The organism is Streptomyces sp. NPDC000404, from assembly GCF_040300365.1.
In the GTDB taxonomy this organism is placed as follows: Bacteria; Actinomycetota; Actinomycetes; order Streptomycetales; family Streptomycetaceae; genus Streptomyces; species Streptomyces ramulosus.
Genome location: NZ_JBEPDN010000012.1, coordinates 57,486 through 112,640 on the forward strand (window position 1 = coordinate 57,486; position 55,155 = coordinate 112,640).

Annotated in this window: 54 protein-coding genes (2 of these 54 running past the window's edge); 24 read left to right on the forward strand and 30 right to left on the reverse strand. The window is 73.7% G+C overall.

The features are described 5' to 3' along the window. Positions 1 to 623: the final stretch of an acyl-CoA synthetase gene (locus ABT345_RS23105; protein WP_345090924.1), read on the forward strand. The gene continues 1,006 nt to the left of window position 1, outside the view; 623 of the gene's 1,629 nt are visible here — the last part of the coding sequence; its start codon lies off the left edge, out of view; the stop codon is at positions 621 to 623. A 22-nt stretch (positions 624 to 645) separates the two neighbouring features. Here the strand turns inward: ABT345_RS23105 and ABT345_RS23110 are convergent, their stop codons facing one another. Beyond that, positions 646 to 1,320, reverse strand: a complete 675-nt coding sequence (locus tag ABT345_RS23110) for a chorismate mutase (protein WP_345090926.1) — start codon at positions 1,318 to 1,320, stop codon at positions 646 to 648. A gap of 203 nt (positions 1,321 to 1,523) precedes the next feature. Between ABT345_RS23110 and ABT345_RS23115 the strand changes: the two genes are divergently transcribed. Beyond that, complete coding sequence (locus tag ABT345_RS23115; RefSeq protein ID WP_345090928.1) at positions 1,524 to 2,360, forward strand: class I SAM-dependent methyltransferase; 837 nt, start codon at positions 1,524 to 1,526, stop codon at positions 2,358 to 2,360. Between the two features lie 381 nt (positions 2,361 to 2,741). Here ABT345_RS23115 and ABT345_RS23120 read toward each other — a convergent pair whose 3' ends face one another. Continuing rightward, positions 2,742 to 3,545 (reverse strand): VOC family protein, encoded by an 804-nt coding sequence (locus ABT345_RS23120; protein ID WP_345090930.1) that lies wholly within the window; start codon positions 3,543 to 3,545, stop codon positions 2,742 to 2,744. A gap of 275 nt (positions 3,546 to 3,820) precedes the next feature. Continuing rightward, positions 3,821 to 5,362, reverse strand: coding sequence for an acyl-CoA synthetase (locus tag ABT345_RS23125; RefSeq protein ID WP_345090932.1), 1,542 nt, complete (start codon positions 5,360 to 5,362; stop codon positions 3,821 to 3,823). 407 nt (positions 5,363 to 5,769) lie between these two features. Between ABT345_RS23125 and ABT345_RS23130 the strand changes: the two genes are divergently transcribed. Next, a complete protein-coding gene (locus tag ABT345_RS23130) occupies positions 5,770 to 6,183 on the forward strand; it encodes a hypothetical protein (protein ID WP_345090934.1) in 414 nt (137 codons plus the stop codon). 43 nt (positions 6,184 to 6,226) lie between these two features. On the opposite strand, the gene ABT345_RS23135 is transcribed toward ABT345_RS23130, so the two are convergent. The 4 genes from ABT345_RS23135 to ABT345_RS23150 form a co-directional block, all read right to left on the reverse strand. Beyond that, complete coding sequence (locus tag ABT345_RS23135; RefSeq protein WP_345090936.1) at positions 6,227 to 6,958, reverse strand: alpha/beta fold hydrolase; 732 nt, start codon at positions 6,956 to 6,958, stop codon at positions 6,227 to 6,229. 229 nt (positions 6,959 to 7,187) lie between these two features. Next, on the reverse strand, positions 7,188 to 8,762 hold the full coding sequence (locus tag ABT345_RS23140) for an acyl-CoA synthetase (protein ID WP_345090938.1): 1,575 nt from the start codon (positions 8,760 to 8,762) through the stop codon (positions 7,188 to 7,190). A gap of 46 nt (positions 8,763 to 8,808) precedes the next feature. Beyond that, positions 8,809 to 9,912, reverse strand: coding sequence for an NAD(P)H-dependent flavin oxidoreductase (locus ABT345_RS23145; protein WP_345090940.1), 1,104 nt, complete (start codon positions 9,910 to 9,912; stop codon positions 8,809 to 8,811). Positions 9,913 to 10,011: 99 nt separating this feature from the next. Then, positions 10,012 to 11,508: an eCIS core domain-containing protein gene (locus ABT345_RS23150; RefSeq protein ID WP_386461513.1), complete on the reverse strand. Its 1,497-nt coding sequence runs from the start codon at positions 11,506 to 11,508 to the stop codon at positions 10,012 to 10,014. Between the two features lie 274 nt (positions 11,509 to 11,782). Between ABT345_RS23150 and ABT345_RS23155 the strand changes: the two genes are divergently transcribed. After that, entirely contained in the window at positions 11,783 to 13,078 is a 1,296-nt protein-coding gene (locus tag ABT345_RS23155) for a glycoside hydrolase family 27 protein (protein ID WP_345090942.1), read from the forward strand. Positions 13,079 to 13,150: 72 nt separating this feature from the next. Here ABT345_RS23155 and ABT345_RS23160 read toward each other — a convergent pair whose 3' ends face one another. Next, a complete protein-coding gene (locus tag ABT345_RS23160) occupies positions 13,151 to 14,008 on the reverse strand; it encodes a class I SAM-dependent methyltransferase (RefSeq protein WP_345090944.1) in 858 nt (285 codons plus the stop codon). Positions 14,009 to 14,200: 192 nt separating this feature from the next. Next, complete coding sequence (locus tag ABT345_RS23165; protein ID WP_345090946.1) at positions 14,201 to 15,034, reverse strand: class I SAM-dependent methyltransferase; 834 nt, start codon at positions 15,032 to 15,034, stop codon at positions 14,201 to 14,203. A 170-nt stretch (positions 15,035 to 15,204) separates the two neighbouring features. Here ABT345_RS23165 and ABT345_RS23170 point away from each other — a divergent pair, with 170 nt between their 5' ends. Beyond that, positions 15,205 to 15,792 (forward strand): GNAT family N-acetyltransferase, encoded by a 588-nt coding sequence (locus ABT345_RS23170; RefSeq protein ID WP_345090948.1) that lies wholly within the window; start codon positions 15,205 to 15,207, stop codon positions 15,790 to 15,792. Positions 15,793 to 15,981: 189 nt separating this feature from the next. Next, positions 15,982 to 16,491, forward strand: coding sequence for a hypothetical protein (locus ABT345_RS23175; RefSeq protein ID WP_345090950.1), 510 nt, complete (start codon positions 15,982 to 15,984; stop codon positions 16,489 to 16,491). A 46-nt stretch (positions 16,492 to 16,537) separates the two neighbouring features. Here ABT345_RS23175 and ABT345_RS23180 read toward each other — a convergent pair whose 3' ends face one another. From ABT345_RS23180 to ABT345_RS23225, 10 genes are all read right to left on the reverse strand, one after another. Next, positions 16,538 to 16,942: a hypothetical protein gene (locus tag ABT345_RS23180; RefSeq protein WP_345090952.1), complete on the reverse strand. Its 405-nt coding sequence runs from the start codon at positions 16,940 to 16,942 to the stop codon at positions 16,538 to 16,540. Between the two features lie 21 nt (positions 16,943 to 16,963). After that, positions 16,964 to 18,958: an EndoU domain-containing protein gene (locus ABT345_RS23185; protein WP_345090954.1), complete on the reverse strand. Its 1,995-nt coding sequence runs from the start codon at positions 18,956 to 18,958 to the stop codon at positions 16,964 to 16,966. Positions 18,959 to 19,251: 293 nt separating this feature from the next. Then, the gene (locus ABT345_RS23190) at positions 19,252 to 20,451 is read right to left on the reverse strand and encodes an acyl-CoA dehydrogenase family protein (protein ID WP_345090956.1); all 1,200 of its coding nucleotides are present in this window, start codon (positions 20,449 to 20,451) and stop codon (positions 19,252 to 19,254) included. 591 nt (positions 20,452 to 21,042) lie between these two features. Further along, a complete protein-coding gene (locus tag ABT345_RS23195; protein WP_345090958.1) occupies positions 21,043 to 22,182 on the reverse strand; it encodes a zinc-binding dehydrogenase in 1,140 nt (379 codons plus the stop codon). Continuing rightward, entirely contained in the window at positions 22,179 to 22,481 is a 303-nt protein-coding gene (locus ABT345_RS23200) for a putative quinol monooxygenase (RefSeq protein ID WP_345090960.1), read from the reverse strand. Before ABT345_RS23200 ends, ABT345_RS23195 begins: the two co-directional genes overlap by 4 nt. A gap of 4 nt (positions 22,482 to 22,485) precedes the next feature. Then, positions 22,486 to 23,142 carry a glycerol-3-phosphate responsive antiterminator gene (locus tag ABT345_RS23205; protein WP_345090962.1) on the reverse strand — a complete coding sequence of 219 codons (657 nt, stop codon included), beginning with the start codon at positions 23,140 to 23,142 and terminating at the stop codon, positions 22,486 to 22,488. A 97-nt stretch (positions 23,143 to 23,239) separates the two neighbouring features. Then, positions 23,240 to 24,793, reverse strand: coding sequence for an FAD-binding oxidoreductase (locus ABT345_RS23210; RefSeq protein WP_345090963.1), 1,554 nt, complete (start codon positions 24,791 to 24,793; stop codon positions 23,240 to 23,242). Continuing rightward, entirely contained in the window at positions 24,790 to 26,463 is a 1,674-nt protein-coding gene (locus ABT345_RS23215) for a glycerol-3-phosphate dehydrogenase/oxidase (RefSeq protein ID WP_345090967.1), read from the reverse strand. The genes ABT345_RS23210 and ABT345_RS23215 overlap by 4 nt, the downstream gene beginning before the upstream one ends. Positions 26,464 to 26,534: 71 nt before the next feature. Then, positions 26,535 to 28,085 (reverse strand): FGGY family carbohydrate kinase, encoded by a 1,551-nt coding sequence (locus ABT345_RS23220; protein WP_345090970.1) that lies wholly within the window; start codon positions 28,083 to 28,085, stop codon positions 26,535 to 26,537. Positions 28,086 to 28,160: 75 nt separating this feature from the next. Further along, positions 28,161 to 29,600, reverse strand: a complete 1,440-nt coding sequence (locus ABT345_RS23225) for an MFS transporter (RefSeq protein ID WP_345090973.1) — start codon at positions 29,598 to 29,600, stop codon at positions 28,161 to 28,163. A 317-nt stretch (positions 29,601 to 29,917) separates the two neighbouring features. On the opposite strand from ABT345_RS23225, the gene ABT345_RS23230 reads away from it, so the two are divergent. Beyond that, positions 29,918 to 30,661, forward strand: a complete 744-nt coding sequence (locus ABT345_RS23230) for a M24 family metallopeptidase (protein ID WP_345090976.1) — start codon at positions 29,918 to 29,920, stop codon at positions 30,659 to 30,661. A 9-nt stretch (positions 30,662 to 30,670) separates the two neighbouring features. On the opposite strand, the gene ABT345_RS23235 is transcribed toward ABT345_RS23230, so the two are convergent. From ABT345_RS23235 to ABT345_RS23250, 4 genes are read right to left on the reverse strand one after another with little or no spacing between them, the layout of a single operon-like run. Further along, positions 30,671 to 31,468 carry an SDR family oxidoreductase gene (locus tag ABT345_RS23235; protein WP_345090979.1) on the reverse strand — a complete coding sequence of 266 codons (798 nt, stop codon included), beginning with the start codon at positions 31,466 to 31,468 and terminating at the stop codon, positions 30,671 to 30,673. Then, positions 31,465 to 32,571 (reverse strand): NAD(P)H-dependent flavin oxidoreductase, encoded by a 1,107-nt coding sequence (locus ABT345_RS23240; RefSeq protein WP_345090982.1) that lies wholly within the window; start codon positions 32,569 to 32,571, stop codon positions 31,465 to 31,467. Before ABT345_RS23240 ends, ABT345_RS23235 begins: the two co-directional genes overlap by 4 nt. Then, entirely contained in the window at positions 32,568 to 33,323 is a 756-nt protein-coding gene (locus tag ABT345_RS23245; protein ID WP_345090985.1) for a CoA-transferase subunit beta, read from the reverse strand. Before ABT345_RS23245 ends, ABT345_RS23240 begins: the two co-directional genes overlap by 4 nt. After that, positions 33,320 to 34,180 (reverse strand): CoA transferase subunit A, encoded by an 861-nt coding sequence (locus ABT345_RS23250; protein ID WP_345090987.1) that lies wholly within the window; start codon positions 34,178 to 34,180, stop codon positions 33,320 to 33,322. Before ABT345_RS23250 ends, ABT345_RS23245 begins: the two co-directional genes overlap by 4 nt. A 163-nt stretch (positions 34,181 to 34,343) precedes the next feature. Here ABT345_RS23250 and ABT345_RS23255 point away from each other — a divergent pair, with 163 nt between their 5' ends. Continuing rightward, positions 34,344 to 35,108 carry an SDR family oxidoreductase gene (locus ABT345_RS23255; protein WP_345090990.1) on the forward strand — a complete coding sequence of 255 codons (765 nt, stop codon included), beginning with the start codon at positions 34,344 to 34,346 and terminating at the stop codon, positions 35,106 to 35,108. Positions 35,109 to 35,115: 7 nt separating this feature from the next. On the opposite strand, the gene ABT345_RS23260 is transcribed toward ABT345_RS23255, so the two are convergent. Then, the gene (locus ABT345_RS23260; protein WP_345090993.1) at positions 35,116 to 36,024 is read right to left on the reverse strand and encodes an SDR family oxidoreductase; all 909 of its coding nucleotides are present in this window, start codon (positions 36,022 to 36,024) and stop codon (positions 35,116 to 35,118) included. A 109-nt stretch (positions 36,025 to 36,133) separates the two neighbouring features. Between ABT345_RS23260 and ABT345_RS23265 the strand changes: the two genes are divergently transcribed. Continuing rightward, positions 36,134 to 36,895: an enoyl-CoA hydratase family protein gene (locus ABT345_RS23265; RefSeq protein ID WP_345092163.1), complete on the forward strand. Its 762-nt coding sequence runs from the start codon at positions 36,134 to 36,136 to the stop codon at positions 36,893 to 36,895. A 97-nt stretch (positions 36,896 to 36,992) separates the two neighbouring features. Here the strand turns inward: ABT345_RS23265 and ABT345_RS23270 are convergent, their stop codons facing one another. Beyond that, positions 36,993 to 37,976 carry a hypothetical protein gene (locus ABT345_RS23270; RefSeq protein WP_345090996.1) on the reverse strand — a complete coding sequence of 328 codons (984 nt, stop codon included), beginning with the start codon at positions 37,974 to 37,976 and terminating at the stop codon, positions 36,993 to 36,995. Positions 37,977 to 38,258: 282 nt separating this feature from the next. Here ABT345_RS23270 and ABT345_RS23275 point away from each other — a divergent pair, with 282 nt between their 5' ends. Beyond that, positions 38,259 to 38,618, forward strand: a complete 360-nt coding sequence (locus ABT345_RS23275) for a hypothetical protein (RefSeq protein ID WP_345090999.1) — start codon at positions 38,259 to 38,261, stop codon at positions 38,616 to 38,618. A gap of 31 nt (positions 38,619 to 38,649) precedes the next feature. Continuing rightward, positions 38,650 to 38,865, forward strand: a complete 216-nt coding sequence (locus tag ABT345_RS23280) for a hypothetical protein (protein WP_345091001.1) — start codon at positions 38,650 to 38,652, stop codon at positions 38,863 to 38,865. A gap of 124 nt (positions 38,866 to 38,989) precedes the next feature. Here the strand turns inward: ABT345_RS23280 and ABT345_RS23285 are convergent, their stop codons facing one another. The 3 genes from ABT345_RS23285 to ABT345_RS23295 all read right to left on the reverse strand — a co-directional run bounded on the left by ABT345_RS23285 (position 38,990) and on the right by ABT345_RS23295 (position 42,073). Continuing rightward, the gene (locus ABT345_RS23285; RefSeq protein ID WP_345091005.1) at positions 38,990 to 40,147 is read right to left on the reverse strand and encodes an acetyl-CoA C-acetyltransferase; all 1,158 of its coding nucleotides are present in this window, start codon (positions 40,145 to 40,147) and stop codon (positions 38,990 to 38,992) included. Between the two features lie 23 nt (positions 40,148 to 40,170). Beyond that, on the reverse strand, positions 40,171 to 40,767 hold the full coding sequence (locus ABT345_RS23290) for a TetR/AcrR family transcriptional regulator (protein WP_345092166.1): 597 nt from the start codon (positions 40,765 to 40,767) through the stop codon (positions 40,171 to 40,173). A 139-nt stretch (positions 40,768 to 40,906) separates the two neighbouring features. Further along, positions 40,907 to 42,073: an acyl-CoA dehydrogenase family protein gene (locus tag ABT345_RS23295; protein WP_345091007.1), complete on the reverse strand. Its 1,167-nt coding sequence runs from the start codon at positions 42,071 to 42,073 to the stop codon at positions 40,907 to 40,909. A 79-nt stretch (positions 42,074 to 42,152) separates the two neighbouring features. On the opposite strand from ABT345_RS23295, the gene ABT345_RS23300 reads away from it, so the two are divergent. The 10 genes from ABT345_RS23300 (at position 42,153) to ABT345_RS23345 (ending at position 50,711) form a co-directional block, all read left to right on the forward strand. After that, positions 42,153 to 43,001 carry an enoyl-CoA hydratase gene (locus tag ABT345_RS23300; protein WP_345091009.1) on the forward strand — a complete coding sequence of 283 codons (849 nt, stop codon included), beginning with the start codon at positions 42,153 to 42,155 and terminating at the stop codon, positions 42,999 to 43,001. After that, positions 43,001 to 44,167, forward strand: a complete 1,167-nt coding sequence (locus ABT345_RS23305) for an acyl-CoA dehydrogenase family protein (RefSeq protein ID WP_345091013.1) — start codon at positions 43,001 to 43,003, stop codon at positions 44,165 to 44,167. The genes ABT345_RS23300 and ABT345_RS23305 overlap by 1 nt, the downstream gene beginning before the upstream one ends. Further along, positions 44,167 to 45,168: an acyl-CoA dehydrogenase family protein gene (locus ABT345_RS23310; protein WP_345091016.1), complete on the forward strand. Its 1,002-nt coding sequence runs from the start codon at positions 44,167 to 44,169 to the stop codon at positions 45,166 to 45,168. Before ABT345_RS23305 ends, ABT345_RS23310 begins: the two co-directional genes overlap by 1 nt. A gap of 52 nt (positions 45,169 to 45,220) precedes the next feature. Then, complete coding sequence (locus ABT345_RS23315) at positions 45,221 to 46,291, forward strand: acyl-CoA dehydrogenase family protein (RefSeq protein WP_345091018.1); 1,071 nt, start codon at positions 45,221 to 45,223, stop codon at positions 46,289 to 46,291. Positions 46,292 to 46,536: 245 nt separating this feature from the next. Continuing rightward, on the forward strand, positions 46,537 to 46,857 hold the full coding sequence (locus ABT345_RS23320; protein WP_345091022.1) for a hypothetical protein: 321 nt from the start codon (positions 46,537 to 46,539) through the stop codon (positions 46,855 to 46,857). A 299-nt stretch (positions 46,858 to 47,156) separates the two neighbouring features. Continuing rightward, a complete protein-coding gene (locus tag ABT345_RS23325) occupies positions 47,157 to 47,480 on the forward strand; it encodes a hypothetical protein (protein ID WP_345091025.1) in 324 nt (107 codons plus the stop codon). A gap of 191 nt (positions 47,481 to 47,671) precedes the next feature. Beyond that, positions 47,672 to 48,436, forward strand: a complete 765-nt coding sequence (locus ABT345_RS23330) for an SDR family oxidoreductase (RefSeq protein WP_345091028.1) — start codon at positions 47,672 to 47,674, stop codon at positions 48,434 to 48,436. A 156-nt stretch (positions 48,437 to 48,592) separates the two neighbouring features. Further along, a complete protein-coding gene (dhaK, locus tag ABT345_RS23335) occupies positions 48,593 to 49,585 on the forward strand; it encodes a dihydroxyacetone kinase subunit DhaK (protein WP_345091031.1) in 993 nt (330 codons plus the stop codon). 143 nt (positions 49,586 to 49,728) lie between these two features. Beyond that, on the forward strand, positions 49,729 to 50,295 hold the full coding sequence (gene dhaL / locus ABT345_RS23340; protein WP_345092169.1) for a dihydroxyacetone kinase subunit DhaL: 567 nt from the start codon (positions 49,729 to 49,731) through the stop codon (positions 50,293 to 50,295). After that, on the forward strand, positions 50,292 to 50,711 hold the full coding sequence (locus tag ABT345_RS23345; RefSeq protein WP_345091034.1) for a PTS-dependent dihydroxyacetone kinase phosphotransferase subunit DhaM: 420 nt from the start codon (positions 50,292 to 50,294) through the stop codon (positions 50,709 to 50,711). Before dhaL ends, ABT345_RS23345 begins: the two co-directional genes overlap by 4 nt. Positions 50,712 to 50,783: 72 nt before the next feature. On the opposite strand, the gene ABT345_RS23350 is transcribed toward ABT345_RS23345, so the two are convergent. Then, entirely contained in the window at positions 50,784 to 51,902 is a 1,119-nt protein-coding gene (locus ABT345_RS23350; protein ID WP_345091037.1) for an alpha/beta fold hydrolase, read from the reverse strand. Positions 51,903 to 52,064: 162 nt separating this feature from the next. Between ABT345_RS23350 and ABT345_RS23355 the strand changes: the two genes are divergently transcribed. After that, positions 52,065 to 52,805 (forward strand): TetR/AcrR family transcriptional regulator, encoded by a 741-nt coding sequence (locus tag ABT345_RS23355; protein ID WP_345091040.1) that lies wholly within the window; start codon positions 52,065 to 52,067, stop codon positions 52,803 to 52,805. A gap of 4 nt (positions 52,806 to 52,809) precedes the next feature. Here the strand turns inward: ABT345_RS23355 and ABT345_RS23360 are convergent, their stop codons facing one another. After that, entirely contained in the window at positions 52,810 to 53,631 is an 822-nt protein-coding gene (locus ABT345_RS23360) for an SAM-dependent methyltransferase (protein WP_345091043.1), read from the reverse strand. A gap of 549 nt (positions 53,632 to 54,180) precedes the next feature. Here ABT345_RS23360 and ABT345_RS23365 point away from each other — a divergent pair. Then, the gene (locus ABT345_RS23365) at positions 54,181 to 54,798 is read left to right on the forward strand and encodes an RNA polymerase sigma factor (RefSeq protein ID WP_345091046.1); all 618 of its coding nucleotides are present in this window, start codon (positions 54,181 to 54,183) and stop codon (positions 54,796 to 54,798) included. Then, a protein-coding gene (locus tag ABT345_RS23370; RefSeq protein ID WP_345091049.1) for a hypothetical protein crosses the window boundary here: on the forward strand, positions 54,795 to 55,155 show its start. The gene runs 389 nt beyond the window's last position; 361 of the gene's 750 nt are visible here — the first part of the coding sequence; the start codon lies at positions 54,795 to 54,797; its stop codon lies off the right edge, out of view. The genes ABT345_RS23365 and ABT345_RS23370 overlap by 4 nt, the downstream gene beginning before the upstream one ends.

Below are 55,155 nucleotides of genomic sequence, written 5' to 3' on the forward strand. Positions count from 1 at the left end.
ACTTCGGCTCGTCGGAGTCCGGTTTCAACGGCACGGCGACCGACGACTCCGGGCCCGACCGGGGCTTCCGGGTGCGGGTCAACCCCCGTACCGCGGTGGTCGATCCGGCGACGCGGCGACCGGTCGCCCCGGGCGAGGTCGGCCGGATCGCGTTGCGCGGCCATGTCCCGCTCGGCTACCACAACGACCCGGCCAAGAGCGCCGAGACGTTCTTCGAGGCGGACGGCGACCGCTGGGTGCTGCTCGGCGACATGGCCACCGTCGACGCGGACGGCGTCGTCACCGTCCTGGGCCGCGGTTCGCAGTGCATCAACTCCGGCGGCGAGAAGATCTACCCGGAGGAGGTCGAACAGGCCCTCAAGGCCCATCCGGACGTCTACGACGCGCTGGTGGCGGGCGTACCGGACCCGCACTGGGGCAGCCGCGTCGCCGCCGTCGTCCAGCTCCGCCCGGGCGCCGCCCCGCTGGACACCGAGGCGGTACGCGCCCACTGCCGCTCCCGCCTCGCCGGGTACAAGGTCCCCCGCACGGTGGTGGTGGCCGAGCGGATCCAGCGGTCGCCCAGCGGCAAGGCGGACTACCGGTGGGCGAAGGCGGTCGCGGCGGGCGGCGGCGAGGGGTGAGGCGCCGGGGGCGCGGCCCCCGTCAGCCCCCGCACACCGACCGCACCGCGCGCCCGAGCGCCCGCGTGTGCAGCGCGTCCAACCGCTCTTCGGACCGCACCCGTTCGGCGGCCACGCCCAGGACGACCGGGCAGTACGGCGCGGAGCGTGCGCCGGGAGAAGCGGCGACCGCGCGGACCAGGGCCTCGTTGACGCGGTTGATCTCGGCGCGGACCTTCGCCAGGTCGGGACGCTCCCGCGGGGCCCGCGCCGGGTCCGCCGTCCAGAGGCGGTACAGCCCGCGCTGCACCACCTTGCTGGCCTCGATCTGGTCGCGGAAGATCCGCCGGGTGGCCGCCGGATCGGCGCCGAGCTGCCGGGCCTGCGCGGCGACGGCGTCCAGCACCTCCCGCTCCCGCGCCGGGTCGTCGATCGGCCCGCCGGTGCCCCACTTGGCCGCCGCCACCAGGTCGCCCAGCGCGGCCCGCTCGGCGGACAGGGCGGCGAGCGGCCGGAGTTGACGGTACGGGGAGCGGGTGGCCGCACCGCCGGCGGGCGACGCCGCGGACGGCGCGCCCGGGGCCGGGGCGGCGTGCGACACCGTGGCGTGCGCCCCCGGCGGAACGGTGGCGGCACGGGCGCCGCCCGCCCCGGCGAGCAGGAGCACCGCGCTCGCGGCGGTGGGCAGGAGACGGCGCATCGAGGGGGAAAGCTGCACCTTTCGGCCTTTCTCGTATCGGGCTCCCGGGCGCCGCTCCGTGCCGCCACCGGCGGTCGTACCCGGCCCGGGCGGCTGAGCTTACGGGGCCTCGGGACCGGCCGGACAGCGCTCCGTCCGGCCGGTTCCGGAACGTGGCCGCTGGTCGTCCGGGCGCCTGGGCTGCCACGATGAACGGCCATCGAGGAGAGGCGGGAGCGGCCATGACCACCTGGGACGCGGAGTCGTTCGACCGGTTCGAGCGGGAGGGCTGGGCCGGGCGCAGCGATGCGTACCGCGAGGGGTTCGCCCGGCTCACCGCCCGGTTCGTCGCGCCGTTGCTGGACGCCGCGGGCGTCGGGCCCGGCACCCGGCTGCTGGACGTGGGATGCGGTCCCGGACCGGTGTCGGCCGCGGCGCTGCGGCGCGGCGCGCAGGTGACGGCGGTGGACGCCTCCCCGGAGATGGCCGCGCTCGCGGCGGCCGCGCACCCCGGGCTCGACGTACGGGTCGCCCTCCTCGACGCGCTGCCGTTCGCCGACGGGGAGTTCACCGCCGTCACCGGCAACTTCGTCATCCATCACCTCGGGGACCCGGCGGCGGGCCTCGCGGAGGTGCACCGGGTGCTGGCGCCCGGCGGCCGAGCCGCGCTGACCTGCTGGAACCAGGAGGCGATGCGGGCGCTGGCGCTGTTCGGGGAGGCGGTGGCGGAGTCGGGGGTGGCCCGGCCCGCCGAGGCGCCCGAGACCGCGCCGTTCCTCGCCGGGTGCGATGCCGCCGAACGTCCCGCGGCCTTCTGCCGGTTGCTGGACGCGGCCGGTTTCCGGGATGCCGACGTGGAGACGGTGCAGTTGCTGCACCGCGTCGACCCCGGCCAGTGGTGGCACGACATCACCGCCGGCACGCCGGTGGCCGGCACCGTCCTGCACCATCTCGACGCCGCCTCCCGCGCGGCGGTGCGCCGGGTCTACGACCGGAAGGTGGCCGCCCACGCGGTGGGCGACGGCTTCGTGGCCCTGCCGGCGGTGGCGCTGCTGGGGGCGGCCACCCGGGCGGGGTGACGCGGGAGGGGGCCTGCCGTTTTTTGCGCGGGCGGGCCGGCTGACGGGGTGCCGGGACAGACGGCGGGCCGGGCGCGGGCGGCAGGCCGGGCGCCGAGTCGCTTCGGGCGGCCGGGAGGTCTACGAGCCCGGGCACGGGCGGCGGGCCCGGCACGGGCGGCGGGCCCGGCACGGGCGGCGGGCCCGGCACGGGCGGCGGGCCGCTTCTGAAGAGCCGGGCGCGGCGGCGCAGGCCGACCGCCACCGCAGGCCGCCCCGGGGCAAGCCGCACCGACCACCCGCCGCCCCACCCCGTACGAATCCGCCCCGTACGAATCCGCTCCGTACGAATCCGCCCCGGGCCCGCCCGCGGGCCCGGGACCGGCCCCCGCGCGCCGCCGCTCACTTCATCGTCGGGTCCCCCTTGATCAGCGCGAACGGGGCGCCCCACGGGTCCTGGACCGCGGCGAGGCGGCCGACGCCCGGAACGTCCATGGGCGGGATCTGCACCCGGGCGCCCAGCTTCGTGGCCATCTCGTAGGTGGCGTCGCAGTCGGTGACGCCGAAGTACGGGTGCCATTCGGAGACCGCGCCGGCGTCCAGATGCTCCTGCTGGAGCTGCATGATGCCGCCCTGGCTGAGGTCCTCGGCGCTGCCGCCGGACGAGGAGACGACGCCGTAGACCATGCCGTCGCCCATCTGCATGTCCCGGTAGATCCAGGAGAAGACCGTGCGGTAGAACTCCTTGGCCGCGGCGGCGTCGGTGGTGTACAGCTCCGTCCAGCACAGGGTGTCGGGCTCCGTCACGGCCTGCAGGCCGGGGTTCTCCCGGGGCTGCCAGACGCCGAAGTCAGCGCCGGTCGGGTCGGTGAAGGCGGCCAGCCGCCCGGCGGTGAAGACATCGCCCGGCGCCATCCGCACCGCTCCCCCGGCCGCCTCGACGGCGCGGGCGGTGGCCTCCGCGTCGGCGGTGTGGAAGTAGACGGTCCAGGACGGGGTGGCGCCCTCCTCGGTCAGCGGACCGATCGCGCCGACGGTGCGGTCCCCCAGCTGGAAGAAGCCGTAGCCGCCCGCCTCGGGCCCCGCGGACCGGTACGTCCAGCCGAAGATGGCCCGGTAGAACGCGACGGCGTCGTCGATTTCGGCGCCGGGGATGCCGAGGTCGAGCCAGTTGGGCATGCCCGGTGCGTAGTCGGTGGTCAGCATGGGTCCTCCGAGGTCCTTCGCCTTGCGCGGACGGGTGGCTGTGCGGTGCCGGAACGGTGGAGCGATCGGCGCGCCGTGACGCGGTGGACGGCGCACGGCGACCGTGGCCGGCGCTCCCGCGGAGCGGTGACGCACCGTCACCGCGCGGGGAGCTGTGGCCGGTTCCCAGCATGGCAGGGGGCACTGACAGTCGCCCTCCGTACACGCGGTGGCCCGCGATCTCCGCCGGGCGCGCCCTGCGGCCGGCGCGGGCGCACGGCGGGCGAACGGCCCGGTCAGCGGGCGGCGAAGCGGGCGCGCAGCTCGCGCTTGAGGATCTTGCCGCTGGCGTTGCGGGGCAGCGCGTCGACGAACACGACGCGCTTGGGCACCTTGAACCCGGCCAGCCGGGCCCGTGCCGCGTCGATCAGCTCCCGCTCCCCGACCGGTCCGGCCGCGCCGTCCGGTGCGGGCGCGCGGACGACGACGGCGGTGACCGCCTCGATCCACCGCTCGTCGGGCAGGCCGATCACCGCGACCTCCGCCACCTGCGGATGCGCGTAGAGGGCGTCCTCGACCTGGCGGGAGGCGACCAGCACCCCGCCGGAGTTGATGACGTCCTTGACCCGGTCGACGACGGTGAAGTAGCCGTCGGCGTCGCGTACCGCCAGGTCACCGGAGTGGAACCAGCCGCCGCGGAACGCCTCGGCGGTCTCCTGCGGCTTGTCCCAGTAGCCGCTGCACAGCTGCGGGGAGCGGTAGACGATCTCGCCGCGCTCGCCGTCGGGCACCTCGCGCCCGTCCGCGTCGACCACCTTCGCCTCGACGAAGAGCACCGGGCGGCCGCAGGAGTCCATCCGTCCGACGTGCTCCCCGGGCCCGAGGACGGTGGCCAGCGGGCCGATCTCGGTCTGCCCGAAGCAGTTGTAGAAGGCGAGCGCGGGCAGCCGGGAGCGGAGCTGCTCCAGGACCGGTACGGGCATGATCGACGCGCCGTAGTACGCCTTGCGCAGCCCGCGCAGGTCGCGGACGGCGAAGTCCGGGTGGCGGGCCAGGCCGATCCACACCGTGGGCGGCGCGAACAGGCTGTCCACCCGGCCGGTCTCCACCAGGGAGAAGAGCTGCCCGGCGTCGGGCCCGTCCACGAGGGTGTTCTCGGCGCCGACCGCCAGGTAGGGCAGCAGGAAGACGTGCAGCTGCGCCGAGTGGTAGAGCGGCAGCGCGTGCAGCGGCCGGTCCGTCTCCGCCAGGTCGAGGGCGATGACGGCGCTGGTGTAGGCGTGCACCAGGGCGCGGTGCGTCATCATCGCGCCCTTGGGGAGCGCGGTGGTCCCGGAGGTGTAGACGAGTTGGGCGAGCGCGTCGCCGTCGGCCCCGGGAAGGTCGTCGTGCCCGGTGTCCGGGCCGCCCGCCGGTGCCTTGGCGACCCGGGCGAGCAGTCCGTCCGGGGCGTCGCGCAGCGGCAGGGTGGGCAGCCCCTCCGGGAGCCGTGCGGCGAGGGCCGGGTCGGTCAGGACGAGGGAGCTGCCGGACTGGTCGAGGACGTAAGCCAGGTCCTCGCCGGTGAGGGCGTGGTTGACGGGGACGTGCGCCAGTCCCGCGCGGGAGCAGGCCAGGAAGCCGATGAGGTACGCGTCGGAGTTGCGTCCGTAGGCGGCGACCCGGTCGCCCGGGGCGAGGCCGAGGCCGCGCAGCACCCGCGCCGCCGCGGTCACCGCGTCGTCCAGCGCCCGGTAGGTCCAGGCGCGGTCGGCGTACCGCACCGCCGTCCGCCCGGGCACCCGCCGTGCGCTGCGCCGCAGGACTCCGTCGACCGTGTTGCTCCGCGCTGCCGTCATGGCGCGATCCTCGGTCCCGTCCCGGCCCCGGTCAAGGCACCGGACGGGGGCGCGCTCCCCCGGCGCCCGCCCACCCGCCGGGCGCCGGGGCCCGCACCGCGTCCCCTACGGGTGGACCGGCGCCGCCTCCCCTCCGCGGAACGGGCCGAACCGCCCGCCGCGCGCTCAACTGCGGCCCTCCGCAACGGGTTCGGCGGGCCGGTCCCTTAAGGGGCCGCACCGGGCCACCCCCGGGAACAGCCGGGGGCGGGCTCGTCCCGGTGGCGGATGCCCGGGCGCCGGGCGGGCCGGATGCTGGGACGGTCCGTGGCCACCGGCTCATGGCCCAGGCCACGGCGGACGGATCGGCCGATGCGGCGACAGCCGCCGGAAAGAGGGGCAACACCATGGTCAGGAGCGGTCCGCGGGTGGACGGGGAGATACTGCGGCGGCCGGAGGTGCGGCGGAGCCTGCGCCGCACCCGGCTGCTGATCGGCTGTTACGTCGTCCTCGGTCTGCTCACGCTCGGCGCCGTCGTGCTGCTGCGCAACGACCCCGCGGCGGTGACCGATGCGGTATGGACGCGGGTGGTCATCGTGGCCGCCACCTCGCTGCTGATGGCCTCCTTCGCCGCGGGGGCCGCCCGGGGTGACCGCCGGGCGTATCTGCGGCTGCGGCTGTCGTCCGGGGTGATGCTGGTGGCCGTCGCGGTGATCGTGGCGCTGCCCGGGGCGTTCCCGGTCTGGCTGCGCTGCGAACAGACCGCGTGCGGGGCGCTGCTGGCCGGGGTGGTCGCCCTGGTGAACGGCGGACGGCTGCGCGCCGCGTTCGCCGGGCGGTGACCGAGCCGTTCAGGGGTGCCGGACGGCCCTTGCCGCGGCGCGCTCAGCCGACGGCCGGCAGCTGGCGGGCGAAGCGGCGGACGGCATCGGTGAAGGCATCCGGGTCGTCGAAGTTCGCGAGGTGCCGGGCGCGCGGGATCAATTCGACGCGCGCATGCGGATGCGCGCGGGCGAATGCCCTCTCCCCGGACCGGAAGACCGTGTCCTTCTCGCCGTTCAGGATGAGGACCGGGGCCTTCACCGCGCGCATCGCACCCGCGTCGAAGCGTCCGAGGACCGAGCCCCAGGCGGCCGGCAGGGTGTGGAAGGCGTAGCCGGACCGGATGGTCGCCGCGACCACTTCCGGTGGGTGGAGCCGCCGCAGCAACCGGTCGTTCCACCGGGCCAGGCGGTCCGCCGGCACATGCGGGACCAACCCGGCGATCCATCGGTAGGGCGCCGCCCGGAAGCCGCGGGTGGCGAGGCTGGCGCCCGCGAGGACCAGCCCCCGCAGGTGCTCCGGGCAGCGCCGCGCGAATTCCAGCGACACATATCCGCCGAGCGAGTGTCCGACGACCAGCGCCGGCCCGCGGCCGAGCGCGTCCACCGCGGAGGCGATGATCTCCGTGGCCGCGCCCATGCTCCAGGGCTGGGCCGAACGCTCCCCGTGGCCGGGCAGGTCGACGGCGGCCACCGGGAACTCGTCCCCGAGCCCGGCGAGCTGCATGCTCCACTGCCCCGCGCTGAAGCGCGTCCCGTGAACGAGAACGATGGGTACTGCGTCCGCTGCCGTCATCAATCCCCCCAGGTGACACGGTCCTTGGGCCGACTCTACCTGCGGGAACCTCCTCGCGATCGGGGAACGGTGCGGCCGCGCCCGCGGGGCCCGCCGCCCGCCGTCGCGCCGAAAACGGAGCCGGGGCCGACGGACGCGGGCCCCTGCCGGATCTGCTCGCGGCCGCACCGCACCGCACCGCGCCCGGCCGCCGGTCACGGCCGGGCCGGACCGTGACCGGCGGCGGGGATCACGTCGGCCGCGGCTTCGCAGCAGCCGGGGCGTCCTCCCAGTACGGCGCCCTCAGCCGCCGCTTGTAGAGCTTGCCGTTGGGGTCGCGGGGCATGGCGGCGACGAAGTCGACGGACTTGGGGAGTTTGTATCCGGCCAGCCGTTCGGCGCAGAACTCCAGGACGGCGGCGGCGAGCCCGGGGCCGGGCGGGTGGCCCTCGGCCGGTTCGACGACGGCCTTGACCTCCTCGCCCCAGTCGTCGTGCGGGATGCCGAAGGCGGCGGCGTCGGCGACGGCGGGATGGGCGAGGAGGACGGCCTCGATCTCTGCGGGGTAGATGTTGACGCCGCCGGAGATGATCATGTCGATCTTGCGGTCGCGGAGGAAGAGATAGCCGTCCTCGTCGAGATAGCCCAGGTCACCGACCGTGAAGAAGTCGCCGACGCGGCTGCGCCGGGTCTTGGCGTCGTCCTTGTGGTAGCGGAAGCCGCCGGTGCGCATCTTCAGGTAGACGGTGCCGACCTCGCCCGGGGGCAGGCGGTTGCCGTCGTCGTCGAGGACGGCGAGTTCGCTGATCGGCCACGCCTTGCCGACGGTGCCGGGCTTCTTGAGCCAGTCGTCGGCGGTGGCGAACGCGCCGCCGCCCTCGCTCGCCGCGTAATACTCCTCGACGCAGCCGCCCCACCAGTCGATCATGGCGCGTTTGACGTGGTCGGGGCAGGGCGCCGCCCCGTGGATGGCGTGCCGCATCGACGACACGTCGTACCGGGCGCGGACCTCCTCGGGCAGCGCCAGCAGCCGGTGGAACTGGGTGGGGACCATATGGGTGTGGGTGGCGCGGTGGGTGTCGATCAGCCGCAGCATCTCCTCGGGCGCCCAGCGGTCCATCAGGACCAGCCGGTGGCCGAGGTGCAGGGAGGCGCCGGCGAACTGGAGAACGGCCGTGTGGTAGAGCGGCGAGCAGACCAGGTGGACGTTGTCGTCGAACGGCCGGATGCCGAAGATGCCGAGGAAGCCGCCGAGATGGGTCCGTTCGGGCTCGGTGCCGGGCAGCGGGCGGCGGATGCCCCGGGGGCGGCCGGTGGTGCCGGAGGTGTAGTTCATGACCCAGCCCAGGGTGCGGTCGGCGGGCGGGGTGTCCGGCTGTCCGTCGAGGAGGTCGGCGTACGGGCGGAAGCCCTCGGCGGCGCCGACGGCGTAGCGGTGCTCGGCGGGCAGGGCGGCCTCGTCGGCGGCGGCGCGGGCCGCGTCGGCGAACCGTTCGTGGGCGAGCAGCACCTTCGCACCGGAGTCCGCGACGATCCAGGCGATCTCGGGGCCGGTCAGGTGGTGGTTGACGGGGACGAAGTAGAAACCGGCCTGGGAGGCGGCGAGGTACGCGGTGAGGAACTCGACGCCGTTGGGCAGGACGGCGGCGAAGGCGTCGCCGCGGGTCAGCCCGGCGGCGCGCAGCCCGTGGACGAGGCGGTTGCCCGCGGCGTGCAGGCGGCCCGCGGTCCACTCCTCGCCGTCGGGGGCGATCAGGACGGTGCGGTCCGGGTCGGCGGTGGCCTGGGCCCAGAAGCCGGTGGGCGGTGCGGAGTGGTCCGTCATCGTGCTGCCTCCTCAGGGGTGGGACGCCTCCGGGCGGGCGCGGCGGTCAGGCGCGGCCCGCGATGCGGTTGATGCGGTCGACGGCCTTCTCGAAGCCGCGGGTGAGGTCGTCGAAGACGGCCTGGACGCTGCGTTCGCTGTTCATCCGGCCGACGATCTGCCCGACGGGCGTGCCCAGCAGCGGTTCGACCTCGTGGCGCTGGATACGCGAGTTGGCCTCGGCGACCAGCAGGCCCTGGAGCGGCATCGGGAGGGGGCCGGGGCCGTCCGCGGCGTCCCAGGCGTCGGTCCAGGCGGTGCGCAGCTGGCGGGCGGGTTTGCCGGTCAGCGCGCGGGAGCGGACGGTGTCGCCGGGGCCGGCGGCCAGGAGCTTGGCGGTCAGCCGCCGGGAGTGGAGTTCGGCCTCCTCGGTGGTCAGCCAGAGGGAGCCGAGCCAGACCCCCTGGGCACCGAGGGCGAGCCCGGCGGCGATCTGTTCGCCGGTGCCGATGCCGCCGGCGGCGAGCACCGGCAGCGGATCGACGGCGGCGACGACCTCGGGGGTGAGCACCATCGTGGCGATCTCGCCGGTGTGGCCGCCCGCCTCGTACCCCTGGGCGACGACGATGTCGATGCCGGCGTCGCGGTGGTGGCGGGCGTGGCGGGGGCTGCCGGCCAGCGCGGCGACCCGGATGCCGCGGTCGTGGGCGCGCGCGATGACGTCGGGCGGCGGGGAGCCGAGGGCGTTGGCGAGGAGCTTGATCGGGTAGTCGAAGGCCACGTCGAGCTGGCTGCGGGCGACCTCCTCCATCCACCCGGTGATCCGCCAGCCGGACGCCTCGCCCTCGGGCAGCGGCGGTACGTCGTGCTCGGCGAGGATGCGTGCGACGTAGTCGCGGTGGCCGTCCGGGATCATCGCCTCGACCTCGGCCTCGGTGACGCCTTCGACCTTGCGGGCGGGCATGACGACGTCGAGCCCGTACGGCAGCCCCTCGGTGTGCGCCGCCATCCAGTCCAGATCGCGGGCGAGTTCGCCGGGCGCGGTGTAGCGGACCGCGCCGAGGACGCCGAAGCCGCCGGCGCGGGTGATCGCGGCGGCGACCGCGGGGAACGGCGTGAACCCGAAGACGGCGTGCTCGACGCCCAGCGTGGTGCTCAGGTCGGTCTGCATGGGCGCAGGATGCCGCAGCGGGGTGGCGGAGGGAAGAGAGTTTCTGACGCCATGTCAGTTTTCTGGGCCGCTGCGCCCCCGCACGCCGGGACGCAGCGGTCAGAGGTCGAACACGAAGTACACCTCGGGGCTCGCCCCGGGAACCTTGATGGCGGTCGGGGTGGGGTTCTTGTCGCTCATGGTGGACGTCTTCATGCCTGCCTGATCGGAGCTCTGGAGCAGCGGGCCGGAGCTGAAAAGATGCAGCCGGCCGGCCTTGCTCGTGGTCCGGGTGAGCAGCGTCCAGACCTGCTGCTCGTGGTCGGGCTCGATCACGAGCACCTGGAGGCTTCTGCCGAGCTTCCTGCTCTTGGGGGTCGTCGCGTCCATCGGCTGCTGCGTCTGGTCGACGACGAGCGTGTTCGGGCCCAGCGTCTTCACGGCGCCGGAGCGTGCCGGGGCGAGGTCGAGACCGCTCTGGATGGAGCTGTTGGTGTTCTCGTCGCCGAGCCGGAGGTTGGCCGGGGAGTTGTTGAGGGCCTTGATCAGGTCGTTGGCCAACGCGTCGGCCTGGGCCGCCTGTGCGGCCGAGCCCGAGCCCGCCTTCGGGAAGAGCTTCTTCAGCGCGCCGAGCGCCGTCTTCGCGGCCTTGAACTCGCTCTTGCAGACGGCCGCCAACTGCGCCGCCGTCGGCAGGGTGTGCTGGTGCGGCAGGAGGTCTTCGCCCTTCGGGTAGACCGCGTCGACCAGACCGTAGAGATAGCCGACCGCGTCCTCACCGTTCAGGCACTTGTTGACGGCGTCCAGCACACCGGCGGTGATGGTCTCGTACGACACCGTGTGACACCGGGCCTGCCCCGGCCCCACGGGCATGGCGCTCTTCAGGGCGGAGCCGAAATCGTGGCGCCCGGCCTTGGCCAGTTGGCCGCCCGTCGCCTTCACCTTCCGCTGCACCGGCGCCGCCGCCCGCCCCGCCGCCCCGGACCCGGCGGCCGCTTCCCGCGTCGCCGGGGCGGGCGCCGGGCCCGACAGGACCCGGTGGGCGTTCTCCTCCGCGGCGCGTTCGAAGCGGTCGCCCGGGTCGCTGACGCTCAGGCCATGGCCGTTGTCGGTGCCGGCGACCGGGCCCCGGCGCTGCTGGATGACGTGGGTGAGTTCGTGGGCGAGGGTGTGCCGGTCGCCGCCGCCGTCGCCGATGACGATGTGGTTGCCGGAGGTGAAGGCGCGGGCGCCGACCTCGGCGGCGGAGCTGCGGGCCGCCGGGTCGGTGTGGAGGCGGACGTCGGAGAAGTCGGCGCCGAGCCGCGCCTCCATGTCGCTGCGGGTCTCCTCGTCCAGGGGCGTGCCCGGGGTGCGCAGCACGTCGTGGACGGCGGAGCGCTGGACGGCCGGGTGGCCGCAGCCGGGACCGTGGCGGTGCGCGTCCCGCGCCCGGCCGTGGCCGTCCGCGCGGAGCATCTGCACGACCGCGGCGTTCCCCGCGGTGCGCTGGAGGGCCGCCAGCGCCCGGGGCGAGGCGCCGGCGCCCCGTTCCGGCACCACGGGGGGACGGGAGATCGCCGGGCGGGCGGGAGAGACGGTGGGGGCGGGCCGGTCGGCCGCGTCGCGGGCGCGCATGAAATCCCTCTGCAAGGCGGGGGTGAGGACGGTCTTCCTGGATACGGACTTCCTGGATATCCGGTGGCGCGCCGGAACGCCATGGCCGCGAGGGCAGCGCCACCGGCCGGACAGGCAGCGCCCGGCGGTCCATACGGGCAGCGCCCCGCCCGGACCGCGCGGCGGGCCCGGCGACTGAATCCGCGTCAGCGCGCGGCGGGGTGTCTTGACCGGCCTCCAGCGCGGTCCTAACCTCCGGCCGACCCGCCCCGCTTCGTCCCTCGTGAGGTGCCCTGTGCGTATTCCTCCGGTTTCCCGTCCCGGCCGTGCCGCCGTCGCACTGACCACCGCGGCGGTCTGCGCGACCGGCCTGCTCGCGGCCACCGCCCCGGCGTCCGCGGACCCGGCGCCCGTCGCCCGGCACAGCGCGGAGCGGTACCCCGATCTGACGCCGACCCCGCCGATGGGCTGGAACAACTGGTCGTACTACATGTGCGACGTCAACGAGAAGGTGATCCTCGACAACGCCCGCGCGCTGGTCCGCACCGGGCTGGCGGCGAAGGGGTACGACACCGTCACCGTCGACGACTGCTGGACGCTGAAGGAGCGCGGCAGGAACGGCGAGCTGGTGCCCGATCCGGCGAAGTTCCCGCACGGTATGGCGTACATCGGGCGGGAGTTGCACCGGATGGGCCTGAAGTACGGCATCTACGGCGACGCCGGGACGCTGACCTGCGAGAAGTACCCGGGCAGCCTCGGCCACTTCCAGCAGGACGCCGATCTGTTCGCGAGCTGGAAGGTCGACTACCTGAAGTTCGACGGCTGCAACGTGCCGACGGCGGCGGGCCGCACCAAGGAGGAGACCTACCACGACGTCTACGGGCAGATGAGCCGGGCGCTGCGCGCCACCGGCCGCCCCATCGCCTTCTCGGTGTCCGCCCCGGCGTACTTCCAGTACGAGGGCGACGCGCTCTGGCACCGGGTCATCGGCTGGTCCGGGGAGGTCGGCAACCTCTGGCGGGAGGGGCGCGACATCGCGGTGGAGAAGCACACCCCGGCGGCGAAGTGGTCCTCGATCCGCTACAACTTCGACTACAACGCGCAGTTGGCGGCGTTGCAGCGGCCGGGCCGGTGGAACGACCCGGACTTCCTGCTCGCCGGCGACTCGGGACTGACCGAGACGGAGATCCACAGCCAGATGGCGCTGTGGGCGGTGATGGCCGCGCCGCTGATCTCCAGCACCGATCTGACCCACCTCTCCCCCGCCGCGCTGCGGGTCCTGGGCAACAAGGAGATCATCGCCGTCGACCAGGACCCGCTGGGCGTCCAGGGCAAGCTGGTGCGGCACGACGAGGACGCGGCGGTGCTGTCGAAGCCGCTGCGCGGCGGCGACCGGGCGGTGGCGCTGTTCAACTCCGGCGACACGCCCCGCACGGTGTCCACCACGGCGACCGCCGCCGGACTGCCCGCCGCCGCCTCCTACCGCGTACGCGATCTGACCACCGGCCGCACCACCCGCACCACCGGCCCCCTCACCGCCACCACGCTGGCGCCGCACGCGACGGTGCTGTACCGGGTGAGCGCGGAGTAGACGGGCGCGGCACCGGCGGGCGGGTCCGCGGGCCCGTCCGCCGGTGCCGCTGCGCCCCGCCGGGCCGCGACGTCAGACGGTGGCCACCAGGAAGTCCTCACCGCTGGACGGACGGAGGCCGTCGGGCCGGCCGGCGAAGTAGCGGGCGGCGAGTTCGGTTCCGGCCACGTGCCGGACGTCGCGGAAGCCGGCCGCACGGGCCGCCGCCTGCATCTGCTGCGGGGTGAAGAAGCTGCGGAACGGCGTGCCGGCGGCGCGGGCCTGCGGTGCGGTGGCCTCCAGCGCGGGGCGGTCGGCGACGTCGAGGAGTTCGGTGGGCAGCAGGAACGTCATGGCGAGCGTCGAGCCCGGGGCGAGCCCGGCGAGGCGCCGCAGGGTCGCCGTGACGGCCTCCTCGGTCAGGTACATGGTGACACCGGTGCAGGCGACGACGGCGGGCCGCGCGGGGTCGAAGCCCGCGTCGACCAGCCGCGCCCACCAGTCGTCGCCCGCCTCGAAGTCGACCGGCACCAGCCGCAGCCGGTCCGGCACGCCGTAGCCGAGCGCGTCGAGGCGGCGGCGCTTCCACGCCTGGGTGCCCGGCTGGTCGATCTCGAAGATCCGCAGCCGGCCGGCGGTCTCCGGGCGGCGCTGGGCGAAGGTGTCGAGCCCGGCGCCGAGGATGACGTACTGGCCGACGCCGCGGTCGAGTTCGCCGCCCACGAGGTCCTCGACGAACCGGGCGCGGGCGACGACGGCGGCGCGGAAGCCGCTGGTGCCGTGCAGGTCCATGTCCCCGCGCCGCTCCCACCCGTCCTCCGGGTCGGCCAGCCGCAGTCCGGTCTCGTCGGCGAGGACCGGGGGTGCCGCGTCCGCCCGGACGTGCAGCGCCCGCCAGAGGGCGACCCGTACGGCGGTGCTGTCCGGGGTCTCGTGCGCTTCGTCGGCCACGGTTCGCTCCTCGTGTGTGGTGTTCCCGGCCGCGGCCCGGTGGCCCGCCGGTGGCGGCGCTGGGGGCCGCCCGGGCGAGGCTATCCCCGCCGCCCGCGCAGGGGGAGGCATCGCACGCCGGGACGTGACGAAGGCCCGCCCGCGGCATCCGCCCGCCCGCGCCACCGCGCCGACCGCCGGCGCCGCCCGCCCCTACCGCGGCCGGTCCGCCGTGACGACGTAATAGTCCAGGATCCCTTCCTGATAGGCGCGCAGGAAGTTCCGCGGCCAGGTGTCCGGGGCCCACCAGCGGGCGAGCCAGCGGTCCCAGCCCGGCCAGACGTCCCGCCCGATCGACGCGGCCGACACCCGGGCGAGCCCGGCGTCCGCGAACGCGTCGGTCAGGGCGCGCACCGGCCGGGCGAGGTCCAGCCCGCTGTCGAAGCTCTCCAGCAGCCGGGCGAGTTCGGCGGGGCGCCCCGGCGCGTCGTCCACGGTGAAGAAACCGGCGACCGCCGCCCGGCCGCCGGGCCGCAGCACCCGCGCGGTCTGCGCGGCGAAGGCCCCGAGATCCGGGAAGTGCTGGGCCGCCTCCACGCTGACCACCGCGTCGAACTCGCCGTCCGCGCACGGCATCCGCTCGGCGGCCCCCCGCACGAACCGCAGCCGCGCCGGCTCCTCCCGCAGCAGCTCGGCATGGGCCGCGCGCGCCCGGCTCAGCTGCTGCGGATGGATGTCCATGCCGGTGACGGCGCAGCCGTACTCCCGCAGCATCACCACGCACCCCATGCCCAGCCCGCAGCCCACCTCCAGGACGCGCGCGCCCGGCCGCGGCGCCACCGTGTCCAGGACGTGCCGGTAGAGGTCCTCCTGACTGCGCACCCGCTCCGCCTCGCCGAGCGGACGCGCCAGATCGACGGCGCGCCAGTACCCGAAGTTGATGAACCCGCCACCGAAGATCGGCTGCCCGCCCAGATCCCCCGGCCCGTAGGTCTGCCACACCACGGGCCGCACGGCGGGACCCGTCCCCTCAGCACTCTCCGTCATCCGTGCCACACCTCCTGGAAGCCGTACGCGGCGCCGCCCACGGGAACCGCTCGACGGGGACAACGCCGGGCGGGGAGCGCGGGTGACGGGCGGAACGGGCCACGGGGCACGCGCCCGGCCGGGCCGGAAAGCGCCGGGTCCGCGGGTGACGGTTGTGGCACGATGCCGCGATGACCTCCCGCTCGCTCATACCGGCAGTCGTTCCCGCAGGCCGGATGGCCGCCATGGAGCAGCCGGTGCTCGGCCTTCCGCAGGGGCTGGAGCTGCGCCCCTGGCGCCTCTCCGACGCCGCTGCCCTGGTGGCCGCCGGCCGGGATCCCGGGGTGCGCCGGTGGAATCGCCTGTCGGTGGAGAGCGCGGAGGACGCCCGCCGGCGGATCGTCCGGATGCACGAGCGCTGGCGGGCCGAGCAGAGCGCGATCTGGGCCGTCGCCCGCCCGGACGGCGAGGCCCTCGGGCTGATCGGCTGGGGCGACATCGACCTCGCCGAGGGCGGCGCCGAAATCGTCTACTGGCTCCTCCCCGCGGCGCGCGGCAACGGCGTGGCGGCATCGGCCACGAAGCGCATCAGCCGATGGGCCCTTACCGACCTCGGCCTGCACCGCCTGCGACTGTGCCACTCGGTGGCCAACCCGGCGTCCTGCCGGGTGGCGGCCAAGGCCGGCTACTCCCTCGAAGGCACCCTGCGCAGCGCCCTGCTGCACGCCGACGGCTGGCACGACGAGCATCTGCACGCGCTGGTGCAGGGGGATGTCTGACGACGACTCGGACTGCTCCGCGGCGGGCGGGGCCTGACTGAGCAGAAGTTCGCGCAGCAGGCCCGCCAGTTGCTCCTGCTTGCGCGGGGTCCCGGACTCAGCACGCCCGCTTCCGGGAGAACCTGCCGAGCAGGGCATCGCAAGGAATCCCGCTCGACGTGCTCAACCCCATGACGCGATCATGGCTGCATGCCGTCGACCGAATCAGCCGCCCGCGAGCTTCAGGACCGCGCCGCTCTCTGGAGCGTGGGCGAGATCCGCGCAACCGACGTCGTCATCGCCGCCTGCGATGCACTCATCGCCGGCCTCGACGGCCCGGCCCTGAGGATCTTGTCCGCTTGCACACGCGCCGAGGCGAACTACGACGTCCCCGACCTGCTTCCCCCCGCACTCGACGAACTGGGCCTCACCTTCTACCCGGTGGGCAGCGATGCCGGACAGGAAGCCGCCGCACGAGCACTCGCCGCCCGGATGCTGGCCGGCGAGCTGACACCACGGGAGTTGGCCTTCCGGGCCCACCAGCGCTTCGGGCACGAACTGGCCCTGGCCGAACGACTCGCCGAGCTGGACGACGAGTACGACATTCTCGAATACGGCGACAGAACACCAGCACAGATCGACGCCGACGTCACGGCCGAAGCTCTTCGGCTCGCACAGTGTCCCCGTGTTCCCACCGAGCCCACGGATGCACCGGCCTGAAGCACACCGGTGGACCCGTGATCGGCGTGGCGAGCCGGTCGCGCTCTCAGATCAGGCCGGCGACGGGATCGTGACCGTATTCGGCCACATACCTGGCGAGGTCCTCCGCTGTCCTCTCGGGGTGCACGCGTGCGCAGTAATTCCAGAAATCGGTCAGAACATCTAGGGCTTGATCCAGGGTGAAGTCGCCCCGCACATGGTCGACATACTCGTTCTGGATGTGTACGCCCTGGGGCTCGATCTCCGTGTAGTGGGCATTCCCGCCGAACTCTTCCACTCCGGAATCCGGGTTACGTCGGGCCTCCACGACCAGGTCGATGACCTCCAGCAGGGTATAGGGGACCTGCTGAATGTCTCCGGTCACCCAGTTGCCCAGAACCTTCAGGTTCTCAGGGCCTGCGTACTGCGGATAGCCGTCCCTGTTGGCGAAGTACTTGCTGACTTGCTCCACGACGGGAAGCCTTTCTCGAAATCAGGGGATGACGGGGTAAGCGGTAAGCGCGTGGCCAGTGGCCGGATCGTAGTATCCTTCGACCTTTATGCCCTTATACGTGCCTACCCAGATGTGGTTTTCCGCGTCGGTGACAGTGGCACGTTCAAAAGCTTTTCGGATGGCCCGGTCGCTCTCCTCAAGAGTCCACGTATCAGGGAAAAAGGTGCTTCGCGCGCGCTTCTTGACCCACTGGCCGTCCCGGGGATTCTTCATCCATACCTCCCCTTGCGACAGGCCGGTTTTGGGGTCGCGCTTACTGATTTTCGGAACCTTGACGCCGGGCCGGTCCTTCCCTCCCGGTCGCGCATGGTAGCCCGTGACGCGCGCCTGGCCGTTGCTGCCGTACTTGATCTCACCCTTCAGTACGTGCTGCCGTGCGGCGTCGGGGAATTTCCTGCTGATCTTCTCGGTGGCCTTGATGGCCTTGGCCAGATCATTGGCCTTGATCGCGTCCTTTCCCGCCTTTGCCCAGCGTGACACGATGACCGCTCCGATGAGGCGCTCCGGTACGGAGAGCTTTTCTTCGGTTACGGCGTCACGGCCCGACAGGAGCTCCGCGATCCCCTTGGCATCTCCGACCACTGGCACGACGTCCATGATCGCGGACGTAATGAGATTCTTGACCTTGTTGTCCTGCGGCAGAGGGCCGCCGTGCACGTACTCAGGAATACCGGAAAGGTCCAGGTCCTTGTAGAGATTTTCCCAGACCTCGGGATGCTTGCGGTTCTGGATTTTCCGCATCGCGGCCACATCTTCGCCCACGCCCGCAACGTGGCGGTCGAGGCTCTTCATGCTGGCATCGAGGCTCTTCATACCGGCGTCGATGCTCTTCATGCCCGCACCGATGCTCTTGTTCATCTGGTCCAGATCCCGGTTCATCTGGGCCAGTTCCCTGTTGGTCTGCTTCAGGTCCTGGTTCGCCTTGGCCAGTTCCTTGTTGGTCCGGTCCAGATTCTTCAGGGTCTGCTGCATCGACCCGTTGGGACCGAAGGTCTTGTCCCAATCACTCCCCGGCGCGAACCCCTCTTCGAGGTCCTTGAAGGTCTTGTCCCACTCGGGGCCGCCGACGCCGCCCCAGGTGATCTCCTTGCCTTCATTGTCTACCGTCTTCCCGGTGCCCTTCTTGATCTCTTGGATGTCTTTGGCGGCCTCGTCGAGACGGGCGAGCATTTCAGAGCCGAACGATTTCCAGAATTCAGTGTTGGCCGCTGCGCGTTCCCTGACTTCCTCGATTTCCTCGATGAGTTGCTTGCGGTACGCCGCATCCTTGATTTGCTCAGGATCATCAATCGCCTTGGCGAGATCCGCCTGGAGGGTTGCGATCTCCTTGCGTACTTCATGCCGGTCCGCTGCGTAGAGCCCGAGAATATTCGCATAAGCCACCCAGGTGACTATCTTTTCAGTGGTGACCTGGGGAAAGTATTCCGCCGTGAGGCAGTTCAGGTTTCCGAGTAGAGAGGCGTCCGGCCTGCAGTTCCCGTTACCGTCCACCCCCTTCATCTCGCTGATTTCCGCCTGGAGGTCTCTCTTGAGGCCTGCCAGGAGTTCCTTGTCCTCCAAGAGCACAAGGGGGTTGGCCCGGATTCGCTCCACTTGATAGAGGTTGCCGAGAACCGAGTTTTCGGAGTTCCGGCCGTGCATGCCCTGGTAGATCACATGGGCGCCGGTTATCAGCGATTTTACCTTTGCGGTCTCTTCCCTGATCCGGTCCGTTATGCAGGGCACCCTGCCGGCCAGCGGCTCTTTGGCGCACTCCTCGATGGAGTCACCCGCAAGCTCCTTCGCCTTGCTCTTTATGCAGGCAACCTTCTTGGAAGGGAGCAGGTCGTGGCACTGCGCGAGAACCTTGGATATCCCCAGGTCGAAGGCTGAGCTTTCCGTGGGCGCGGCCGAGGCGGACGGCAGGTAGCCCGTAAGGAGAAGGGAGAGCGACAGCAGGGGTACTGCCGCTCGGGTTTTCCAGCGATGCTTCATGGTTCGGCAATCGGTATTGACAGCAGGGTGGCGCGGGTCGGGATTCCGGCAGATCCGCATGCCCGTCGGCGGTCGATGACCGAGCCTCGGCGCATGCGGGATGGAGCGGTCATACGCCCCTCTGCGCGCCGAAGATCCCCGAACCGGGCAAGATGGTCACCTTATGACGTTCTGCCGCCCATGATCAATTTACGTGATGTCGCACTTTTCCCACGTCAAAGCCTCTGCGAGGCAACCGTCGTTCGCCCGGACGCCGCGAGGCGGGCGGGACTTCGCGGACACGGCCCGGGCGCTCACCGCCGCACCCGTGGCATCCCCAGGCCGATCCAGGAGATGATCTCGCGCTGGATCTCGTTGTTGCCGCCGCCGAAGGTGAAGATGACGGCGGAGCGGTAGCCGCGTTCCAGGTCGCCGTGGAGGGCGGCGCCGGTGGAGCCCTCCTTGAGGGGGCCCGCGGCGGCGAGGATCTCCATCAGCCAGGCATAGGCGTCGCGGCGGGCCTCGGAGCCGTGGACCTTGACGGCGGAGGCGTCCTGGGGGGTGAGGGTGGCGTGTTCGAGGGCGTCGACCATCTGCCAGTTGAGGAGCTTCATCGCGTCGAGGGCGGCGTGGGTGCGGGCCAGGCGGGTGCGGACCCAGCCGAGGTCGATGACGCGGCGGCCGTCGGTGAGGCGGGTGGCGGCGGCCCAGCGCTGGACGTCGTGGAGGGCGCGGATGGCCATGGTGCCGTGGGCGGCGAGGGTGACGCGTTCGTGGTTGAGCTGGTTGGTGATGATCCGCCAGCCCTCGTTCTCCCGGCCGACGCGGCGGGAGGCGGGCACGGTGATGTGGTCGTAGTGGCTGGCGGTGGTGTCGTGCGAGGCGAGGGTGTTGATGAGGGTGCAGGAGTAGCCAGGGTCGTCGGTGGGGACGAGGAGCAGGGTGATGCCCTTGTGGGGCGGGGTGCCGTCGGCGGTCTCGCGGGTGCGGACGGCGAGCCAGACCCAGTCGGCGGTGTCGCCGTTGGTGGTCCAGATCTTCTGGCCGTCGACGACGTAGTGGCCGGTTTCCTCGTCGCCGGTGCGGACGGCGCGGGTGCGGAGCGCGGCGAGGTCGGTGCCGGCGTCCGGTTCGCTGTAGCCGATGGCGAAGTCGATCTCACCGGAGAGGATGCGGGGCAGGAAGTACGCCTTCTGCTCGTCGGTGCCGTAGCGCATGAGGGTGGGGCCGACGGTGTTGAGCGCCATCAGCGGCAGCGGCACGCCCGCCTGAGCCGCCTCGTCGAAGAAGAGGAACTGTTCCATCGGCGTCATGCCCCGGCCGCCGTACTCCTTCGGCCAGCCGACGCCGAGCCAGCCGTCCGCGCCCAGGCGGCGCACGGTGTCGCGGTAGAAGCGTTTGCGGGCGGCGGGGTCGGCGTCCTGGGCGTAGGTGTTCTCCGGCATCAGCTCGGCGAAGTAGCCGCGCAGTTCGGCGCGCAACCGCTGCTGTGCGGGGGTGTATGCGAGGTGCACGGCCCCTCCCCTTCGTCCCGTGTCCGTGGCTCTCCCGGTCGGCAGCGGCGGCCGGGCCGACCTCTTCTGACGGGTCGCCGGCTGCCGAAGCCGTGGGCACAGTAGAACGCGTTACAGAAATACGGAAGGGAGCGCGCACCCCGGCGGCGCGCGGCTCAGGGCGTGTGCGGCGCCGGTACCGGGTCGGGGGCCGGGCCGGGGGTGGGGCCCGGGGTCGGCGGGGCCGGGTGCGGCGGGATGGGGTCGGGCTCCGGGCGCGGTACGGGGCCGGGCACGGGATCCGGTCCCGGTGCGGGTACCGGTCCCGGCCCGGGGCCGGGTGTCGGGCCGGGCGGACCGGGGCCCGGGCCGGGGACGGGCGGCACGGGGTCGGGGTGGGTCGGCCCGGGTGGTCCGGGCGGCTGCGGGACGGTCATGGCGACGCCTCCTCGCGGCTCGGCTCGTGCTCCCACGGCGGCGCCCGGCCGGCCCGCCGTGCGCGGCCCCTCCCTTTCACCGTGCGCCGCCTCGGGGAGCGCCGCGACCGGGCGGCCAAGGAGCGCGCCCGGCCGGTTCGGGGGAATACCGTGCCGGGCGCGCGTGCGGGGACGGTCAGCCGTCCAGCAGACCGTTCGTATCGAGGACCTGGCGGATGGCGCGGCCGGCGGCCAGCTCCTCCAGGGCGTCGTTGATGCCGGTCAGCGGCAAGGTGGCGGTGTGCATCAGCTCGACCGGCATCAGGCCGGCGCGCCACAGGTCGAGAAAGCGCGGGATGTCGCGGCTGGGGACCGCGTCGCCCATGTACGAGCCGAGCAGCGACTTGCCCTCACCGGCGAAGGCGAGCGCCGGTACCTCCAGCGTACGGCCGGGGGCGGGCAGCCCCACCGAGACGACCTTGCCGCCGCGGCCGATCACGTCCAGGCAGGCGGCCATCACCGCGGGCGACCCGACCGCCTCGACGGCGATCTCGGCGCCGCCGGAGGTCAGCTCGCGGATCGCGGCCGGCGCCTCGTCGGGGGCGTAGGCGTGCGAGGCGCCCAGCCGCAGCGCCAGCTCGCGCTTGTCGGCGACCGGGTCGACGGCGACGATCGGGTACGCCCCGGCGGCGCGGGCGCCGAGCACCGCGGAGAGGCCGACGCCGCCGAGCCCGTAGACGACGGCGGACTGGCCCGGGCGCAGCGCCGCGGTGTTGATGACCGCGCCGGCGCCGGTGAGGACCGCGCAGCCGAACATCGAGGCGACGGCGAACGGGACGTCGCGCGGTATGGGGACGAGGGATTCCTGAGCGACGACGGCGTGTTCGGCGAAGGCGGAGACACCCAGCTGGTGATGGACGCGTTCACCCGCCGCGTCGGTCAGCAGGGACGGGCCGTGCAGCAGTCCGCCGGAGCCGTTGGCCGACGCGGCGGCGGCGCAGAGCGCGGGGCGGCCCTGGGCGCAGTCGGCGCAGGAGCCGCAGCTCGGCACGAAGACCAGCGCGACGTGGTCGCCCGGGGTGACGCGGCGGACACCGGGGCCGGTCTCGACGACGACGCCGACCGCCTCGTGGCCGAGCGCCATGGGCAGCGGGCGGACCCGGTCGCCGTTGACGACGGAGAGGTCGGAGTGGCAGAGCGAGGCCGCGGCGATCTTGACCAGGACCTCGCCCTCGCGGGGCGCGCCCAGCTCCAGTTCCTCGACGACGACCGGGGCCGTGGTGGCGTACGGGCGGTCGGTGGAGACGGTCCGCAGGACGGCGGCGCGGGTCTTCACGCGGTCACCTCCGCCCGGGGTGCGCAGCGCAGGACCTCGCGGCTCTCCAGCAGCGGGACGATCTTGCCGAGGACGAGGTCCTGGAAGTGGGCGGAGGCGCAGTGCGCGGCGAAGTCGGCCTCGGTGCGGTACTCCTCGTAGAGCGCGAGGTCGCGGGGGTCCTCGGTGCCCTGGTGGACGCGGTAGCCGAGGCAGCCCTCCTCGGCGCGGGAGGCGGTGGCCATGGCGTCGAGGAGCGGCAGGACGGTGTCCTGGGCGTCCGGCAGGGTGCGGTAGCGGGCGATGACGACGTACGTCATGGGGTTACTCCTGGGGTGCGGCGGGCCTCTTGAGGGCGGACGGCGGGACCGGGGGGAGCTGGTCGCGGCGCAGGTGCCAGAGGCGGGGGTCGGAGGTGGCGGCGGCGGACGCGCCCTGGGCCAGCGCCAGTGCGACGTCCGCCGGGGATTCCACGAAGCCCGCGGCGATCGACGGGGACAGGGCGCGGCGGGAGGGTGCGTTCATCCGGCCGATGATCGGGGCGGGCATGACCTCGACGAGGTCGGGGGCGCCGCGGGAGACGGCGTCCAGGGAGCGGCGCAGGTTGGAACGGTCGGTGACGAAGACCTTCATGACGGTCAGCAGGCCGAGCGGCCGGCCCTTCTCTATGAGGGAGAGGCGGGTGCTCACCACGCCGTGTGCGCCGAGGTCCTTGAGGAATTCGAGCGCGCCCCGGTCCTGGGCGAGGCCCGGGCTGGAGTCGACGTTGACGAACACGGTCTTCCCCGCCCGGCCCAGCGCCGGGACGACCTGGGGCAACTGCCCCACGGCGAACGACGCGAGGATGCACATTTTGGCCGGTGCGGTCAGGAACTGGCGCAGCGGCTGGCTGCCGACGACCGAGGCGACGACCGGGACCTCGGCGAGGGCCGAGGTGAGCCGGGGGTCGAGCGGGGCGCCGGACCGGGGAGAGGGGGCCATGCGGAGCCTTCCGGTGAAGGGGCCTTCCCGTCGAGAAGGAGAGGGGCGAAGCCGTCGGGCGGCCCGGGGGGAGCCGGGCCGCCCGAGGCGTTCCGGGTCAGCTCAGCGGGGACGTCCCGAAGGTGCTGGGCAGGCCCAGTTTGCCAGGGTTGAGGATGCCGTCCGGGTCCAGGGCGTTCTTCACGGCGACGAAGGTGGCGAACCCGGCGCCGAGCGATTCCTCCAGGTAGGGGCCGCGCAGCAGCCCGCAGCCGTGGTGGTGGCTGAGCGCCGCGCGGTGCTTGATCAGGACGGCGTTGGCGGCGTCCCACACCGCGCGGTACCAGTCGCGGCGCGCCTCGGGCGCGACGTCGCCGCGGAGCGAGAAGTAGACGCAGGCGCCGTCGGTGTAGGCGTGGGACTGGTGGGCGGAGGCGGCGAGGGTGCCCTCGACGGACTGGATGGCGGCGACCACCTCGTCGTAGATGACCGGCAGATCGGTCCAGGAGGCGGCCATCTCCAGGGTGTCGGCGACGAAGCCGGGGCCGGGGGTGAAGCCGTCCGCGGACTTGCCGACCAGCATCCGCTCGTCCAGCCAGCGCGCGAAGACCGCGTCGCTGTCCAGCTCGGGGCCGTAGGCGGCGCAGACCTCGGCGGCCACGGCGATCGAGGCGTCGACGATCACGGGGTCGCCCTCGTCGGCGATGAGCAGGAGGTTGGTCTCGGGGTGGCCGAAGTGGGTGCCCGACTCCAGGGTGTCGTACAGGCGCAGCACGGCGGGGGTGGCGCCGCGCTGCATGATCTTGCGGCAGGCGTCCAGGCCCTCGGCGAAGGTGGCGAAGCCGAAGGCGACGGCCTTGGCGTAGGTGGGCAGCGGGTGGACGCGCAGCCGGGCGCCGACGATGACGCCGAGGGTGCCCTCGGAGCCGATGAAGAGCTGGCGCAGGTCGGGGCCGACGGCGGCGCGGGCGTAGTCGCCGTAGGTGGCGCGGGTGCCGTCGGCGTGGACCACGTCGAGGCCGATGACCATGTCCTCGATCTTGCCGTAGCGGGTGGAGAGCTGGCCGGCGCCGCGGCAGGCGATCCAGCCGCCGACGGTGGAGACGGCGAACGCGGACGGCCAGTGGCCGGTGGTGACGCCGTACTCCTCCTGGAGCTGCTTCTCGAAGAGGTCGCCGAACATGCCGGCCTGGACGTCGACGATGTTCGACTCGGCGTCGAAGCCGGTGATGGCGTCGAGGCCGCAGACGTCCAGGACGACGCCGCCGAAGACGGGCAGCGCCGCGCCGGTGACGTTGGAGCGCCCGGCGGACGGGGTGACGGGGATGCCCGCCTCGTGGCAGATGCGCAGCACGGCGGCGACCTGGTCGGCGTCGGCGGCCTCGACGATCACGGCGTCGGGGGTGGCCGGGCGGCCCTCGGTCTCGCCGATCATCGAGCCGGCCCACCAGTCGCGGGTGCGGACGACGACCTCGTCGCGGGTGGTGTGCACGGCGCGGGCGGCGCCGCGCAGCGCCTCGATGACGGCCTCGGGGACCTCGACCGGATCGCTCTGGAGCGCGGCCGGTCCGTCGCCGACCGGCCGGTCCTTGGCCCATTTGGCGAAGCTGGGGGCGCCGACCGTGTAGTTGCCGCGGTTGAAGGGGTGGGTGATGGTCTGACGGCTGATCATGCTGCTGCTCCTTCGAGGAGGACGGTCTTTTCGTGGCGGACGGAGTCGAGGTACGCGGCGACCGAGCGGTCCACCTCGTCCTGGGTGAGGCCCAGTTCCTGCCCGAGCAGGGCGCCGACGGCGGGCGCCGCCTCGGCGGAGGCGTCGCGGGCGAAGAGCCGGGCGCGGGTGCGGCGGGAGAGGACGTCGTCGACGGAGCGGGCCAGTTCGGCGCGGGCCGCGTAGACGACCTCGGCCTTGGTGTACGGCAGGCCGGCGACGACGGGTTCGGCGAGCGAGGGGTCGTCCTGGATCAGGTCGCCGACGAAGCGGGCCTCGGTGCCGTAGCGCTCGCCGAGGTGGGCGGCGAGGCCGCCGGACGCGGCGACCGCCTCGGCGTCGTAGCCCGCGCCGCCGAGCAGCGGGAGCTTGACGGTGCGGCTGGGGGCCTTGCGACCGAGGACGGTCATCACCTTGTCGATGACCAGCTCGCCCATGTGGCGGCTGGTGGTGAGCTTGCCGCCGGTGACGGTGACCATGCCGCCGGTGCCGATGGTGATGTGGTGGTCGCGGCGCATGTCGAGGGTGGCGCCCTCCTTGCCGCCGACCAGCGGGCGCAGTCCGCCGATGGAGCCGACGACGTCGTCGGGGGTGAGCTTGCCCTCGAAGGCGGTGTTGGCGCCCTCCAGCAGGAACTCCATCTCCTGCCGGGTGCAGTGCACGTCGTCCGGCGAGCCCTGGTAGTCCTCGTCGGTGGTGCCGAGGACGACGCTGTTGCCCCAGCGGGTGCAGGTGGCGCGGCGGGCGCGGCCGGGGATCGGCACGGTGACGGTGCAGTTGATGCGGACCTTGTCCCACGGCACGACGATGTGAACGCCCTTGGCGGGGCGGACCTGCGGCGCGTGGTGTTCGTCGGCCATCGCGTCGACCCGGTCGGCCCAGACGCCGGTGGCGTTGACGACGGCGCGGGCGCGGATGTCGAACTCGTCGCCGTCGGCGGTGACCCGGGCGCCGGACGCCTTGCCGCCCTGCATCAGCAGCGCGGTGGCCGCGGCGCCGTTGAGGACCTTCGCGCCGAGCGCGGCGGCGGTGCGTACGAGGGTGAGGACGAGGCGGGCGTCGTCGGTGCGGGCGTCGAAGTACACCAGGCCGCCCTTGAGGTTCTCGGCGCGCAGCGTCGGTGCCTGCGCCAGGACCTCGGGGACGGTCAGCCGCTGGTGGAGCTTGCCGATGCGCCAGCCGCCGACCAGGTCGTACGTCCACAGCAGGCCCTCGAAGCCCTTGGCGAGGCGGGCGTCGAACACGCCCTCCTTCTCCAGGATCGGGAAGAGAAACGGCAGCCGGTGCACCAGGTGCGGGGCGTTCTTGCGGAAGCGGTGGCGCTCCAGGAGGGAGTGGCGGACGAGGTTGACGTTGCCCTGCTCGATGTAGCGCAGTCCGCCGTGGATCATCTTCGAGGACTTCGAGGAGGTGCCGGAGGCGAAGTCGTCCTTCTCGACCAGCGCGGCGCGCAGCCCGCGCGAGGCCGCGTCGAGCACGGCGTACGCACCGGTGACGCCGCCGCCGATGACGAGGACGTCGTAGGTCTCGTCGGCGAGATCGCGCTTGATGGCCGCGCGGTCGAGCAGCAGGGCCGATCGGCGGGTCGCCGCGGCGCTGCGCCGCGGCTTCCGGGCGGGCATGGTGATCACAACATCAACTCCTGGTGTTTCGGCGACGGTCCGGGGGTCGGCCGGGCCGTCCGGATGACGGCGCGGGGCCGTCAGTGGGGGGTGTGCGGGGGCAGGGCACTCTCGTGCAGGTGGGTGGCGAGCAGGTCGTACCAGTCGGCGCGGCTGCGGTCGCGGTCGGCGGGGTCGAGGGCGGGCGTGAAGATCCGGCCCTGCGGCTGGGCCTCGACGACCTCGTCGAGCGAGGACCACAGCCCCTGGGCGACGCCCGCGAGGTAGGCGGTGCCGCGCAGGCTGGCGGTGGCGGAGTCGGCGGCGCGCTCCAGCGGCAGTCCGGTCAGATCGGCCTGGATCTGCATCAGCGGGTCGCTGCCGGAGACGCCGCCGCCGACCCGCAGCCGGGTGAAGGGCGCGCCCATGGTGTCGGCGACGCCGTCGATGAGGTCGCAGACGGAGTGGGCGATGCCTTCCAGGACGGCGCGGGCGAGGTCGGCGCGGGTGGTGGCGAGGGTGAGTCCGCTGAGCGCCGCGGTGGCCTCGGGGTGCCAGACGGGCGTGCGGACCCCGGCGAGAGCGGGGACGAAGCGCGGGGTGCGGCCGGGCCGGGACGGCACCCGGCCGGCCTCCTCCCCCAGCTCCTTCGGCGAGGCGAAGAGACCGAGGTCGTCGCAGAGCCAGCGCAGGGCGGAGCCGGCGGTGGAGGTGTACGCCTCCAGGCTGAAGTGGCTGGTGCCGCCCTGCCGCCGGCCCGGTTGGGCGAGCACCCCGGAGATGTCGGGCCGGGGCAGGGCGGGTTCGGTGCCGGTCGCGGCGTCGACGAAGGCGCCGGTTCCGTACATGCACATGCCCTGGCCGGCTTCGAGTCCGCCGAGGGCGATGAGCGCGGCGTGCTGGTCGCCCATGGAGGCGGCCACGGGGACGGCGATGCCGAGGGCCGCCGGGTCGGTGGTGCCGAACCCGGCGTCGTCGGAGCGGAGTTCGGGCAGCAAGTCGAGGGGGAAGCCGAGGTGGCCGATCCACTCCTCGTCCCAGGCGTGCGCTTCGAGCAGATAGCCGCCGCTGGAGGCCGCGTTGGTGGGCGTGGTGGCGTGCACGGCGCCGCCGGTCAGCCGCCAGATGAGCCAGGTGTCGACGGTGCCGAAGCGCAGTCGTCCGGCGCGGCGGGCGGCGGCGACCGCGGGGTGCGCGGCGATCTGCCGGGCGGCCCAGAGGAAGGGGGCGCGGGCGCCGACCGGCCGGCCCTGGCGGGCCAGCAGGCGGGCGTCCCACTCGGCCTCGTAGCCGGTCAGCTCGTGGGCGTACCGCCGGTCCTGCCACACCACGGCGGGCAGCAGCGGCTCGCCGGTGGCGGCGTCCCAGAGCATCGCGGTGGCCCGCTGGGTGGAGAGGGCGACCGCGGTGATCTCGATGCCGTCCTCGCGGGCGCGGGCGACGGCGCGCCGGGCCACGTCGAGGGTGGCGGTCCAGATCTCCGCCGGGTCCTGCTCGACGGCCAGGTCGTCCGGGTGGCTGACCGCGATCGAGCGGTAGAACACCTGGTGGGCGGCGCCGGAGTCGAGGACGACGCCGGCCCGGGTGCCCGTGGTGCCTTCGTCGATGGCCAGCACACCGCGCCGAGCGGCGCCGGTGAACGTCTGCGTCATAGCGGCCCTTTCACTTACGAGCATGCGGTACGGGGGCGAGCGATCATCGTGGGCCGGGGCGGGGCCCGGGCCCGGTCAGCGCGCGGGGGCGGCGGGGGCGGTTTCCGGGGCGGCGGCCAGGTCGTGGGCGGCGGCCTCGTCCGGGGAGACGCCGGCCCTGGTCGGGTCCCACTTGATGACCAGGCAGGTGATCAGGCCGAGCAGCGGCACGACGGAGAGCACCAGGAAGGTGCCGGCCAGGCCGAGCCCGTCCTTGATCTGCGGGAAGACGTACAGCCCGGCGACGCTGCCGAAGCTGCCGACCATGCCGGTGACACCGGTGCCCAGGGCCCGTACGTCGCTGCTGTACGAGAGGGCGGCGATGGACTTGCCGTTGGCGCCGGGGCCCGCCGCGTGGCAGAGGATGAAGACCACGGGCAGCAGGAAGGCGACGGCCAGCGGGACCTTTCCGAAGGTCAGGCCCATGGCGACGAGGGCGACGAAGACCCCGGCGAAGCCCGCGGCGGAGCTGAGGCGCAGGCCCAGGCGGCGCCCGGCGTAGGCGGAGAGGAGGCCGCCGGCGATGCCGAAGGCGTTGAAGACCATGGAGCCGACGGTGGCCTTCTCGAAGCTCTCGCCGAAGATCGACAGGCTGATGACCGGGAGGTACCAGCCGACCGCGAAGTACTGCATGGACTGCCCGAGGGAGATCACCGAGGAGAGGACGGTGCGCGGCAGGTAGGCGCCCTTGAAGAGCACTCCGGCCTGGCGGAAGCCGGGCGCCGGGGCGGCGGTGGCGGCGCGGGTGGCCTCGTCGGGGTGTCCGGCGACGGCCTTGATGCCGTAGAGCTTGTCGAGGTTGGCGACGGCGTCGTCCAGGCGTCCCTTGCCCGCCAGCCAGGCCGGGCTCTCCTTCAGCATCGCCCACTGGCCGATCAGCAGCGCGGCGGCGACGACCGCGGCGGAGCCGACGGACCAGCGCCAGATGTCCGCGCCGACGTCCAGGTGGAAGAAGACCAGCGCCAGGGCGAGGTTGCTGGTGGTGGCGACGTACCAGACGGCCTGCCAGAGGTTGAGGCGGCCGCCCAGCTTCGCGGGCGTGTACTCGGCGAGCAGCGCCATCGCCACCGCGAAGTCGATGCCGTACGCGACGCCGACCAGGACGCGGCCGAGCCAGACGACGGTGAAGTCCCCGGCGAAGGCGGCGAGCAGGGCGCCGGCGATGGCGAAGACCTTGGCGAGCAGCAGCGGGGGGACCCGGCCGAAGCGGGTGGCGAGCCAGCCGCCGGCGGGGTTGAAGAGGATCGCCAGCGCCGGGGCGGTGGCGGTGAGGACCGAGACCTGGGTGCTGGTCAGGTGCATCTGGGTCGTCATCGGGCCCAGACCGGCGCTGAGCGCGGCGTTGGAGTAGGCGTCGAGGAAGAGCCCGCCGAAGACGAGGAACCAGACGACCTGCGCACGGCCGGTGATCTTTCCCAGGCCATCGATGAGGCCGACGACGTCGGCGACGCCGTTGACGCTCGGACGTTGTGCCATGAATCCGCCTCTGAAGGAAGGACCCATCGGTGGCGGGGAAAGACAGAAGACAGGCAGGACGAAACCACCGACAGGTGGTCTATGTCTGTGCCTGTCCAAAAATCTGCGGAAAGCGCCGCAGCACGTTTACTGCAAGGTACGAACTACGAGCGAGGTTAAGAACGGATCAGAGGGCCGTCAAGGGTTTCGCGGGGGTTACCTGAATGTGACGGGCGGGCTGCGCGCGGTCTCCGGGGCGGCCCGGGCCTGGCGCGTTGCGGCCCCCGGATGCGGAGCCCGCCGTGCCGGATGTGCCGATCTCTCCTAGCCTGTGCGGCATGACCCAGGAAGCGGGCACGCAGCGTGGGGGAAGCGGGACGGCCGAGGAGTCCGCGCGCGCATCGGCGCTGCTCACGGCCCAGGAACAGGCGGCCGCGCTCTTCGCGGAGATCGGCCGCCGCGGGCTGGTCGCCCCCGGGCGCGGGGAGCGCGAGGTGAGCGACGCGGTGCGGGATCTGGCCCGCGAGATGTTCGGTGTCCGGCGGTACTGGCACAAGCGGATCGTCCGTTCCGGCCCCAACACCCTCCAGCCCTACCGGCAGAACCCGCCGGACCGGATCATCGGCGAGGACGACATCGTCTTCTGCGACTTCGGCCCGCTCTTCGCGGAATGGGAGGCGGATTTCGGCCGAACCTTCGTCCTCGGCGACGACCCGGTCAAGCACCGGCTGCGCGACGATCTGCCGGTCCTCTTCGAGGCGGGACGCCGCCACTTCGCCGCGCATCCGGAGATCACCGGCGAGGAGCTGTACGCCGAGGTGGTGCGGCTGGCCGAGGCGGCGGGCTGGGGGTTCGGCGGGCCGCACTCGGGCCATCTGCTGGGCGAGTTCCCGCACGAGACGGTGGCCGGCGCCGAGGTCGACTCGTACATCGCGCCGGGCAGCGCCCGCCCGATGCGGCGCGACGACGGGCAGGGGCGGCGCTGCCACTGGATCCTGGAGATCCATCTCGTCGACCGGGAACGGGGATTCGGCGGCTTCCACGAGGAGCTGCTGGACCTCGGGCACCCGGTCGCGGCCTGACCGCGCCGGTCAGGGGTGCTGGCTGCTGACGGACACCACCTCGCCGGTCATGTACGAGGCGTAGTCGCTGGCCAGGAAGACCATGACGTTGGCGACCTCCCAGGGCTCGGCGGCGCGGCCGAACGCCTCGCGGGCGCTCAGCTCGGCGAGCAGCTCCTCGCCGGCGACCTTGGCGAGGTGCGGGTGCATCGCGAGGCTGGGGGCGACGGCGTTGACGCGGATGCCGTGGTCGGCGACGTCGAGGGCGCTGCACCGGGTCAGCGCCATCACCCCGGCCTTGGCGGCGGCGTAGTGGGCCTGGCCGCGCTGGGCGCGCCAGCCGACGACCGAGGCGTTGTTGACGATGACGCCGCCCCCGGCCGGGATCATATGGCGCAGCGCGGCGCGGGTGGCCTTGAAGGTGCTGGTCAAGGTGGTGGCGAGGACGGTGTCCCACTGCGCGTCGGTCATCTCGGCGACGGAGGCGGTGCCGCCGAGCCCGGCGTTGTTGATCAGTACGTCGAGGGCGCCGCACTCGTGCGCCGCGGTGTCCATCAGCCGGTCGAGCTGCGCGCCGTCGGTGACGTCGCAGGGCACGGCGAGGGGGCGGGTGCCGGTGTGGTCGGCGAGGCGGTCGGCGGCCTCGGCGAGGCGGCGGGCGTGGCGGTCGCTGATGACGAGCCGGGCGCCCTCCTCGGCGCACCGCCGGGCGGCGGCGAAGCCGATGCCGGTGCCGGCGGCGGCGGTGACGACGACGGTCCGGTCCGCCAGCAGCTGATGGGAGGCGGGCCGGGCGGCAGGGGTCTTCGAGGTCTCGGGCACGGTCACACGGCTCCCTCGTCGGGTGCGGCGGGGTGCGCTCCCCCGCCGGGCGGGTCCGTCAGGCGGTGCAGGACCTCGTCGGCCTGCGTCATGATCCGGTCGATCAGCTCCCGGCAGCTCGGCAGGTCGTCGATGAGGCCGACGACCTGGCCGGTGGCGAGGACGCCGAGGTCGGGGCGGCCGTCGAGGAGTCCGGTGCGGTAGAGCAGCGGGGCGTTGGCCGCCATCACGACCTGGCTCCAGCTCAGCCCGTGGCGGCGGCGCAGCGCGAGGCCCTCGCGGACGAGGTCGGGCCAGGGGGTGCCGGAGAGTCTCCGGAAGGCGGTGGCGTTGCGGGCGGCGCGCAGCAGCCGGCCGGCGCCGGAGGTCTTCTCCAGCCGGGCGACCGGTCCGGTGCGCAGCACCCGCTGCGGGACGCCGTCCACCTCCCGGGTCAGGACGGTGTCGTGGACGCCCTTGTCCAGGTAGACCTGTTTGACGGCGGGGGCGACGGGCGAGTCGCGGGTGAGCAGGAAGCGGGTGCCCATGGCGATGCCGTCGGCGCCGTAGGCGAGGGCGGCGACCAGACCGCGGCCGTCGCAGTAGCCGCCGGCGGCGATGACCGGCAGGTCCACTGTGTCGCGGACCTGCGGCACCAGCAGTCCGGTGGGGACGGCGCCGGTGTGGCCGCCGCCCTCGCCGCCCTGGACGATCACCGCGTCGGCGCCCCAGGCGGCGACCTTCTCGGCGTGGCGGCGGGCGCCGATGGACGGGACGACGAGCAGCCCGCCGTCCTTGCAGCGGGCGATGAGGTCGCGGCGCGGCGCGAGGGCGAACGAGGCGACCGTGACGCCGCTGCGGATCAGCAGGTCGACGCGGGCCTCGGCGTCGGGCTGGTCGGCGCGGAGGTTGACGCCGAAGGGCCGGTCGGTGGCGGCGCGGACCTCGTCGAGGGCGCGGCGCAGCCCGTCGAGGCCGAGCAGCCCGGCGGAGAGGATGCCCAGGCCCCCGGCGTTGGCGGTGGCCGCGGTGAGGGTGGCGTCGGAGACGTATCCCATGCCGGTCTGGACGATCGGGTGGGCGACGCCGAAGAGGTCGCAGATCCGGGTGTGCAGCGCCGGGTGCGTCATGCCGGGAGCTCCGCCGCGCGCAGGCCCGCCGGGTCGATGACCTCGCGGATCAGGCGGAGTTCGGCGGCGGTGGGCAGGCGGGTCGCGGGGATCTCGCCGTCGACGACGAGCGGGCAGCCGGTGCGGGCGACGACGTCCTCGGTGCGGACGCCGGGGTGGACGGAGCGCAGCCGGAGCGTGCCGGTCGCGGGCGCGAAGTCGAGGACGGCGAGGTCGGTGACGACGCGGTGCAGCGCGTGGTGGCGGGCGGCAGGCCCGGCGGCCGCCGCGGCGGCGGTGCCGACGCCGCAGACCATGTCGACGCGGGGCACGAAGACCCGGGCGGAGTGGCGCGGAACCCAGTAACTCACCGGGTGGCTGAGGGTGTTGCCGGGGGCGCCGCGGACGCCGACGAGCTGTACCTTGGGCGCTTCGTAGGGGCCGATGGCGGAGATGTTGACGTTGCCGTGGGCGTCGATCTGGGTGGGCATCATCATCGCGTGCCGGCGGCCGCTCCAGACCAGGTCGAAGAGGGTGCGGAAGGGCGCGTACCCCTCGACGGGCCCGTCGGGCGCGGCGCCGAGCGGCCAGATCCCCTGGACCAGACGGGCCTCGCCGTCGGTGAGCAGCAGGTCGGGGGCGAAGGTGGCGCGGGCCAGCCGGACGCCGATGGTGGGGGCGGTGCCGAAGGCGCTGGCCAGGATCTCGCCGCTGCCGCGGAACGCCTCGGCGCAGGCGACCGCGCAGATCTCGGCCCGGGTCGCGTCGCTCATGCCGGCTGCCCCTCTCCGTGGTGGCCCGGCGCGCGGTGGTGTCCGTCGCCGGTGAGATAGCGGTGGTGGAACTCCTCCCAGGCGGCGGGCGACCGGGCGGCGTCGGCGTACTCCTTCTGGTACGCCTCGTCGCGCGGGTAGTCCGGTGCGCAGGAGGTGAAGTGGGCGCCGCCGGGCGCCTCGACGACGCCTTCGACGGCGTAGCGGCGGACGACGAGGGTGGCCGGGTGGGCGTCCTCGGTGAGACGGGCGGTGGGGACGATCCGTTCGCAGGAGACGAAGGCGTGCTCGGCGGCGCCGCAGAAGAGGTCGTCGAAGTACGGATCGGGGCCCAGGCACTGGGCGTTGCCCGCCGCGTCGGCGCGGTTGAGGTGGACCAGCGCGGCGTCCAGCGGCAGCGCGGGCATCGCGACCAGCTCCTCACCGCCGCCGTACGGGTCGGCGACGGTGCGCAGTTCGGGGTTGACCTTCAGGACGTCCGAGCCGAGTCCGGCGCGGGTGGGCAGGAACGGCAGCCGCAGCGACGCGGCGTACAGCCCCCACTGGAGCATCCCCTCGTCGTACTCCGCGACCTCGATGCGGCCGCTCTGGCGGGCGGCGCGGAAGTGCGGATCGAGGGGGATGGAGTCGAGCGAGACGAAGCCGAAGACGAGCTTGCGGACCTTCCCGGCGGCGCAGAGGAGGCCGACGTCGGGGCCGCCGTAGGAGACGAGGGTGAGATCGCGCAGGTCGGAGCGGAGGATCTCGCGGACCAGGGCGAGCGGTTTGCGGCGCGCGCCCCAGCCGCCGATGCCGAGGGTCATACCGGAGCGGAGCCGGGCGACCACCTCCGGCGCGGTCATCGTCTTGTCGGCCATACGCAGCTCCTGACGGTGTGTGCCGTGGATGCGCTCGTGCCGGGCGGCCCCGCCGCGCACCTAGCAAACGTTTGGTAGAGAGATTACGGTGGCCGCGCGGCCGGGTGTCAAGGGCCCGTGGCGCCCGGTCGGGCGCCACGACGCGGCGGGAGAGGGGCGGGCGATGAGCGGCGATCCGGGGGACTTCACCGGCCGGTCGGTGGCCATCACCGGCGGCACCAAGGGCATCGGGCGGGCCATCGCGGAGGCGTTCCTCGCGGCCGGTGCGGAGGTCACGGTCTGCGGGCGCACCGCGCCACCGGCCCCGCCGCGCGCGGGCGGGCGCACCGCGCACACGGTCCGCGCCGATGTCCGCGACCCGGCCGCGGCGCGGGAGTTCGTCGAATCCGCGGCCCACCGCACGGGACGGCTCGACGTCCTGGTCAACAACGCGGGCGGCTCACCGGACGCGGACGCGGCCACCGTCTCCCCGCGCTTCGTCGAGAAGGTGGTGGCGCTCAATCTGCTGGCGCCGTTCTACGCGTCCCAGGCGGCCCACCGCCATATGCGCGGCCAGGACGGCGGCGGCTGCATCCTCAACATCGGCAGCGTCTCGGCACACCATCCGCAGCCGGGCACCGCCGCCTACTCCGCCGCCAAGGCCGGTCTGCTGATGCTCACCCGGGCGCTGGCGCTGGAGTGGGGGCCGGCGGTCCGGGTCAACCATCTCAGCGCCGGGCCGGTGACGACGCCCGGCGCGGAGCGCGGCACGCCCGGCGCCGGGATCGTCCCGCTGGGCCGGCTGGCGCTCCCCACCGATCTCGCCGACGCCTGCCTGTTCCTGGCGGGCCCGGCGGCCGGGTACATCAACGGCGCGGATCTGGCCGTCCACGGCGGCGGCGAACCGCCCGCCCGCTACCTGGCCGCACGCCCGGGGCCCACCGCCTGACGGGCACTCAACTTCCGTACACCGGCTGCGGTGAGCGGGCCGCCGCGAGCAGGCGGCGGGCCGTGGCTCCGGCCTCGGCGGGGGTGCGGCGGGCGCCGGTGTCGTCGCTCGGGCCGGGGTGCCAGCCCTCCATGACGGTGATGCGGCCCGCCTCCGCCTCGAAGACCCGGCCGGTGACGCCCGCCGAGCCGGCGGAGCCGAGCCAGACCACGAGCGGGGAGACGTTCTCCGGGGCCATCGCGTCGAACTCCCCCGCCGCCGGCGCCGCCATCGTCTCGGCGAAGGCGTGTTCCGTCATCCGGGTGCGGGCGGCCGGGGCGAGCGCGTTGACCTGGACGCCGTAGCGGGCGAGTTCGGCGGCGGCGACCAGCGTCAGCCCGATGATCCCGGCCTTGGCGGCGGCGTAGTTGCCCTGCCCGACGCTGCCCAGCAGGCCCGCGCCGGAGCTGGTGTTGACGATCCGGGCGTGCGGGGTGCGGCCCGCCTTGGCCTCCGCCCGCCAGTGCGCGGCGGCGTGCCGGAGGGTGAGGAAGTGGCCCTTGAGGTGGACGCGGACGACGGCGTCCCAGTCGTCCTCGCCGAGGTTGACGAGCATCCGGTCGCGGAGGAATCCGGCGTTGTTGACGAGGGTGTCGAGGCGACCGAAGGAGTCCAGTGCGGTGGCGACGAGGGAGGCGGCGCCCTCGGGGGTGGCGATGTCGCCGCCGTGCGCCACCGCCTCACCGCCGCGCGCCCGGATCTCCTCGGCGACCTGCTGCGCCGGGCCGGTGACCGCGCCGGTGCCGTCGAGCCCGACGCCGAGGTCGTTGACGACGACGCGGGCGCCCTCGGCGGCGAAGGCGAGCGCATGGGCGCGGCCCAGTCCGCGCCCGGCTCCGGTGATCGCGACGACGCGCTGCGCGCACAGTCCGGCCATGGCGTTCCCTCCGTCCGCTGAGGACGGCGGTCCCTGACCCCTCCGCCGCCGCCCGTCGAGCTGCTAGCGTACCTAACAAACGTTAGATGGAAAGGTGGTCGAACGCCTCATGGGTGTCTCCGTCTCCCGTCCCGAAGAGGGCGTCCGCGTCGTCACCGTCGACGTCCCGCCGGTCAACGCCCTTCCCGTGCAGGGCTGGTACGACCTCGCCGACGCGGTGCGCACCGCGGGCGCCGACCCCGGGGCACGCTGCGTGGTCCTGGCCGCCGAGGGACGCGGCTTCAACGCGGGCGTCGACCTCAAGGAGATGCAGCGCACGCCCGGCCACACCGCGCTGATCGGCGCCAACCGCGGCTGCTACGAGGCGTTCGCCGCGGTCTACGACTGCGAGGTGCCGGTGGTCGCCGCGATCCAGGGGTTCTGTCTGGGCGGCGGGGTCGGGCTGGCCGGGAACGCCGATGCGATCGTGGCGAGCGACGACGCGGTGTTCGGCCTGCCGGAGCTGGACCGCGGGGCGCTCGGCGCCGCGACGCACCTCGCCCGGCTGGTCCCGGCGCATCTGATGCGGACGCTGTACTACACCTCCCGCACCGTCACCGCCGAGGAGCTGCGGGCGCACGGCTCGGTGTGGCGGGTGGTGCCGCGGGCGCAGCTGCGGGCGTCCGCACTGGAGTTGGCGCGGGAGATCGCCGCGAAGGACGGTTCGCTGCTGCGGCTGGCGAAGGCGGCGCTCAACGGCATCGACCCGGTCGACGTCCGCCGCAGCTACCGCTTCGAGCAGGGCTTCACCTTCGAGGCCAACCTCAGCGGCGTCGCGGACCGGCACCGGGAGGCGTTCGTGGCGTCGCGGGAGGCGCCGGACCGCCCGTAGGAGCCGCCTTCGGCCGCCACCGTCCCGTACCCAACGGGCGACCGGCGGCGGACGGTCCTTGCCGCAGGAGCGGCACGCCGCCCGGTGCCGCGCCGGGTCAGGCGTTCTGGGCCTGCTGGGCGCGAGCGGCGACCGTCGAGGCCAGCCGCTCGAACTCCGTGCTCCATTCCGGGTCGTCGACCACCGGCGTGTATTCCAGCTTGATGAGGACGGTGCCGACGCGGAGCAGGGCGATGGCCGTCGTCTCGTCGAGACCGGCGTCGTGGTGGGTGAGCGCGATGCGCTGATCGCCGAGCTCCGGGAGGGGGATCTCCCGCGCCTCGTTGGTGCCGGCGACCTTCGACCGGGTTTCCTCGAACCCCTTCGCGGTCAGCTCCGCGCGCGGGCAGGATCCCACCGTGAACCGCGCGTGGACCACCGTTCCCGCACTGGTGCGCCCGTAGGCGGTGTCGAATTTCGCCTCGACCCCCGAGCACCCGTTGCCCTCGTTCGTCCCGGTCCTGAGGGTCCCGGACCGTTCCCAGCCGGACGGCATGCTCGTCAGGTCCGGGACAACCCGCCTGAGCTCGCTGACATTCAGGGCCCGCACGCCCGGGCGGGCGCCGCCGTCCTGCGACGAACCGGGAGAGGCATCGACCACGATCAGCCGCACGCCCCCGTACACGGCCAGCGCGACCAGGGCCACCAGCGAAGCGGCCACCAGCGCGATGACGGCCCGCCCGCCCCGGGTGTTGTTGATGGTCAGCGGGCCGAGGGCGATGGAGCTGCGCGACACCTGGCTGCCGGTGATCAGCAGGCTGCCCGTGGTGTGGGACCCCGGTGCGGTCAGGTGCGCCTGCAGCTGACGGCGCAGCCCCGGGTCCGCCTCGATCTCCTCCTGGATCGCGGAGCGGGCGGAGTCCCGTGCGTCCGGGTCCTCCGGGGCGCGGTGCAGCCCGTCCAGGGCCGTCCGCCCCCGTTCCGTCGAAGCCAGTCGCGCGCGTACGGAATCGGCGACCGCGGCTCCGGCGCTCTGGCCGACCGCGCTCGCCGCTCCGGTCAGGACGGCCACGGCCATGGCCGCGAGTTCGGAACTCTCCATGTTCGCCCCCCGTTTCGGTGCACGGCGCCCACAAGGCTCCGCACCTGAACCCATTATCGCCATGGACGCGACATTCGGCGTGATGCTCGCGCGACTTCCCGGAGCGTGGGCCGGGGCCGCGCCGCCCGGGGCGCGACCCCGGGGCTCCCCGCGGGCGAGCGTCAGCGCCCGCGGCCCGGAACGGCCAGGACGCTCCGGCACATGAGGCCCGAATCCCCGCACACACGAGCGAGACGGAAATCGGCTACCGAACTCGGGCGTTTTGAACTGTACATGTCGGGTATGAACCCTGAAGTCGACCTGAAGTGGGCGAGACGGATCTCGGGCTCACTGGGAGTGGTGAAGACCATGCCAAACGTCAGACACGCCATCGTTCCAACGCAGTTCAGTCAAGCCTCGGGCCAAACCCTCGCGTGGGAGTTCTGGTTCCAGCAGTCACCGCCTCAGCCGGGAGACTGGACCCGCCCGGCCGTGGAGCTCGTTCCGGGCTTCAGCCAGCCCGATGCGCAGCTCTGGTACGTCGGCGAGGCCAACGTGCTGCACGGCAATGGGCAGCCCAGCCCGGTGAGTTGGGTGGTAAGGGTTCAGGCACTCAACGGTGACGCGGTCTTCGCGGCCAGCGTGATCAGCGTGAGCGGATAAGGAAGGGGAAAACGCAGTGCAGCGAGTCCAAGTGGCGTATGCCGCGGACGGAACCATCATCGGGCTGGCGGAGATCGCCGAAATCGGCGACCGTCCTCCGGTCCGCGGTCGCATCCTCCCTGAAGAGGGCCGGAATTTGGCAGAAATGGAAGTCTCTGCCGAATTGCGCGACCTCCCCATCGGCGAGTTGTTGCGGCGGTACCGCATCACCGAGACGTCCGAGGGGCTGGCCTTCATCCCGAAATAGCGTCGCGCCCTGCGACCTTACGGGGGGCGAGAAGGCACCACCGATGATGCCGTGCTGAACGGGCGGCCCCGCGCGGAACCCCACGCGGCGCCTCACCGTGCGAGCCCATCGGCCTCAGCCCCCCTCACAGCCGTTCGATGATCGTCACGTTCGCCTGACCGCCGCCCTCGCACATGGTCTGGAGGCCGAACCGGCCGCCGGTGCGCTCCAGTTCGTGCAGGAGGGTGGTCATCAGCTTGGCGCCGGTGGCGCCGAGGGGGTGGCCCAGGGCGATGGCGCCGCCGTTGACGTTGACCTTCGCCGGGTCGGCGCCGGTCTCGCGCAGCCAGGCGAGGACGACGGAGGCGAACGCCTCGTTGATCTCCACCAGATCGATGTCGTCCATCGTCAGCCCGGCCCTGCGCAGCGCGTACGCGGTGGCCGGGATCGGCGCGGAGAGCATCCGGATCGGGTCCTCGCCGCGTACCGAGAGGTGGTGGACGCGGGCGCGGGGTGTCAGTCCGTGGTCGCGGACGGCGCGTTCGGAGGCGATCAGGAGGGCGGCGGCGCCGTCGGAGATCTGGGAGGCGAGGGCGGCGGTCAGCCGGCCGCCCTCGGTCAGCGGGGTCAGCGCCGCCATCTTGGCGAGGCTCGTGTCACGGCGCGGGCCCTCGTCGGCGGTGACGGCGCCGTACGGCACGCTCTCGCGGGCGAAGCGGCCCTCGTCGAGGGCGCGGGCGGCCCGCCGGTGCGAGCCGAGCGCGAACTCCTCCATCTCCCCGCGGCCGATGTCCCACTGCGCGGCGATGAGTTCGGCGCCGTGGAACTGGTCGACGGGCCGGTCGCCGTACCGCGCGCGCCAGCCCGCCGACCCGGCGTAGGGCCCTTCCGTGAACCCCAGCGGTTCGGCGGCCCGGCGGCTCGCGAACGCGATCGGGATCTGCGACATGCTCTGCACGCCGCCGGCGACGACCAGGTCCTGGGTGCCGGAGAGCACGCCCTGGGCGGCGAAGTGGACGGCCTGCTGGGAGGAGCCGCACTGCCGGTCGACGGTCACGCCCGGCACCTCCTCGGGCAGTCCGGCCGCCAGCCAGCAGGTGCGGGCGATGTCCGCCGCCTGCGGGCCGACGGTGTCCACACAGCCGAACACGACGTCCTCCACCGCCGCCGGGTCCACGCCCGAGCGCGCCATCAGGGCCGTCAGCACATGCGCCCCGAGGTCGGCCGGATGGACGGCGGACAGCCCGCCGCCGCGCCGGCCGACGGGGGTGCGGACCGCTTCGACGAGATACGCCTCGGGCATCGGGACTCCTCAGGGAAGATGCGTCAGGGGGTGCGCTCCCCGAGGGCGATGCCGTCCAGCACCATCGACAGGTACTGCCGGGCGATCTCTTCGGGGCTGTGCAGTCCGCCCGGCCGGTACCACGACGCGGCGACCCAGACGGTGTCGCGGACGAAGCGGTAGGTGAGGCGGATGTCCAGATCGGCGCGGAAGACGCCGTCGGCGACGCCGCGCTCCAGGGTGCCCAGCCACGCCTTCTCGAACTTCCGCTGCGAGTCGGCGAGATAGGTGAAGCGGGGCTGGACGGAGAGGTGGCGGGACTCCTTCTGGTAGATCGCGACCGCCGCGTGGTGCCGGTCGATCTCCCGGAACGACTCGGTGACCAGCGCCTCGATGGTCTCCCGGGGGCCGAGCCCGGCGGCGAGGACGGCGTCGTAGCCCGCCCACAGCTCGTCGAGGAAGGTTGCGAGGATCTCGTCGAGCATCGACTCCTTGGAGTCGAAGTGGTAGTAGAGGCTCCCCGCCAGCATTCCGGCCGCGTCGGCGATCTTGCGGACGGTGGTGGCGTTGTACCCCTGCGCGGCGAACACCTCGGCGGCCACGCCGAGCAGTTCCCGGCGCCGCTCGGGCGAGGGGGTCATCGTCTTCTTCTTGCCGCTGTCGGGCGCATTGCTTTTCGGCACACCGCCATTGTCGTCCCCCGCCCGCCCGGCGACGGGACCGGGCCGGGGCCGGCGGCGCACGGGCCGGGGCGTACGGTGCGGCGCGCGGCGGCGCCCGTCACGGCCGGGCCTCCCGGGGCAGTCCCAGTACCCGCTCGGCGATGATGTTCCGCTGGATCTCGTTGGAGCCGCCGTAGAGCGTGTCGGCGCGGGAGAAGAGGAACAGCCGCTGCCACTCGTCGAGGTCGTACGGCGCCCCGGCGGCGAGGGTGCCGGCGGCGCCGCGGATCTCCATGGCGAGTTCGCCCAGGTCGCGGTGGAAGGTCGCCCAGTAGATCTTGCCGATGGACGCCTCCGGGCCCGGCGCCCCGGCGGCGGCGCCCTCCAGCATCCGCAGGGCGTTGCCGCGGACGGTCTGCAGGGCGATCCAGGAGCGGACGAGCCGGTCGCGGATCAGCGGGTCGCGGGCCGCGCCGTTGCGGACCGCGAGGGCGGCCAGCGCCTCCCATTCGCGGCGGAAGCCGACCTGCTGCCCGAGGGTGGAGACACCGCGTTCGAAGCCGAGGGTGGCCATCGCGACCGCCCAGCCACCGCCCTCCTCGCCGACGAGGTTCCCGGCGTCGGTGCGGGCGCCGTCGAACAGCACCTCGTTGAACTCCGCGGTGCCGGTGAGCTGGGTGATCGGCCGGATCTCCACACCGTCCTGATCCAGCGGCACCAGGAGGTAGGACAGGCCCCGGTGCCGGGACGACCCGGGCTGCGTACGGGCGAGGACGAAGCACCACCGGGACTCGCGGGCCAGTGACGTCCAGATCTTGCGGCCGGTGAGCACCCAGTCGTCGCCGTCGCGTTCGGCGCGGGTGCGGACGGCGGCGAGGTCGGATCCGGCGTCCGGCTCGCTGTAGCCCTGGCACCACAGGTCGCGGACGGCGGCGATGGCCGGGAGGAAGCGGGCGCGCTGGTCCGGGGTGCCGAACGCCATGAGGGTCGGGCCGACCAGCTGTTCGCCGATGTGGCCCACCCGCGCGGGCGCACCGGACTCCGCGTACTCCTCGTGGAAGGCGACCTGCTCCTCCAGGGTGGCGCCGCGGCCGCCGTACTCCTTCGGCCAGCCGACGCAGGTCCATCCGGCGGCGGCCATGTGGCGCTCCCAGGCGAGGCGGCCGGCGAACGCCTCGTGCTCCCGGCCCGGCCCGCCGAGGCCGCGCAGCTCCGCGAACGCGCCGGTGAGCTGCGCCTTCAGCCAGCTCCGCGCCTGCTGCCGGAACTCCTCCACCGCAGTCATCTGCCGGCTCCCCCACGGATCTCGACGGCCACCGGCCGGTACGTTAACCTACCAAACACTTGTTAGGGAAGGAGGGCGGATGTCCACTGCCCCGACGGAGCCGGTCCGCTACGAGACCCGGGGCCCGGTGGCCCTGATCACCATGGACCGCCCCGCCTACCGCAACGCCCAGAACTCCGCGATGACCTACGCGCTGGACCGGGCCTTCTACCGCGCGGCGGCCGACGACGGCGTCAGGGCCGTCGTCCTCGCGGGCGCGGGCAAGCACTTCTCGGCCGGTCACGACATCGGCACCCCCGAGCGCGACGCCCACCTCCCGTTCGACCGCGCGGCCGGACTGTGGTGGGATCACTCGGACAAGCAGGGCGCCGAGAGCCGCTACGCCCGCGAGTCCGAGGTCTACCTCGGCATGTGCCGCCGCTGGCGGGAGCTGCCCAAACCGGTCCTCGCCTGCGTCCAGGGCGCCTGTGTGGCGGGCGGGTTGATGCTGGCCTGGATCTGCGACCTGATCATCGCCGCCGACGACGCGTTCTTCGCCGATCCGGTGGTCCGGATGGGCATCCCCGGCGTCGAGTACTTCGCCCACCCCTGGGTGATGCCGCCGCGGATCGCCAAGGAGTTCCTCTACACCGGCGACCGGATGAGCGCCGCCCGCGCCTACGAGCTGGGCATGGTCAACCGCGTCGTTCCGCGCGAGGAACTCCTCGACCACACCCTGGAGTTGGCGACGAGGATCGCCGGTCAGCCGCGGATGGGCCTGGCGCTGACCAAGCGCGCGGTCAACCAGGCCGAGGACCTCCAGGGCCTGCACACCGGCCTCGACTCCGTCTTCGGCCTGCACCACCTCGCGCATGCGCACAACGCGGAGACCTCGCGGGACGCGCTCGGCGGGATGGACGTCCGGGCCATGAAGGAGGCCGGATCCTGATGGACCTCGACCTCACCGCCGCGCAACGCGCGCTTCGCGACGAGGCCCGCGCCTGGCTCGCCGAGCACGTCCCCGCCGCGCCGCTGCCGTCCCTGGAGACGGCCGACGGGTTCGCCGCCCACCGCGCGTGGGAACGGACGCTGGGCGCCGCCCGCTGGTCGGCGGTGTCCTGGCCCGAGCGGTACGGCGGCCGGGGCGCCGGCATCGCCGAATGGCTGCTCTTCGAGGAGGAGTACCACGCGGCGGGCGCCCCCGGCCGGGTCGCGCAGAACGGCGTGGGCCTCCTCGCCCCCACCCTGCTGGAGCACGGCACCGAGGCCCAGCGCGCGCGGATCCTGCCGCCGATGGCGCGCGGTGAGGTCATCTGGGCGCAGGCGTGGTCGGAGCCGGAGGCCGGATCGGACCTGGCCGCGCTGCGCTCGACGGCGACCCGCACGGACGGCGGCTGGCTGCTCGACGGCCAGAAGACCTGGTCGTCCCGGGCCGCCTTCGCCGACCGCGCCTTCGGCCTCTTCCGCAGCGAGCGCGGCGCGCGCCCGCACCACGGGCTGACGTATCTGATGTTCCCGCTGGACGCGCCCGGGGTGACGGTCCGGCCGATCGGCCGTCTGGACGGCAAGCCCGCCTTCGCCGAACTCTTCCTGGACGGCGTCTTCGTCCCCGACGAGGACGTCATCGGCGCCCCCGGCGACGGCTGGCGCGTCGCCATGTCCACCGCCGGGAACGAACGGGGGCTGACGCTGCGCAGCCCCGGCCGGTTCACCGCGGCCGCCGCGCGGCTGACCGCGCTGTGGCGCGAGCGCGGCGCGCCCGGGGACACGGCGCTGCGCGACCGGGTCGCCGATGCGGTCATCGGCGCCGAGGCGTACCGCCTGTTCACCCACGCGGCCGCCGCCCGGCTCGCCGCCGGGCAGCCGATCGGCGCGGAGGCCAGCTTGAACAAGGTCTTCTGGTCGCAGCTGGATCTCGCGCTGCACGAGACCGCCCTCGATCTGCTCGGCCCGTACGGCGAACTCGCCGACGACGCCGGCGAGGCGCCCGCGCACGGCCGTTGGGCGGACGGCTATGTCTTCGCGCTCGCCGGTCCGCTCTACGCGGGCACCAACGAGATCCAGCGCGACATCATCGCCGAGCGGCTGCTCGGCCTGCCGAAGGGACGGCGCTGATGCGGTTCCTCCTCGACCGTGAGCAGCGGGAGTTCGCCCGGACGCTGGACGCCCTGCTCGGCGCGGCCAACGCCCCCGCGGCCGTACGGGCCTGGGCGGCCGGCGATCCGGGGCCCGGCCGCGCCCTGTGGGAGAAGCTCGCCGACGTCGGGGTGTTCGCCCTGGCCGTTCCCGAGCGGCACGGCGGGCTGGGCCTGCGCCCGGTCGAACTGGCCGTCGCCTTCGTGGAGCTGGGGCGGCACGCGGTGCCCGGGCCGCTGGTGGAGACGGTCGCGGCGGGGGCCCTGCTGACGGAGCCGGACGGTCCGGACGGAGCCGCTTCCGGCGACATCGGCGGCCTCCTCCCCCGGATGGCCACCGGGCGCGCCCTGATCTCCCTCTGCCTGCTGTCCGAGGCGCAGCCGTACGCGCTGGACGCCGACACCGCCGATACGGTGCTGGTCGTCGAGGGGGACGCGCTGCTGCGGGCGGCGTCCGTGGGGCCGGTGCAGCGGTCCGCCGATCCGGCGCGGCGGCTGGCCCGGCCGGGTCCGGGGCCCGTCCTCGCGCGGGGGCCGCGGGTGCGGGCGGCGGCGGACCGGGCGGCCGATGTGGCGGCGCTGGCGACCGCCGCGCAGGCGCTCGGCCTCGGCCGGGCGCTGCTCGACGCGACCGTCCAACACGTCCGCGCCCGGACGCAGTTCGGTGTCCCCGTCGGCTCGTTCCAGGCGGTCAAGCACCGGCTGGCCGACACCCTGCTGGGCCTGGAGTTCGCCGAGCCGCTGGTGTACGCGGCGGCGCTCGCCCTGGCGCGGGGCGCGGCGGGCGACCGCGGCGTGTCCGCGGCGAAAGTCGCGGCGGGTGAGGCGGCGTACGCGGCGGCGCGCACCGCGCTCCAGCTGCACGGCGCCCTCGGCTACACCGAGGAGCCCGATCTGTCCCTGTGGATCCGCAAGGCCCGCGCGCTGCGCGACGCCTGGGGCACCCCCGCGGCCCACCGCGCCCGCGTGCTGGCCCCGTGACGGCCGGCCCGGCCCGGAATCCGGCACCGCGACGGCAGCGAAGGAGTGGACGGTGCGACTGACGGCGGAGCAACGGGAGCTGGGGGCCGCGGTGCGGGCGGTTCTCACCCGGTACGACGGCGCGGACGCCTGGCGGCCGCTGACCGAGCAGATCGGCATCGCGGGGCTCGGCGTCCCCGAGGCGTACGGCGGCACCGGCGGCGGCGCCCGCGAACTCCATGCGGTGCTGACGGAGCTGGGCCGGACGCTGAGCCCGCTGCCGTTCCTCGGCTCCGCGGTCCTGACCACGCAGGCGCTCCTCGCCACCGGGGACGAACACGCCCGCGCCCGGCTGCTGCCCGGCCTCGCGTCCGGTGCGGTGGTGGGCGCCCTGGCCTGGGCGGAAGGCGGCTCGTGGGATCCGGCACGGATCCGGACCGAGGCGGCCGCGGGGCCGGACGGCTCCTGGCGGCTCACCGGCGGGAAGGAGCACGTCCTGGACGGCGCGGATGCCGCGCTGCTGCTGGTCGCGGCGCGCACCGCACACGGCCTCGCGCTCTTCGAGGTCCCCGCCGACGGTCCGCGGCTCCGGCGCGAGGCTCTGGTCCCGGTCGACTCCACGCGGGCCCAGGCCCGGATCGTCCTGGACGGCGCGGAGGGGCGGCTGCTCGGCGCCGACGGCGACGGCGCGCGGGTGCTGGCCCGCGTCCTGGACCTGGCCGTCACCGCACTCGCCGCCGAGCAGACCGGCGCCGCCGCGCACTGCCTGGAGCGGACCGTCGCCTACGCCGGCATGCGCCATCAGTTCGGCCGCCCGATCGGTTCCTTCCAGGCGATCAAGCACCGGCTGGCCGACGCCTACGTCCGGGTCGAGGCCGCCCGCACCGCCGCCCTGGCCGCCGCCTGCGCCGCCGACGACCGCTCCCCGGCCCTGCCGCGCCTGGCCGCCGCCGCCAAGTCCGCCTGTTCGGAGGCGTTCACCGCGGTGGCCGGCGAGATGCTCCAGCTCCACGGTGGTATCGCCCTCACCTGGGAACACGAGGCCCACCGCTACTTCAAGCGCGCCTACGGCTCGGCCCAGCTCCTCGGCTCGGCGGCGTGGCACCGGGGGCGGCTGGCGGCGGAGCTGGGATTGGCGGGGTGAGCCGCGCGGGCTCCCGGGCAACGGTGCGGCCCCCGGTCGGCGTTCCGGCCCTCTCGTCAAGAGCCTTGCTACTCAGCCTCGTTGAGAGATGTGATCCAGCTTGTTGAGGGATTTGGTCCAGGCACGGCCGCACCGCGCCCGCCTAGTGTTCCTGGCGGTCCGCCGCTCCGGTGGCCCCCGCCCCGACAGGGGCCCCGGGGCGGGCGGACCCGTTCACGGCACACCGCCAACGGAAGGTGCATTCCATGCGTGAGTTCAGGCGTCTCCTCGTCTCCGCGGCCGTCGTCGCGGTGGCGACGGCGGGACCGGTCACCGCCGGGGCGGCCTCGGCGAGTGCGGCGCAGCCCGCCGCCCCGGTCGCCGCCGGGAAGATCTCCTGCAACCCCCAGAAGCTGCGGCACAAGGCGGACGAGTACCGGCTCCTGTCCGACAAGGCCGAGGCCCGCGCGCGGCACGAGATGGGTCTCGGCCACAAGAAGAAGGCCGTCGCGTACAAGAAGAAGGCGCGGGCGTACGACAAGAAGGCCAATCTCTACCTCGCGAAGGCGAAGCGCTGCCACGACTGACGGGCGGTGCGCGCGGGCCCGCCGACAGCGGCGGGCCGGGACGGCGGTCCGGGGCCGGTGAGGCCCCGGACCGCCGTTTCCGTGCGGGCGGTCGCCGGTGGCGGGCCGGCCGTCGTTGCCGTGCGGCCGGGTGGGCCGTCAACCCCCTTGCCTGTCCCGCATGTTGGACGTCCGGATCCGGAAGCACCTCCACCCGTCATCCGGCACACGCGTACTCCCCCGCCTCGTTACTGTCGCACCGAAGGGTGGCCGGTTCCGGCGGAACCCTCGCTCCACACCGCCCATGAAAGGTGCGTTCCATGCGTAAGTTCCCGCGTGTTCTCGTCTCCGCGGCCGTCGTCACGATGGCGGCGGCGGCACCGGTCGCCCTCGGCGCCGCCTCGGCGAGCGCGGCCCAGCCCGCCACGGCCGCCGCCTCCGCCACGAAGCTCTCCTGCGACAAGCAGCAGCTGCAGCAGCAGGCCCAGCAGGCCCAGGCCCAGGCCGACCAGGCCGAGGCCAACGCACGGGAGGCCGCGGCCCGCGGCGACAACCAGCGGGCCGACGCGTACATGCAGCAGGCGCGGGCCTACCGCGACCAGGCGACGCAGTACCTCAACCAGGCGGCTCAGTGCTCGAACTGACGGGCGGGTAGGCCCTCGGTCCCGTCGCCACCGGCGGGCCACAGCGGCGGTCCGGGGAACTCCCCGGGCCGCCGTTTCCGTGTACGGGCCGGTGCGGAGCGTTCAAGACCTGTGGCGGCGGGGCCGATGAGGCTGGTGGGACAGGGGTGCGGCCGGGCCGCGCCGTTCGCCAGCACACGCAGGAGGCCGACATGGTCAGCAAGCCGGACACCACGCTCCAGGGGAAGGCCGCCTTCATCGGCGGTGCGTCGCGCAATCTCGGCGGACTGATCGCCGGCACGCTCGGCGCGGAGGGCGCCCGGGTCGCGGTCCACTACAACAGCGACTCCTCCCGGGCCAAGGCCGAGGACGTCGTCGCGCGGATCAACGCCGGGCCGGGTGAGGCGTTCGCGCTCCAGGCGGATCTGACCCGGCCGGCCGAGGTGGCGCGCGCCTTCGACGAGGTCGTCGAGCGCTTCGGGAGGCTCGACATCAGCGTCAACACGGCCGGGATGGTGCTGAAGAAGCCGATGACCGAGATCACGGAGGAGGAGTACGACCGGATGTTCGCGGTCAACTCCAAGGCCGCGTTCTTCGTGATGAAGGAGGCCGCCCGGCGGATCGAGGACGGCGGGAGGATCGTCACGGTCGTCACCTCGCTGCTGGCCGCCTACACCGGGCTGTACTCCTCGTACGCGGGGAGCAAGGCACCCGTGGAGCACTTCGCGCGGGCCCTGTCGAAGGAGCTGTTCGGGCGGAACATCTCGGTCAACAACATCGCGCCGGGGCCGATGGACACGCCGTTCTTCTATCCGGCGGAGGACGACGACTCCGTCGCGTTCCACAAGGCGTCCGCGATGAACGGCGAGCTCACCAGGATCGAGGACATCGTGCCGTGGGTGCGGACGCTGCTGACCGACGGCTGGTGGGCCAACGGCCAGACGCTCTTCCTGAACGGGGGCTACACGACCCGCTGAGACCGGCCGGGCGGGCCGCCGCCACCGCTGGACGATCTTCCGGGACGACGGAATTCCCGCGTCGCTCCACCAATCGGGCCCGGCTCTTCGATACTGGTCGTCCGCCGTCCGGCCGGGCCCGCACGGGGTGGCCGGGATCCATCGCAGGAGGAACCGTTGAAGATGCTCATCAACGTCGCCGAGACCGTCGTGGCGGACGCGCTGCGCGGTATGGCGGCGGCCCATCCCGAGCTGGTCGTGGACGTCGAGAACCGGGTGGTGGTGCGGCGGGACGCGCCGGTGGCCGGGAAGGTCGCGCTGCTCTCCGGCGGCGGCAGCGGGCACGAGCCGCTGCACGGCGGGTTCGTCGGGCCGGGAATGCTGGACGCGGCGTGTCCCGGGGAGGTGTTCACCTCGCCGGTGCCCGACCAGATGGTGCGGGCGGCGGCCGCCGTGGACAGCGGGGCGGGCGTGCTGTTCATCGTCAAGAACTACACCGGTGACGTGCTGAATTTCCGGATGGCGGCGGAGCTGGCCGAGGACGAGGGCGTCACGGTCGCCAGCGTGCTGGTCGACGACGACGTGGCGGTGACCGACTCGACGTTCACCGCGGGCCGCCGCGGCACCGGCGCCACCCTCTTCGTGGAGAAGATCGCCGGGGCGGCGGCCGAGGAGGGCGCGCCGCTGGAGCGGGTCGAGGCGATCGCCCGGCAGGTCGTCGCCGCGTCCCGCAGCTTCGGGGTGGCGCTCGCCCCCTGCACCACCCCGGCCAAGGGCAGTCCGACCTTCGATCTGCCGTCCGGGCAGCTGGAGTTGGGTGTCGGCATCCACGGCGAGCCGGGGCGGGAGCGGCGCGCGATGATGACGTCCCGGGAGATCGCCGAGGTCACGGTGGACGCGGTCCTGGACGACCTGCAGCCGGAGTTGCCGGTGCTGGTGCTGGTCAACGGCGCGGGGGCGACGCCGCTGCTGGAGCTGTACGGCTTCGCGGCCGAGGTGCACCGGCGGCTCGCCGACCGCGAGGTGGCGGTGGCCCGGACGCTCGTCGGCAATTACGTGACCTCGCTGGACATGGCGGGCGCCTCGGTGACGCTCTGTCAGGTGGACGGGGAGCTGCTGCGGCTGTGGGACGCGCCGGTGCAGACCGCGGGGCTGCGGTGGGGCCGCTGAGCCGCACCGGCAGCGCCGCCCGGCGCCCGGGGGACGCCCGGGTGCCCGTATCGTCCGCACCACCCGCACCATCCGCAGCGCCACGAGCAGAGGAGAGTCACGTGTCCGAAACGGCCCTGGATGCCGCGTTCTTCGTCCGGTGGATGACGGCGGTCGCCGCCGCCGTCGACCGGGAGGCCGATCACCTCACCGACCTGGACTCCGCGATCGGCGACGCCGACCACGGCAGCAACCTCAAGCGCGGTTTCACCGCCGTCCGCACCACCTTGGAGAAGGAGCCGCCCGCGACGCCCGGCGCCGTCCTCGTCACGGCGGGAAAGACGCTGGTCTCCACCGTCGGCGGCGCATCCGGCCCGCTCTACGGCACGCTGCTGCGGCGCACCGGCAAGACGCTGGGCGACGCGGAGCAGGTCGGCACGGAGCAGCTGCGGGACGGGCTGCGCGCCGGGGTGGACGCGGTCGGGCAGCTCGGCAGTTCGGCGCCGGGCGACAAGACGATGCTGGACGCGCTGGACCCGGCGGTGACCGCGCTGGCGGACGGCTTCGCGGCGGCGGCCGAGGCGGCCGAGGGCGGCGCGCGGGCGACCGTACCGCTCCAGGCGCGCAAGGGGCGCGCCAGTTATCTCGGGGAGCGCAGCATCGGGCACGAGGATCCCGGTGCGGCGTCGTCGGCGCTGCTGTTCGCGACGCTCGCGGAGGTGGCGCGATGACGGAGCGGACGGCGGTGGCCGGGACGGTCGGCATCGTGCTGGTGTCGCACAGCGGTCCGGTGGCGGAGTCGGTGGCGGCGCTCGCCGTCGGGCTGGCGGGCGGGGCGAAGGCGCCGGTGGCCGCGGCGGGCGGCACCCCGGACGGCGGGCTGGGCACCAGCGCGGAGCTGATCGCCGAGGCGGCCCGGTCGGTGGACGGCGGGGCGGGCGTCGCGCTGCTGGTCGATCTGGGCAGCGCGGTGCTGACCGTGAAGTCGATGCTGGCCGAGGGCGACGAACTGCCCGAGGAGGCGCGGCTGGTGGACGCGCCGTTCCTGGAGGGCGCGGTGGCCGCCGTGGTCACCGCGTCGACCGGCGCCGACCTCCCGGCGGTGGCGGCCGCGGCCGGGGAGGCGTACGGGTACCGGAAGGCATAAGAAGGTCCCGGCGGCCGCCGATCCGGGCGGCCGCCGGGCTCCGGCCGGGAGCTCGGGCGCCTCGCGCCGGTGTCACGCCCTCTGCCGGGCGCCGTCGAGCGTGGGCAGGACGCGGGTCAGCAGGAAGTCGAGGAAGAGGCCGGGCCGCCGGTAGGCGGCGAAGTGGCCGGCGTCCTCGATCAGGGCGAACTCCTTGACGGGGGCCCGGACGTCGTCGAAGAAGGCACGGGCCCGGGCCGGGGTGTTCACCAGGTCGCAGGCGCCCTGGACGACGAAGAACGGGACGTCGAAGGCGGTGCCGTCCGCCCGGTCGTCGAAGGCGGCGGTGTCCGGCAGCACGGCCGAGGAGACCTGGAAGCTCCTGAAGAAGGTGCCGATCTCGCGCAACGAGTGCCGCGGCGAGTACCACAGCGACTTCAGCACCACCGACTTCATCGCGGCGAAGGTGTGCGGATCGGTGGCGGAGGCGGCGCGGTGGAAGTGGCCGAACTGCTCGGCGCTCCAGGCCCGCGGGTCCGGCCCCATCGCCCGTACGGCGGCGAGCTGCCTCCGTTTGCCCGCCCGCGCCAGCCGGTCCAGGACGGCGGCGTGGTCGGAGAGGTCCCGGCCGCCGTCGAAGATCTTCTGGTCGGTCCCGACGTACGCGCCGACGAGGTCGGGGCGGCTGCGCGCCAGGCGCAGCGCGAGGGCGCTGCCGAAGGAGCAGCCCAGCAGGACGACGCGCCGCACCCCGAGGCGCGCCCGCACATGCTCCACCACCTCCACCGCGTCCCGCAGCAGCCGCGCGAACGTCACCTCTCCCTGACCGTCCGCGCCGGAGCGGCGCAAGGTCTTGCCGGTGCCGCGCATGTCCCAGCGCACCAGGGTGACGTGCCGCTCCCAGTCCCGGGAGACGTGGGCGAGGGCCGAGTGGGAGGCGCCGGGACCGCCGTGCAGCTCCACCACGACGGGGTTGGCGCGGTCCTCACCGCGGACGGAGAGCCACTGGTCGAGCCCGCCGATGCGGGCGAAGTACCGCTCGTCGACGCCGTGGCTGGTGGTGATGCGCAGCCGGCGGGCGTTGCCGGCGCGGACGACGGCGCGGTGGGCGAGGAGACCGGCCGCCGGAGCGGCGACGCCGGCGCCGAGAGCTGCGGTGATCATCGTGCCGAGCATGGAGACCTCCGGGAGCGGACGGGCGGGGAACGCCACCCAAGAACTGTGTACGTACTACACCGTTAATTGCTGTGTACCTTATACACAGTTAATGGGCGGGAGGCAACGCCCCGGCGTCGTCCGATGGCCATGACTTCCGCCGTTGCCGTCCGCCGCCGTCGTCGTCCGACGGTCCGACCAGGGAAGGGAGGCCGGTCCGTGCCGGCGAGCAGGGAGAGCAAGCGGGATCCGGGGGCCAGCCTCGCGTTGCTGTGGGGCGAGGCCGACGGCCGTCCGCGGCGGGGGCCGAAGCCGAAGTTCACGCCCGTCCAGGTGGCGCGCAGCGGCATCGAGATCGCCGACGCCGAAGGGCTCGCGGCCCTCTCCATGCAGCGGGTGGCCGAGATGCTCGGGGTCACCACGATGGCCCTCTACCGCTACGTCCCCGGCAAACCCGACCTCATCGACCTGATGGTCGACACGGCGCTCGACTCCCCGCCCGACCTCGGCCATCTGCCGGACGGCTGGCGCCCCCGCCTCGACGCCTGGGCCCGCGCCTGCCGGCGCGTCTACCGCGCCCACCCCTGGCTCCTGGCCGCGACCGGCCTCCGGCGGCAGGCCATGGGACCGCACCAGGTGGCCTGGCTGGACGCGGCGCTGGCCGCCCTCGAACCGACCGGGCTCGACGCCCGCCGCCGTCACGACGCGGTCATCCTCGTCCTGAGCCTGGTACGCAACCTCACCCAGCAGACGCTCGACAGCGACGAGCGGGGCGACCGGGAGTGGGACCGCCTCACCACCCGTCAACTCGCCCTGCACGCCGACCGGTTCCCCGCCGTCACCCGCGCCGTCGCCGAGGGCGCCTTCGCGCCCGCCGGGGACGACCCGCTCGACTTCGGTCTCACCTGCGTACTCGACGGCATCCAGGGGCTCGTGGAATCCGCAGGGCAGCGGTCTTAGGACCTCACGGCTTGCGGGCGATGGCCGCGTAGCAGGCCGCCTCCGCGTCGGTGACGTGGGTGGCGTCCTCGGGGCGGTCGGGGCGCCACTGGTGGGAGAGGGTGATGCCGGGATCCAGGATTTCCCAGCCGTCGAAGAAGCGGGCGAACTCCGCACGGGAGCGGAACTGCAGGGCGGTCCCGGCGGCGGCGTAGATGTCGACGATGCCCCCCATCGCCTCGGGCGCGAAGTCCGGCGTGGCATGGGTCATGGCGAGGGTGGAGCCGCTGGGCACCGCGGCCTTGAGGGCCTCGACGATGGCGTGCGCGCGGCCCTCGCCGTCGTCGGTGACGAAGTGCATCAGGGCGTTCAGGCTGAGGCCCACCGGCCGGGTGAGGTCCAGCGCCGCCAGGAGTTGGGGGGCGGCCATGATGCCGCCGGGGTCGTGGGCGTCGGCCTGGACGTAGGCGGTGCGGCCCTCGGGGGTGCTCTGCAGCAGCGCGGCGGCGTGGGCGAGGACGATCGGGTCGTTGTCGGTGTAGACGACGCGGGCGTCGGGCGCCACGGACTGCGCGATCTCGTGGAGGTTGGGCGAGGTGGGGATGCCGGTGCCTATGTCGAGGAACTGGCGGATGCCCGATTCGGCGAGGAAGCGGGTGGCGCGGTGCATGAACTCGCGGTTGATGCGGGCGGCGACCAGCGCGCCGGGGAAGACACCGAGGACCTTGCCGGCCGCCATCCGATCGGCCAGGAAATTGGTCTTGCCGCCGAGGAAGTAGTCGTAGATACGGGCCGAATGGGCCCGGTCCAGCTGCAGGTCCACCCCTGACGCGGTGTGGTCGCTCATCGTGTCCAGCCTCCCCTGTCCGGCGGACCGCCGACCGGCGGCCATGATCGATTGTGGCACCGCCCCGCGGCCCCGTCACGGGCCGCACCGCGGCACCGGGGCGGGCGGGGCGCACGCCGGGGCGGACGGCGTGCGCGGGGCGCGTACGGAGGCCCCTTACCCGTGCCCCCCGGTTGCGTGCGGTCATATGAATACCCGGCGGCGGAATTCTTCGCCCCCGTGCCACAAATGGGTGCACTTTCCTGTTCATTGGAAGGGAGGACAACCGTCCTCCCGCCGCTCCCCCGACGTCTGACGCACCGGGACCGGCGGTGCACGGCGAACGGAACGAGGACGGCTCGTGAGCGCATACCGGCACCGGCTCCCGCCCGCATCCACGGGGGCGCACGCCCACCCGGCGGCGGCGCGGCGGACGACCACCAGGGCCCGGCAACCACCGGCCGCCGCCCGCCCGGCACTCCCCGCGCGCCCCTCTTTCCCCACCGGCGTGCGCGGGGCGTGTTCGGGCGCCCGGGAGCGATGTACCGGGCGCGCACACGAGGGGCGTACATGAGCCGGTACGCCGACCCGAGCACCCTCGGGACCACGGGAGCGGAGCCGGAGACGGACGGTGACGCGGAGACGGAGACGGACCGTCAGCTGTCGCTCTCCTTCGAGGCGTTCCACACCACCCATGCGCGCAAGTGGCTCAAGTACGCGTATCTGCACACCGGGGGACGCGACGCGGCCGTCGAGGTGACCCGCGGCGCCTTCCGCCGGCTGGCCGCCGTGTGGCCGCACGCGCTGCGGCAGGCGTCGGTGGAGGCGTTCGCCTGGGCGCTCCTCAAGGAGTGCGTCGTGGAGTGGCTCTACGACCACCGCAAGCCCACCGCGCTCACCGAGACCGCGGCCTTCGCGGTGGTCACCAAGGCGCTGCTGCGGGAGTTCCAGGCGCAGTTCGCGTTATTGGAGAGCCAGTTGGGGCTGTACGCGGCGATCGCCCGGCTGCCGGAGCGGCAGTGCGACGTGATCGTGCTGCGCCATGTGATCGGGTACGGCGACGCGCAGATCGCGGCGCTGCTCGGCGTCGACGAGGCCACCGTCCGCTCGCACGCCAGCCGGGGCCGGCGCAGGCTCGCCACGGCGCTCGGAATGGATCAGGCAGACACGAGGGGGAACCAGCCATGACATCCGTCCACGGAACCGGCCGGCGCGACACCGTCGAGGCGCTGCTCGACGCCGCCGCGGCGGTCGCCGACATCGATGACCTGGAGGCTTTCGGGGAGCTTGACGACCGCGGCGTCCTCGACGGCTTCGGGCTGCTGGACGGCGACGGCCCGGCGGCGGGCCCGGGCCCCGGCGGGCCCGCGGCGGACCGGCCCGAGCGGGGCGCGCCCAGCGCTTATCCCAGTGCCCGGGACGAGGCGACGCACGAGCTGGAGCTGGCCTGTGCGCTGGTGGTGAACGCGGCCGCGGCGGCGGCCAGTCTGGAGCGGCTGGTCGACGAGCACCGCATCGATCCGGAGGGCGCGCTGGTCTTCGCCT

Excerpts from the sequence above, each read along its gene's own strand:
- ABT345_RS23115 (WP_345090928.1), top strand. The coding sequence starts at position 1,524 with ATGACCACCTGGGACGCGGAGTCGTTCGACCGGTTCGAGCGGGAGGGC.
- ABT345_RS23120 (WP_345090930.1), bottom strand. The coding sequence starts at position 3,545 with ATGCTGACCACCGACTACGCACCGGGCATGCCCAACTGGCTCGACCTC.
- ABT345_RS23125 (WP_345090932.1), bottom strand. The coding sequence starts at position 5,362 with ATGACGGCAGCGCGGAGCAACACGGTCGACGGAGTCCTGCGGCGCAGC.
- ABT345_RS23135 (WP_345090936.1), bottom strand. The coding sequence starts at position 6,958 with ATGACGGCAGCGGACGCAGTACCCATCGTTCTCGTTCACGGGACGCGC.
- ABT345_RS23140 (WP_345090938.1), bottom strand. The coding sequence starts at position 8,762 with ATGACGGACCACTCCGCACCGCCCACCGGCTTCTGGGCCCAGGCCACC.
- ABT345_RS23145 (WP_345090940.1), bottom strand. The coding sequence starts at position 9,912 with ATGCAGACCGACCTGAGCACCACGCTGGGCGTCGAGCACGCCGTCTTC.
- ABT345_RS23150 (WP_386461513.1), bottom strand. The coding sequence starts at position 11,508 with ATGCGCGCCCGCGACGCGGCCGACCGGCCCGCCCCCACCGTCTCTCCC.
- ABT345_RS23165 (WP_345090946.1), bottom strand. The coding sequence starts at position 15,034 with ATGACGGAGAGTGCTGAGGGGACGGGTCCCGCCGTGCGGCCCGTGGTG.
- ABT345_RS23170 (WP_345090948.1), top strand. The coding sequence starts at position 15,205 with ATGACCTCCCGCTCGCTCATACCGGCAGTCGTTCCCGCAGGCCGGATG.
- ABT345_RS23175 (WP_345090950.1), top strand. The coding sequence starts at position 15,982 with ATGCCGTCGACCGAATCAGCCGCCCGCGAGCTTCAGGACCGCGCCGCT.
- ABT345_RS23185 (WP_345090954.1), bottom strand. The coding sequence starts at position 18,958 with ATGAAGCATCGCTGGAAAACCCGAGCGGCAGTACCCCTGCTGTCGCTC.
- ABT345_RS23200 (WP_345090960.1), bottom strand. The coding sequence starts at position 22,481 with ATGACGTACGTCGTCATCGCCCGCTACCGCACCCTGCCGGACGCCCAG.
- ABT345_RS23205 (WP_345090962.1), bottom strand. The coding sequence starts at position 23,142 with ATGGCCCCCTCTCCCCGGTCCGGCGCCCCGCTCGACCCCCGGCTCACC.
- ABT345_RS23210 (WP_345090963.1), bottom strand. The coding sequence starts at position 24,793 with ATGATCAGCCGTCAGACCATCACCCACCCCTTCAACCGCGGCAACTAC.
- ABT345_RS23220 (WP_345090970.1), bottom strand. The coding sequence starts at position 28,085 with ATGACGCAGACGTTCACCGGCGCCGCTCGGCGCGGTGTGCTGGCCATC.
- ABT345_RS23225 (WP_345090973.1), bottom strand. The coding sequence starts at position 29,600 with ATGGCACAACGTCCGAGCGTCAACGGCGTCGCCGACGTCGTCGGCCTC.
- ABT345_RS23230 (WP_345090976.1), top strand. The coding sequence starts at position 29,918 with ATGACCCAGGAAGCGGGCACGCAGCGTGGGGGAAGCGGGACGGCCGAG.
- ABT345_RS23240 (WP_345090982.1), bottom strand. The coding sequence starts at position 32,571 with ATGACGCACCCGGCGCTGCACACCCGGATCTGCGACCTCTTCGGCGTC.
- ABT345_RS23245 (WP_345090985.1), bottom strand. The coding sequence starts at position 33,323 with ATGAGCGACGCGACCCGGGCCGAGATCTGCGCGGTCGCCTGCGCCGAG.
- ABT345_RS23250 (WP_345090987.1), bottom strand. The coding sequence starts at position 34,180 with ATGGCCGACAAGACGATGACCGCGCCGGAGGTGGTCGCCCGGCTCCGC.
- ABT345_RS23255 (WP_345090990.1), top strand. The coding sequence starts at position 34,344 with ATGAGCGGCGATCCGGGGGACTTCACCGGCCGGTCGGTGGCCATCACC.
- ABT345_RS23260 (WP_345090993.1), bottom strand. The coding sequence starts at position 36,024 with ATGGCCGGACTGTGCGCGCAGCGCGTCGTCGCGATCACCGGAGCCGGG.
- ABT345_RS23265 (WP_345092163.1), top strand. The coding sequence starts at position 36,134 with ATGGGTGTCTCCGTCTCCCGTCCCGAAGAGGGCGTCCGCGTCGTCACC.
- ABT345_RS23270 (WP_345090996.1), bottom strand. The coding sequence starts at position 37,976 with ATGGAGAGTTCCGAACTCGCGGCCATGGCCGTGGCCGTCCTGACCGGA.
- ABT345_RS23275 (WP_345090999.1), top strand. The coding sequence starts at position 38,259 with ATGAACCCTGAAGTCGACCTGAAGTGGGCGAGACGGATCTCGGGCTCA.
- ABT345_RS23285 (WP_345091005.1), bottom strand. The coding sequence starts at position 40,147 with ATGCCCGAGGCGTATCTCGTCGAAGCGGTCCGCACCCCCGTCGGCCGG.
- ABT345_RS23290 (WP_345092166.1), bottom strand. The coding sequence starts at position 40,767 with ATGACCCCCTCGCCCGAGCGGCGCCGGGAACTGCTCGGCGTGGCCGCC.
- ABT345_RS23295 (WP_345091007.1), bottom strand. The coding sequence starts at position 42,073 with ATGACTGCGGTGGAGGAGTTCCGGCAGCAGGCGCGGAGCTGGCTGAAG.
- ABT345_RS23300 (WP_345091009.1), top strand. The coding sequence starts at position 42,153 with ATGTCCACTGCCCCGACGGAGCCGGTCCGCTACGAGACCCGGGGCCCG.
- ABT345_RS23305 (WP_345091013.1), top strand. The coding sequence starts at position 43,001 with ATGGACCTCGACCTCACCGCCGCGCAACGCGCGCTTCGCGACGAGGCC.
- ABT345_RS23310 (WP_345091016.1), top strand. The coding sequence starts at position 44,167 with ATGCGGTTCCTCCTCGACCGTGAGCAGCGGGAGTTCGCCCGGACGCTG.
- ABT345_RS23320 (WP_345091022.1), top strand. The coding sequence starts at position 46,537 with ATGCGTGAGTTCAGGCGTCTCCTCGTCTCCGCGGCCGTCGTCGCGGTG.
- ABT345_RS23325 (WP_345091025.1), top strand. The coding sequence starts at position 47,157 with ATGCGTAAGTTCCCGCGTGTTCTCGTCTCCGCGGCCGTCGTCACGATG.
- ABT345_RS23330 (WP_345091028.1), top strand. The coding sequence starts at position 47,672 with ATGGTCAGCAAGCCGGACACCACGCTCCAGGGGAAGGCCGCCTTCATC.
- dhaL (WP_345092169.1), top strand. The coding sequence starts at position 49,729 with ATGACGGCGGTCGCCGCCGCCGTCGACCGGGAGGCCGATCACCTCACC.
- ABT345_RS23345 (WP_345091034.1), top strand. The coding sequence starts at position 50,292 with ATGACGGAGCGGACGGCGGTGGCCGGGACGGTCGGCATCGTGCTGGTG.
- ABT345_RS23360 (WP_345091043.1), bottom strand. The coding sequence starts at position 53,631 with ATGAGCGACCACACCGCGTCAGGGGTGGACCTGCAGCTGGACCGGGCC.
- ABT345_RS23365 (WP_345091046.1), top strand. The coding sequence starts at position 54,181 with ATGAGCCGGTACGCCGACCCGAGCACCCTCGGGACCACGGGAGCGGAG.